Below are 57,671 nucleotides of genomic sequence, written 5' to 3' on the forward strand. Positions count from 1 at the left end.
GCCGGCCCCGTGGGGTGGCCGTGATCTCTGCCGTTGTCCTGTTGGAAGCCCTCGCGCTCATGGGTGCCGCCGCTTGGTACGCGTACGAATTGCTTACTGGCGCCCCGGTACTGACTTTCTGGGGAGCCGTTTTTACGCTGGGGCTGCTCCTTGCCTTCTCGGTGTGGTTGTTCGCCGTTGGGCATTACCTGTTCCGTGGATACCGCTGGACCCGGGCGGCAGCGTTGGTGGCCCAGTTATTCGTTCTCACCATCGGGTTCCCCACTATGACCGGGGGGCTGGTTTTGCCGGGCTTGGCTATGATCATCCCGGCCGTAGCGGCCATTGTGTTCCTTTTCCAGAGGGACGTGATTGCCTACGCGTCACGCACAGGCGGTACCTCCGGAGTCCTTTAGCCCGCTTCCGTACTGGAATCGTGGGCAGCAATGGGCGGGAAGTCCGTCGTAAGGACTGCCTGAAACGGCTGCACTTCTCCTCCTTCCACCACATAGCCACGCCCAGGGCGCGCTGGGCGCTCTGTTTCCAGCCGTACTCCCAGGAGATCGCCATCGTGAGGTGATCCCGGCGCCAAGACCAAGCCCGTCCGGAAGGTTTGGACTTCCCGGGCCAGTGGCAGTTGCTGCGTCAGTGCGGGCCCGGGAGTGGCTGTCATCACGATGCCCCGGACTTTTCCCACCAGTGCAGTGAGGGCTTGGCGCCCGTGGGCGTCAAGAGAGTCCGCGTCGTCCACCAACACGACGCTCTCCGGGTCCAGCTCGCAGGTTCCCTGTGAGGCTGAGGCCAGGAAAGAGCCCGCGGATGTTCCACGTACCGGAACCACCCAGGCAACTGAAGGATTCAGGCGACGGAGAGATGCCAAAACCGTGCTCTTTCCTGATCGATGTCCGCCGAGGATGATGCTGACGCCGTGCAGCCGGAGAGGCAAGGAAACGGGCGCCGCTTCGTCCCCTCCAACTCCGATCCAGAGAGCGTTCCCCGATTCCTGCCCGGCAGACATCAACGGGGCAGCTGAGGCCTTGAGCCCATCATGAAATTCGTGTTCGTCCAGGCGATCGGGAAGCGGCCGCAGGCGGAAGGGCGGTTTCCCTTGGGGGAGGGGGGCGAACGGCCAGTGCCCCTCGTTGGGAGCCTCGCGAAACTGCGTGACCACTGTATCTCCGTCGACGAAGTTGCCAGTGGCGATGGCGCGCCCTGGAATTGGCTCCACCTCTGGGAGGCGGGGCCAGTGAAACCGGGCTTCCTCCGTGGAGCCTGTCGGAAAATAGGCCCGGTTTTGTATCGCGGCAAAGAAACGCGAACTGACCAATTCCCGCTCGCCACAAATCATTACCGTGATGCCGAGAGGGCGGCCGTCCCTCACAATGTCCTGCAGAAGGCTCTCTGCCCAGGCTGAGGACCCGGCCCGGAAGGCAGTGGTCCATGAGCACCACCCTGTGATGATCAACGTGAGAGGCCCGGCTGTCCTCCCGGGGTCTATGCTGGTGCGTCGACAGTCCATTTCCTCGGCAAGACGCTTTAACACGCGCGCTGCAAGCGGCACTTGGTGCAGGCCGACGAGCGCACCTACTCGTGCTTGGCCAACGAGGTCGCCCAATATTCCTGCCGCATCCAGGACAAAGGGATGAGGCTGGGGTCCTTGCGTGGCCAGCATGGCCGAGACTGCCCTGAAGCAGGCGTGCATCCCGCTCGAAGCGCTTCCGATCATGGCCAGATGTCCGTGTTCGGCGGGCAACCACTGCAAGGGCTCCACAATTTGCCGTGTGGGCCTGTCAACCAACGCCAACGGCCCAACACACCATGGCGCTGCTTCAACGGTTGCGGGGACAGAAGAGGCATCTGCCAGGGAGAGTCCGCCACTCCACGGAATCGCAGACGGCAGGGGTGCCGCCACGGGATGTCGGGGGAAGGAACTCCCTTGGAGGTGCCATGCCTCCTGGACAGTCGAAACAAGCCGCCGGACACCGGCATCCGGAAGGGCATCCCCCTGTCCGGCCAAAGGCTGGAACGGTGGGGCCTGATGGTGTGAGCCGCCATTGAGTATCTGGATGGCTGCATGGACCAACCGAGGAGATCCTACATCAGGGCCATCGGAGGCTCCGGCATCGTGGGAAACCGTGAGGGACGCGGCCTGGAATTCTTCCGGCTTGTCTGATGCCCGGACCAGATAGGCCCTTCCAGGAGTATCTGCCCTGATGGAGGCAGCCATCTTTGAATTGATGATATCCACGGACTCCGCTTCAGATTGCACCCTGAGAGCGATACTCGAGGCAACGTTCGCCCGGATGTCGGCGGTCAATGCTCCTTGAGGCCTCTGGGTCGCCATCACCAGATGGACACCAAGGGATCGGCCGATGGTAGCGACCCGCATGAGCTCGCGAAGGGCGCCGGGAGCTTCGTCAATCAGCATGCGGAACTCGTCGATGACCAAAACCAAATGCGGAACTGCAGGATACGTGCTCGACGCAGCAAGGTGGTATTGGTCCAGGTCCGTGACCTCAGCCGCAGCAAACAACTCCTCGCGGTACCTGATCTCCGCCCGGAGCGAAGCAAGTGCGCGATCCAACTGACGCCCACCCAGGTCGGTCAAAAGGCCTACGCAGTGAGGCAGGCCGGCCAGCGGCCGTAATCCTGAGCCGCCCTTAAAATCGACAAACAGGAAGGTTGTGTGATCGGGGGAGTACGTCAGCGCCATGGAAGCGACGAGGGTCCTTAGGAGCTCCGACTTCCCCGAGCCCGTGGTACCCGCCACCAAAAGGTGCGGACCGTCGCGCTTGAAGTCAAAGGTCACCGGTCCCTGACGGCCCTGGCCCAACACTGCCCTTAGTCCAGGCAATCGTGCGGTGTCTTCCCAGCGAAGAAGAACCCTTCGGGTCCCCGAGGGAAGAAGCGCAGCCAGTGTGCACTGTTCAGGAACGGGCTGCCGTGTTCCGGCACGTTCCCGGTGGGCCAGCGAAGCCGTGGTGCGGCAGAACGCATCGAAAACGCTAATGGGGACGAGGTCTGGAACGAAGGTCCGGCGCTCGCCGGCCACGTCCAATGTTCCTGTGGTCCCTGACGTGGAAAGCTCGATTAAGGGGCCGGGGTCTTCAGTAGATGGGCCACAACTTACCACCTGCCACCCGTTCCGGCGCGCGGCGCTCACGAGAGATGACACCGCACCCTTGTCCCAACCGGGCGGTTCATCGATGATGAGCAGCCTTCCATGGCCGCTGCCATCTGGTTGCTGCAAGGCAATGAGGGCCGCCTCGAGCTTTGTGGTCAGAGTTACCTTCGCGAGGAACCTGGCGCTGAGGGGGAGCCTTCCGGCGCTCCCAACGATCATGACGGGTGACTCCGCAGCCCGGGGGTAGCCGGCCATCTGCATGAGCATGAATCGGAGCAGGGAATCAACGTGGTCAGGAGGTCCGTCAAGGGCCACCGTGGGAAGCCCCGGGTCTAAAGTCACTGCCGCTGTACCGATGTCTGGTGCGCTGAACATCGGATCGTCAGGTACCAGCCGGATGTTTGCCTGTGCCTTGGCTGTGCCCAGCCGGATCCAGCTACCGGAATCTGCGCCGATGGTTTCCCCGGGGCAATCTGCAGGCGATTGGGACAACGACGAATCGGTCTGGCCTCGTCCTGCGTCACGAACCTGCATGGCTGCCCTGCCGCAGACAGACACCACCAATTCCGCAGCGGAGGGAGAGCAACGTCGCCGGCGGGCGAGGTCCTCCTGGGCGGCGCGGGCCACAGCCAATCTGCATTCCCGGCGGCTCTTCCGTCCCGTAATGAACGGGACCAGGAGACTGAGTGCGGAGATGGCGGTGAATCCCAGATACATCCACATCCCGGTGGCAATGGCCAAGCCAACGCCTGCAATCAACGGCAGCCCGGCGGCCAGGATGATCGCCGTGCGGTTTCCTTGCCGTCCGCCATACGGCACCTCAAGCGGTTCCTCCACGGAGCGTCCGGCATCGTTCGAAATTTCAGGAAGCAGACCTCTCTCCGTGGAGACAGCGAACACGCTGTTGCCACACAGAATTCTTGATTCCGCCGTCACGGACGTGCGCCGCGAGGGGCGCCCATCCACGAGGACCGGGTTGACGGCTGCGACGCCACTCAGGGTCAGTGCCGTGCTGGAAACATCCAGGATGGCGTGCTCCCTGGACATGTCTGGATCGGGTACGGAAATCTCCGTGGCTCCGCGGCCTATCCGGAAGCGGCCGCGATGGATACGAAAGACAACTCCGGCGCTGGGGCCCGAATGGGTAAGCAGCATGAGAGGCAGAGACGCTGGCTCGGAGAGATGGGGCGGCGCGGGGCCATCGACGATAACTGCACCGGACACCAATGGAGGCCAGCCAACTGTCAGGGCGGCTATATCCCTTCCATCCACTGCCAATGAACCAGTCCCGCGCTCCTCTCCGAGAATTGACTGAAGGTGGGCTCCGGGTGTGCCCACAGGGACCCTGATGGTCAGTTCCTCCGGAGCCAAAAACTCCGCGGCCGCCGGGCCCCTCACCAACGTGCATTCCAAGGTCATGGCTTCCGTCTTCCCGTGATCAGTAACGCGCCTGCCCAAGCTGTGGTAGGCCATTGACCTTGACGCTAGAGGCGTTTACGCCGTAATACAGCCTCGGGTGCGGCGTATGTGGACAAACCGGAGCGTTCTTCGTGGATGGCCCTTGACGCCGCGGCATGGTGTCTCAGCTAAGATGAATCTCGTTGTCGCGTGTGCTCAATGAGGAAGGACCTTCACCGGTGATAGTGGTTGCGGAGAGCGCCGATGTTTCAGACAAGGCGGTAATTGGTGATGGATCAAAGATTTGGCATCTTGCCCAAGTCCGCGAGCAGGCCGAGTTAGGCGTCAATTGCATCGTAGGACGAGGTGCCTATATCGGCACCGGGGTAAAGATGGGGGACAACTGCAAAGTCCAGAACTATGCACTTGTCTACGAGCCCGCGGAACTTGAAGCCGGCGTGTTCATTGGCCCGGCAGTTGTGCTGACCAACGACACCTACCCCCGTGCTGTCGGCCCGGACGGCAGCTTGAAGAGCGCTCACGACTGGGAGCCCGTTGGCGTCACCATTCGCGAGGGCGCATCAATCGGTGCCCGCGCCGTGTGCGTTGCTCCCGTGACCATTGGACGGTGGGCCACAGTAGCCGCCGGCGCGGTCGTGGCTAAAGATGTCCCGGATTTTGCCCTGATGGTCGGAGTTCCGGCCAAGCGTCACGGGTGGGTCGGCAAAGCCGGTTTCCCGCTGCAGCGCAGTGGAGAGAACTGGGTGTGTCCGGAAACCGGCGCAACGTATGTTGAACAGAACGAGACCCTTCGAGAGGTAGAGGCATGAGCCCCGAATTCATTCCCCCGGCCAAACCCATCATCGGCGATGAAGAGCGCAAGGCCGTTGATGCCGTGCTGGCTTCCGGCCAACTCGCCCAGGGCACGGAGGTAGCCTCTTTCGAGGAGGAGTTCTCCCAGGTCCTCCTCGATGGCAGGGCAGCCGTTGCCGTTAACTCCGGCACCTCGGGTCTTCACCTGGGCCTCCTGGCTGCCGGCATCGGTGCTGGAGACGAGGTCATCGTTCCGTCGTTTACTTTCGCAGCGACGGCCAACTCGGTGGCACTGACTGGTGCCACTCCCGTTTTCGCTGACGTTGATCCGGACTACTACACACTGGACCCAGCTTCCGTCGAAGCAAAAATCACCGACCGTACAGCGGCCATCATGCCGGTGCACCTTTACGGGCATCCGTTCAACGTCGACGCGATTGGCGCGCTTGCCACCAAGCACGGCGTCAAGGTCTTCGAGGACGCTGCCCAGGCCCATGGCGCAGCAGTTAATGGACGCAAGGTTGGCACCTTCGGCGACTTCGCGATGTTCAGCCTTTACCCCACCAAGAACATGACGTCGGGTGAGGGTGGCATGGTCAGCACCGGTCTGGCCGACGTGGAGCGCCGCCTCCGCTTGCTCCGCAACCAAGGCATGGAACGCCAGTACGAAAACGAACTGGTTGGCTTCAACTGCCGCATGACCAACATCCATGCCGCCATCGGCCGCGTCCAGCTGACCAAGGTCAACGGTTGGACCAAGACCCGCCAGGAAAATGCCGCCTTCTTTGACGCGAACATCGAAGGCGTTGTCACGCCTAAGGTCGCTGAAGGCTACGAACACGTTTACCACCAGTACACGATCCGCATCGCTGAGGACCGTGACGGTTTTGCCAAGGCCCTGCGCGAGGAATACAACGTTGGCTGCGGGGTCTATTACCCGATTCCCAACCACCGTCTTGCGCCTTTCCAGACCTCGGATGACCTTCCCGTCACCGAAGAAGCGGCAGCAAGTGTGCTCTCCCTTCCGGTGCACCCGTCCCTGAGCCAGGATGACCTTGACCGGATTGTTGCCGCCGTCAACGCTGTCGCCAAGGCGGGTAGCTAGTGGCGAATCTGCGCGCAGGCCTCATCGGACTGGGAATGATGGGGCGTCACCACGCCCGTGTCATTCGTGAACTTGAAGGCGTTGACCTTGTTGCTGTCGCCGATTCCTTCGGCGACCCCCACAACGTCGCCGACGGCCTGACGGTTTTCAACACGGTTGAGGAACTCATCGCGCAGGGCATTGATATGGCTGTGGCAGCAGTGCCCACCATCCTGCACGAGGAAGTTGCGCTGCAACTCGCCGAGGCAGGTGTCCACTGCCTCGTCGAGAAGCCGATCGCGAATGATTCCGAGTCGGGGCGACGCATCGCGGAAGCCTTTGAATCCAAGGGGCTCATCGGTGCCGTCGGGCACATTGAACGGTTCAATCCCTCGCTGCAGAGCCTGCGGGACCGTTTGGAGAATGGTGACCTGGGCGATGTCTACCAGATCAGCACGAGGCGGCAGGGGCCGTTCCCGGCCCGTATCGCCGACGTCGGGGTGGTCAAAGACCTGGCCACCCATGACATCGACCTCACAGCCTGGTTGGCCCAGAGCAACTTCGTCAACGTCGTTGCCCACACCACCTCGCGCAGTGGCCGCGAGCATGAAGATATGGTCACGGCCATTGGTCACCTTAAGAGTGGTGTTGTGACGAACCACATCGTCAACTGGTTGTCGCCCATGAAGGAACGCACCACGGTGGTTCTTGGTGAACGTGGCGCGTTCATTGCCGACACCATTTCCGCGGACCTCACGTTCGTGGAGAACGGTACGTTCCAAACGGACTGGGATTCCGTGGCGGCATTCCGCGGTGTTTCGGAGGGATCATCGACGCGCTTTGCCCTGGCCAAGCGTGAACCCCTCAAAATGGAGCACGAGGCCTTCCGTGATGCAGTTCTCGGAAAGTCGTTGAACATTGTCACCATGGCGGAGGGGCTCGAGACCCTGAGGGTCGCGGAGGCAGTTTTGGAATCCGCGAAATCCGGCTCAGTCATCACTCTCTGAGCACTTCAGATCAAGCAAGGCACCAAGGGGAGGATGGCCGCTGGCCAACCTCCCCTTGCCGTTTCCTGACGCGGCCCCTCACCACGGTGCCCCGCCCCGGATACGGGAACCCGCGTCATGTCGGGTAGCCTTGACCAGTAGACGTGGGCATTTCTGTGCCCGCACGCCAATACACAGGAGAGTTTGTGAACGCTGATCTCGTCGTCGTCGGCTCGGGTTTCTTTGGCCTGACCATTGCAGAACGCGCCGCTACCGAGTTGGGGCTGAAGGTCGCGGTGCTTGATCGCCGCCACCATATTGGAGGAAACGCCTACAGCGAGAACGAAGCGCAGACGGGAATCGAGGTCCACCGCTACGGTGCACACCTCTTCCACACGTCGAACGAACGCGTTTGGGAATATGTGAACCGCTTCACCAAGTTCACGAGCTACCAGCACAAGGTGTATACCAGCCACAAGGGCGAGGTTTACCCGATGCCCATCAACCTGGGCACCATCAACCAGTTCTTCCGTTCGGCCATGAGCCCAACAGAAGCGAAGGCCCTCATCGCGGAACAGGCCGGCGAATTGGCCGGGACCGATCCGCAGAACCTCAATGACAAAGGCATCCAGCTGATTGGCCGCCCGCTGTACGAGGCGTTTATCAAGCACTACACAGGCAAGCAGTGGCAGACGGATCCCAAGGACCTGCCCGCCGAGATTATTTCCCGGCTTCCTGTGCGCTACAACTACGACAACCGGTACTTCAATGACACTTACGAGGGTCTTCCGGTTGACGGCTACACAGCGTGGATCGAGCGTATGGCCGATCACCCCAACATCGAGGTTGTCCTGAACACGGACTTCTTCGACGACGGCGAGTTCGGCAGGTCTTCTGTTCTGGGCCAGGTACCGGTCATCTACACCGGCCCGGTGGACCGCTACTTCGACTACGCCGAAGGCGACCTGTCGTGGCGCACCATCGACCTTGAAGAAGAAGTACTTCCCATTGAGGACTTCCAGGGCTGTTCCGTAATGAACTACCCGGACGCCGATGCTGCCTACACGCGAATCCACGAGTTCCGCCACTTCCACCCTGAGCGTGACTACACCAAGGACGCAACGGTCATTATGCGTGAGTTCTCGCGCTTCGCCGAAAAGGGTGACGAGCCGTACTACCCGGTCAACACCTCTGACGACCGCCAGAAACTGCTCGCATACCGCGACCTCGCCCGAGGCGAGAAGTCCGTCCTCTTCGGCGGGCGTTTGGGAACCTACAAGTACCTCGACATGCACATGGCCATTGGCTCTGCCCTTTCCATGTTCGATAACAAGATCAAGCCGCACTTCACTGGCGGCGCCAAGCTTGAAAGCGGGGGAGTGGACGCATGACGGCTACTACGAACGAAAGTCAGATGACGGCGATGACCACCACGGATGACCTGACACCGGCCAAAGAAAGCCTGCGCATCGTTCAGCGTGTGGTTTTCCCAGCCAACCGCGACCTCGACACCCTTCCGCTGTATGTGGACCCGGACACCAGCAAGGTGAAGAAGGACGACGGCGACAGCGGCGCCGTCGTGCAGGCGGTCGGCATGACACGGAAACTGCACCCCGAGGACATCCTTGACCGCGGTTCAGTGCAGGTTCGCCGTGGTGAGCGGCTTTCCTTCGGTTCCTATTTCAATGCTTTTCCTGCCAGCTACTGGCGGAAATGGACCGTTGCCACGAAGACCGTCCTGCATCTTGAAACGGAAGGCGAGGGGACGGTCATTGTCTACCGCTCAAACGCCCGTGGCGCTTCCCAGCGTGTTGACTCCATACTCGTGGAGGGCACGGCCGGCAACGACTTTGAGTTGACCCTGGCGCCGTTCGGCGACGGTGGCTGGTACTGGTTCGACCTCATTGCCGGCGGTGACGGCATGACACTTAAGAGTGCCCACTGGGCAGTCCCGGATGAAGGCCGCCCCCAGGGCCGGGTCACGCTCGGCGTTACGACGTTCAACCGCGCTGACTACTGCCTCGAAACCATCAAATCGATTGATGCCGATGCCGGGCTGAGGGAGATCCTCGCCGAGCTGATCATCGTCGACCAAGGCAACAAGAAGGTCGCCGACGAAGATGGATTCGATGTAGTCGCGGAGTCGATGGGTGACCAGCTCCGCGTCATCAACCAGGGCAACCTGGGCGGTTCAGGCGGCTTCGCCCGCAACATGTATGAGATGGTCGTTTCCGACAAGAGCGACTACGTGATGCTGCTGGATGACGACATTGAGCTCGAGACTGAGGGCGTCATGCGTGCAGTGGCATTCGCTGACCTCTGCCGCAAGCCAACCATCGTTGGCGGGCACATGTTCGACATGTACAACAAGTCGGTCCTGCATGCCTACTCGGAGGTCGTCAACTTCTACCGCTTCCTTTGGGGGCCGGTGGAGGGCCTGGGCAACCACGACTTCTCCTCTGCGGGCTTGCGGTCCACCCCGCAGCTGCACAGGCGCTGGGATGCTGACTACAACGGTTGGTGGATGTGCCTTATCCCGAAGACCGTGGTGGAAACCATTGGACTTTCCCTTCCCGTCTTCATCAAGTGGGATGACGCAGAGTATTCACTCCGCGCCCGTGCGGCCGGTTTCCCGACTGTCACTCTTCCCGGAGCAGCTGTCTGGCACGTCTCCTGGGCCGATAAGGACGACTCTGTTGACTGGCAGGCCTACTACCATGAGCGCAACAGGCTTATCGCCACACTCCTGCACTCGCCGTTCCCCAAGGGCGGACGCATCCTGCGCGAAAGCCTGAACACGGATGTCAAGCACTTGGTGTCGATGCAGTACTACCCTGAGCAGGCGCGGATCATGGCCCTCAAGGATGTCCTTGCGGGCCCGGGCAACCTGCACCAGCAGCTGCCCACCACCATGCCCAAACTCCGTGCAATGCGCGAGGAATTCCAGGACTCCCAGGTGAAGACGGATCCCGGGGCCTTCCCGGAGGTCTTCCGGAAGCGTCCCCCCAAGAAGCCGCAGTCCTACAAGCAGCCCGGCGCCCTTGGTCTGCTTCCTTGGGCCGTGAAGACTGTCCTGAAGCAAACGCTGGCCCCCGTGCGTGACTCCGCCAAGGAGAACCCCGAGGCACAGGTGGCGCACCAGGATGGCAAATGGTGGAGTCTTGCGCACTTGGACAGTGCAGTCGTCTCCAACGCAGATGGCACGGGAGCTTCCTGGCACTTGCGTGACCCCAAGCTGGCCCGCCAGCTTGTGGTGGAATCGGCAAAACTCCATGCCCAGCTCTTCTCCAACTGGGAGACCCTGCGGGCCCAGTATCGTGAAGCTCTTCCGGAGATCACTTCGATGGACTCCTGGCGGGAAACCTTTGAAGCGTCGGAGCCCAGCAAGTAGCGATGTCGAACTCCACTGATACGTATGCTGTTCCGGGGGTGGGCGCCGGGCTGCTGGACGTCTACCGCCGGCGGTACCTCCTAAAGCTGATCGTCCGCAAGGAACTCCGTGTCCGCTATCGCGGCTCGGTGCTGGGTTTGGCTTGGTCCTACGTCAAGCCGCTGGTCCAGTATGTGGTCCTGTTTTTTGCCTTGGGCATCGTTTTGCGGGTTGGGGATCAAATTCCCAACTACGCGCTTTACATGTTCTCCGGTGTCATTGTCATCAACTTCTTCTCGGAAGCATTCTCGAATGCCACCCGATCCATCGTCTCGAATGCGGCACTGGTAAAGAAGATCTATCTTCCGCGTGAGCTGTTCCCGGTGGCATCGGTATGGGTGGCTGCAGTCCACTTCCTGCCGCAACTGATAGTCCTGCTGGCCGCAGCACTGCTGAGCGGGTGGCATCCGGACATCATGCAACTCTTCGGTGCCCTTCTTGGTTTCGTCATTGTGGCCGTTACGGCAACAGGCCTTGGCCTGTTGGCCGGTGCCATCAATGTGTTCTTCCGGGATGCCGAAAACATCGTGGACATGCTGATGATGATCGTGACGTGGACTTCGCCGGTCTTGTATGACTGGACCATGATCCGCCGCTTGGCTGCGCCCTGGGTGTTGACGATCTACCAGCTCAACCCCATTACCGTTGCTGTGGAACTGTTCCACTGGGCGTTTTGGTATCCGACAGTCAATCAGCCTGTCGAATTGCCTCCACACCTCCTGGTGACCGGCTTCATCGGCCTTGGCATGGCGGCACTGTTCCTTGTTATTGGCCAGATCGTCTTCCGACGGCTCGAGGGCCACTTTGCGCAGGAGGTCTAAATGGGTGCAGCAGTAATCGTCAAGGGCCTGAAGAAAACCTTCAACCTCCGCCACTCGCACTCCATGAAGGAAACGCTGGTGTGGCTCGCCAAGGGGAGAAAAGGGGATCTCACCAAGAAATTCGATGCCCTGCACGACGTCAGCTTTGAGATCCAGCCGGGGGAGACCGTGGCATTGTTGGGCTTCAACGGCTCCGGCAAGTCCACGCTTCTGAAGCTGATCTCAGGTGTCATCCTGCCCGACCAAGGGACCGTTCGGACCAAGGGCAGGGTTGCGGGCCTGATCGAGGTGGGAGCAGGCTTTCACCCGGATTTGTCGGGTCGTGAAAACGTTTATCTCAATGCAGCCATCCTGGGGATGACGGAACAGGAGATCCAGGAAAAGTTCGACGACATTGTTGCCTTCTCCGAGATCGAACAGTTCATTGACACTGAGGTGAAGTTTTATTCTTCGGGTATGTTCCTCAGGCTTGCGTTTGCGGTAGCTGTCCACACCCAACCGGATATTTTCCTTGTGGACGAAATCCTGGCCGTGGGCGACGAACCGTTCCAGAGGAAGTGCCTGGCCAAGATCAAGCAGCTTTCTGATGAAGGCCGGACTTTGGTGGTGGTCAGCCATGACCTGGACATGATTTCGCGGATCTGCGACCGGGGAGTGGTGCTGTCCTCGGGCACGGTCCAGTTCGAGGGTCCGGCTGACCAAGCCGTGGCGTGGCTGCGGGAACGAAACTAACCCGCATCCAATTGCAAGAGTCGTCTGTCAACGGATGGCTGGTGGAAGCATCTAAGAAAGGCGATCGTAGGAATGGGTATCGGCCCGCTGCTGTTGTGTGTACTCCTGATCGTTGTGTTGTGGTGGGGCCCGGGCTGGATACTGGGAGAAGCGTTGGGCGTTCGCCGGGTTCTACTGCCCGTTGTAGCACCATTGCTCGGAATGGGCGTCCTGACCGTCATCGGCGTTATGGGAAATGCGCTGGGACTCAGCTGGCAGTTGCTCCCGGTGACTGCAGTCTTGCTGGTGCTGTGTGCACTCCTGTTTGCCCTGCGCCTGACCCTGCGGCGCTATTTCCCGGATAAGTTCGGGACTGTTGCCCAGCCGCCTGTCTTTGGCAAGCAGGTTTTTAAGGGTTCGTGGTGGATCCTCCTGGCTGGTTTGGTCGCTGGCGGTGCGGTTGCGGCTGTCTCTTGGATTGTGGGGACCGAAGGCCTCCAAGGGATCAACCAGGACTGGGACATTCCCTGGCACGCCAACATGATCCGGCTGATCTCCGTGAACCACGAGTGGGATCCGAGTATCGCAGGCAACTTTGCCTACTACGACACCACCATTCCCGAGGCTCCCATCCGGAGTTACCCGATTGCCTTCCACGCAGTGTTGTCACTGTTTTGGCCGATGAGCGGTGTCAGCATCCCGGTGTTCCTGAACGTCTTTGTCCTGGTGATGATGGCGGTTCAACTGCCGTTGAGCACCATGGCCTTGACCATGCTGGTCACCCGCCGCCCGATTGCTTTGGCGGCCGCGGCGGCCGTTGCCGGTTGGTTTACGGTCTATCCTTACGATCTCCTGTGGCGTGGCCCGCTGATTCCATTCTTTGCCGGAATGCTGCTGGTTGGGCCGTTTGCCCTGCTGGCAGTGAAGGGGGCATTGGAGCGGCAGAAGTTCTGGATCCCCGGCATCGCTTTTGGCGCAGTCGGACTCATAGCAGTCCATCCCTCACTGGCCTTCGTTGTCCTGCCAGTACTGATCTTCTGGTTGCTTTCCGCACTGATCCGGCGCAAGGGCAGAATCCTCGGCATCACGGTCTACCTTGCGGTCTCCGGTGTTCTGGCAGTCGTCCTCGGTTGGCCGATCATCGCCCAGATGCTGAAGGAATCCGAGCGCGTCTCCAAGCAGGTCTGGGCTGCGGACACTGACCGCAACGGCGCTATTCAAAACGTCATTTTCCTGAACCACGGTTCAATGGCCATGCCGATCCTGACGGCCCTTGTGGCGCTTGGCTGCCTGGCTGTAGCCCTGAGGATCCGCATGTGGTGGTACTTCGGTCCTGTCCTCGCCTTCGCCTTCCTCTCGGTTTACACCATGGGTACCGACAACCCACGCTTCATGACTTTGACGGCCCCGTTCTACGACGACCAGTGGCGTATCTTCGGCATCCTCGTGATGCTCCTTGTACCACTTGCGGGTTTGGGAGTGGCACAGTTGGCCGAAGCCATCGCCTGGCTGGTGGCAAAAGTACGCAACCGCTCAGCCAAGTCCACTACGGACGGAATCACGGCCGGCCGCAGGCCCAGCCACGTGGTGACCGCAGTTGCCGCGGCGGCGGTACTCCTTGTCAGTGGCATTGCGGCCATTCCGTACTTCAAGCAAAACGCCCAACGCATCAACATCAATACCAAGGTCGATGGGGCCACATTGAGCGCATCCGAGGTTGGACTCCTCAGTAGGATCGATGAGTACGTGCCAGCGGATGCCACGGTTCTGAACGACTCCTGCGACGGGTCCGTTTGGATGTACGCGCTGGGTAACCGCATGCCGATGATCCGCCACTTCGAGATCCTTCCGACCAACCGCCAGTTGCTGGTTCTCCAAAAGCTTCCCGAGCTTGCCACCGACTCCGAGGTCCGTGACGCCGCTGCTGAACTGGGTATCGAATGGGTCTACATCGCTGATGGCAGGATCCGGGCGTGGGACGAACCCAAGGCCGGGCTGACGCAGCCTGACTCCATTCCGTACCTTCAGCTCGTAGTGCGTGAAGGAAATGCTGCGCTGTACAAGATTGACTGGTCGCAGCTGCCTGGCGGCAAAGAAGCATTCGACGCCGCTGCGAAGGACCGGCTGCAGCTCGACGGCGTATCGGGAATTCTGGAGAACCGGAACCCTGATGGCATAGCACCGCTAGGAAGGATCTGCTGATCATGAAGGCGTTCATCTCCAAGTTCCTTGCGTCCAGCTTGTTCAAGTTCCTGCTGATCGGCGGCCTGAGCTTCCTCTTGGATCTCGGGCTGCTGGCCCTGTGCTTCCAGGTCTTCGGCTGGCCTTTGTGGCTGGCGACCGGTGCGGGCTTCTGGGGCAGCTTCTTCTTCAACTACTTCCTGCAGCGCCATTTTGCGTTCAACGGCGGTGGAACCGCCTTGGGTGGCGTACTTCGCTACTCAGGGCTCCTGGTGTTCAACACGCTTGCCGTGATGGGCATCGTTGAGCTTTTTCAGTTCATCGGTGCCGGCTACGTGATAGGTAAGGTGGTTGCGACGATTGTGACCATGGGGTGGAACTACTTCATTTACAAGCACTGGGTCTTCCCGCAAAAGAAGCAACCGAACAGCGGCAGCGAACAGTCAGATGGCCAGTCGGGCACCGACGCGCCAACACAGAAACTCACACCAAACAGCAGCGAAGGATAATCGATGTATCGAGGCGTTCGAATTGCCGCGGTAGTACCGGCCTACAAAGAAGAAAACCACATCGCACAGGTCATCGAAACGATGCCTGATTTTGTTGATGACATCGTCATTGTTGATGACTGCAGCCCGGACGACACGTCAGGGGCAGCACGTCGGGCCGACGACGGCCGGGTCACCTTGATTCGACATGAAGTCAACCAAGGCGTGGGAGGCGCAGTCCTGACGGCCCACAAGGCCGCAATGGAACTGGGCGCCGACATCAATGTGGTCATGGCCGGCGATGCCCAGATGGATCCCGACTACCTGCCGCAGCTTCTTGATCCGGTGGTCGATGGCTACGGATTCGCCAAGGCCAACCGCTTCTTTTCGGGTGAGTCATTCGCGGGCATGCCCGGCTACAGGATCTTCGGCAACATCGTGTTGTCCTTCATGACGAAGCTCGCTTCCGGTTACTGGCACATCTTCGATCCGCAGAACGGCTACACCGCCATCCGCACGGAGGTCCTCCGCCGTCTTCCCATGAACAAGGTGGCAGCACGCTACAGCTTCGAAAATGACCTCCTGATCCACCTCAACATTCTGGATGTCCCGATCGTTGACGTGCCTATTCCAGCTGTTTACGGCAACGAGGTCTCCAGCATCAAGCTCCGCAAGGTCATTCCTGAACTTCTTGCCATGCTCTTTGGCGGCTTCTGGCGCCGTGTGTGGTGGAAGTACATGGTGTGGTCCTTCTCCGCAGTTGCCCTCCTGCTGATCGCAGGCATTGCCTTGATCGTCATGGGCCTGGTGGCCGGAATCTGGGTACTTGCCGCAAGTGTGGGTTCACCGACGGCGGGTTCGGTGATGCTCGCTGTGGTGCCCTTTGTGCTGGGTGTCCAGATGCTGCTGGTGTCCCTGCAATTGGATATCCAGGCGAGCCCCAACAGGCCCACTATGCATCCCATGAAGGAACGTACCTAGGCATGTGCTGAAACAGGGGAGGGGCCCGGACGCGTCGGCGTCCGGGCCCCTCCTTGTTTCGCCTTCCTATGGCAGGGACGTGAATCCTCCCCAGCCCCAGCCGACCTGGCTCCGGGAGAGCCATCCAGACGTCCCGTTGCCGGGATACAGGAACAAGTTGCCGCCGGTGTCACGGGCGAGGACGTCGTTCTTGCCGTCGCCGTTGAAGTCGCCCGGCCCGAGGATGGCGGTCATGCCACTCCATCCGCTTCCCACCTGGACCCGGCTAAGCCAGCCTCCTGTGCCGTTGCCGGGGTAGAGCCAGAGAATGCCTGACGTGTCTCTGGCAAGGACATCGGTCTTGCTGTCGCCGTTGAAGTCCCCGGTACTGAGGATGGCATTCATGGAATTCCAACCGGTACCCACCTGGGCGCTTGAGGCGAAGCCGCCAGTGCCGTTCCCCCGGTAGAGCCACAGTATTCCGCCGGAGTCCCTAGCGAGGACGTCTGCCTTCCCGTCGCCGCTGAAGTCGCCCGGCGCCAGGATCAGCGTCATGCCGGACCAGCCTGTGCCTGCTTGAACGCGGGTCTGGAGGCCTCCTGATCCATTTCCAGGGTAGAGCCACAGAACGCCGTTGGTATCCCTGGCCAGGACGTCGCTGCGTCCGTCCCCGTTGAAGTCCTTGGTGGGGACAATGGCATTCAACGAGTTCCACCCGGTGCCGAGCGAGCGTTGGGCCAACCAACCTCCGGATCCATTGCCCGGGTACAGCCAGAGCGTGCCGGAGTTGTCGCGTGCCACGACGTCGTTCTTTGCATCGCCGGTGTAGTCCTTCCACGTGTTCGCCGGTGGGGCTGTCACGGTATAGGCCTGGGTGACGATTGCCGAACTGTTGTTGGACGTGTCCACTGCAAAATACTTCAGGGTCATCGCTGCTGTGAGGGTGATGGCCGTGGAGTACTTGTTGGCGGCTGTAGCGGTCGGATTCGTGCCGTTGGTGGTGAAGTAGATGCTCGCACCCACCTCATTCGCCGCCAGCGTGATCTGCTGGTTGGCGGGATAGCTGCCAGCCGGCGGCGTCACCGTGACCACTGGCGGTGTCGTGTCCAGAACGGTGTAGGCCCGCGAGGTGACCGCAGAGGGGTTTCCGTAGGCGTCAACAGCAAGGGCCTTCACGGTGGTGTTGCCCGTGAGGGCAAACGGGGCAGTGTAGGACTTGGTGCTTCCCGAGGCAGTGGTAGCGGGGGTGGTGCCATCGATGGTGTAGAAGATGCTCCCCGGTTCGCTCGAGGACATAGTGACAAGTTGTCCCGAGGCATAGGCTCCGGCCGCGGGTGCCACGGTCAGGGTTGGAGCGGTGCTGTCCAGTACGTACGTCTGCGTGGCCACAGCCGAGGAATTTCCTGCGGTGTCCCGCGCGAAGTACTTCAGGGTCAGCGACGTCAACGGAATCGGGCCAGAGTACACAGGACTCGACGTCGTGGGGACAGTGCCATCCTTGGTGACGTAGATGGTGGCTGCTTCGTTGACCGACAACGTGATGGACTTGCCGGCTCCATGGGTGCCTGCAGCAGGGTCTACGGAGACAACTGGTGGTGCAGTGTCTGCAGCAAACACCGTCACATTCCTGGTGGCAGTAGACGTGTTTCCAGCGTTGTCCCTCGCTTCCACCGTGAAGGTGACGGGACCACTGGGAACGTTGGTGTAGGCCTTGGGCGAGGTGCATGCAGTATAGGCGTTAGAGCCGAGCTTGCACCGGAATCCCGCAATGTCCGTGGCCGTTGACGCGAAGGTGAACGACGGCGAGATGCCCACCGTTGCTCCCTCTGCCGGCGAACTGATGGACACCTGTGGTGGAGTCAGGTCGGCGGTCACTGTAACCGATGCTACCGGGCTGACGTTGCCGGCCATGTCCGTGGCCCTGACGCGCAGCACGTGCTGCCCTGCGGTTGCCAGGCTGAGCACCTGGCCGTTGGTGCAGGCTGTGTACACCGTGGTGGAATCCACCGAGCAGGACAAGACTGAATCGGGGTCGGAGGTGACACCGAGGACTGGCGAGCCGTTGACGGTTGCGCCGGCCGTGGGTGAGGTAATGACAGGAGCGGCGGGTGCGGTGACATCGACCGTGAAGGCCCGCGAAACAGGGAGGCCTGTGGGTGCAGCCCTCACCGAGAACGTATAGGCGCCGTTGGCCAGAGCAGCCGACGGTGTAAAGGTTCCGCCGGTACATACCTGCCAAACCGGCGTCGCTGTGCTCAGCTGAAGACTGCATTCAAGGGCCCCGCCCGGAGGGGTGGAGGCAACAGTGAAGGTTGGCGTGGAGTCGTTGGTGAAGGCCGGGTTTGCTGCCTGGGTGCCGTTTGCCGCCGTCGGACCGCTGACGATGGACGGAACAACGCCTCCCAAGGTGAGCAGCCTTCCTCGCTCAGCGGGTTTCGCGGGTTCCAGTTGTCCCGGATCTTCCATCACCAGAAGTTTGCCGTCACGCATGGCCAGTCCGCCGACCTTGCTGAAGCCGAGGGCCCATTGGTTGTTGACCGTGTCCGTGCTCAGATCGATGCGCGTGACGGTGTCCTTGCCGGCGTCGGCTGTGGTGGTTCCGCCGCCGGTTCCTGTGTAGAGGACCAGGGGCGACTGCCAGTCATAATAGATGGCCGTCGGCTTGCCGACGTTATAGAGGGGCGCTGGGACGTAGTTGGTCAGGACGCCGTCATCGGGGGCTGTAAAGACCGTCAAACCAGAGGTTTCGGCAACGTACACCACCACGTTGCCCGCGCTGTTGCGGTGCGTGGCCGCAAGGCTGAGGGAACTGGAATTGACGGAAGCGATGGATTCGATGCTCGGGTGGAGTGCTGTAGGATTCACGATCTTGACGATTGACCGCGCATTGGCGAACGACAGGTAGATATTGCCGTCCGGACCGTCGCTGACGGCGTTCGGACGCAGGTCCCCGTCGAAGATGGTCAGCGCACCATCGTATTCGAAGACGCCGCCATCGGGGTTCCACAGCGCGCGTACGACGTCGGAACTTCCGACGGCGGCATCCGGTATGAACGCGATTTCATCACCATCGCCGTGGCTGGCAGGCGATGGATCGATCATGGCGGGTGTTCCGGCCAAGGCCGGACCACTGTCGTGCCCCGGCAGTGTCCCGCCCAGGCAAGTGTTCGTTTCGAGGCTGCCGGCGGTGGCGCCGGACGCCTCTGTTACGCGGCAGAATCCTGCGCGGGCATCGGAAACCCATAAGCGCCCGTCCGGGTCTACAACGGTGCCGGCAGCTTTGGTGAGACCGGTGGCTACGGTTTGACGTGCCTGATCCGCAAAAGCCGGGCCTGCTGTCAGCACGCCGGTAAGTGCCGCCGTTGCGAGGCTGGCAGTAGCCAGGACTGCCGTGAGTTTGTGGTGTTGCCGGCTTCCGGCCGCCCTGCGGGATGCAAGGTGACGGGGAGTCTTGGAAAAGGTTCTTGAGCGACCGGCGAAGGCAAGACATGCCAAACCAAGCTGAAGAACACTGCGTTTGCGCGTGTCCACCGAGGGATCCCCACTTCATTCGGATGCTCCCCAGCTCCGCATGCATTGGTTATTCGCCCCACGCCGTTTCCGGCTGCGTCTACGTCCATCTTCCACCAATTTTCACATTTGTCACTAGCAAAGTCCGGAAGATGTCCACATTGGGGTTCGCCACCCGTCCGTCTTGACCACGCAACGACTGCACCGCACGATTGAGGTGGAGGTCACAATGCGCAGACTGTTCCTGATGGCGGTGCCGATGGTGCTGGCGCTGGCCGCCTGCACTGTGCCGTCATCCGAGCCACCCGCCGGAACCAGTTCGCCGGCGACCAGCAGTGCCAGCGCCACCGCCACCGCCGGGCCCGGCCAACCGCCGTCGTCCGCTCCGGGAAGCAGCGAAACAGCTCCCGGAAGCAGCGAACCGAGCGATAGTGCCCCGACTGCGGGCGACGATCAACCGGGCCGCTTTTCCTACCTCTGCAGGAGCCTTGACGCATCGCCCGAAGTCCAATTGTCGAGCCTGGCGGAAGTCTGGGCTGCCACCAATTACACCCGCATGGATTCGTGCGATGTCACCTTCGAGGAGGACGGGCAGTTTGAGCCGACGCCCCGGGAAGCTGAAGCCATTTCGACAGCTGCACAGCAAGGGGTGGCAGCTGATGATGGGCTGGCAACCATGCTGGACATCCTTCGCCTCTGCACAAGGATCAGTGATGAAACCGGGCCAGGCGGATTTGCCGAAGCAAGTGAGGGGACGTTGCTGGCCGCGGCGGAATTCTGTCCGGACGCTCCACAGGGAAAGATCATTGCCGCCTGGGCAGAGGGCACCCGGGTGGGGGATGGCACCCACGTGGCGGGCGGGAACCAGGAACCGGGTGGATGGCAATTGATCAAACCGGCCGCGGCGACGGGCGGGTGCACATGGTCCATCACCGGCCAGGACGGCTCCATTGTGGCCAGCGGTGGCCTCACGGAGGCGGGCAACCCGGTGGAACTGAAGCCGGGCCAGAAGTTTACTAGTGACAAATGCGGAATTTGGGGGAAGATGTACTAAGACGCAGCCGGAAACGGCTTGGGGCGAATAACCAATGCATGCGGAGCTGGGGAGCATCCGAATGAAGTGGGGATCCCTCGGTGAACATGCGCAGGCGCAGTGTTCTTCAACTCGGTGTGGCAAGTCTTGCCCTGGCCGGTTGTTCAGGAACCAAAGTAGATACTTCCCAACCCGCCGCACTGGATATGGCACCGGTTGTCGCGAGCGACGACAAGGTTCCCATTGAGCGTCCGGAACCGCTGATCCGCTACCAGTTCACGTGTACAGCGGCAGATGGCAGCCTCATTGGCAAATTCTCGAGCCTCGAAGAAGTCTGGGCTTCCACCCGGTACATGCACGTCACTGACTGCCAGGTTGTCTACGTCGGCAGCGGCCCGCACATCCTGACCCCGGAAGAGCGGGCGGCCGTCAACGCGGCCGTCGCGGCAGGGGCCGCTCCTGGACAGGACTCCGCTTTGTGCCTGCTCATTATCAGGGCCTGCACACGCACGGATCACAGGACACTTGCAGCTTCACTCGCCGCCTACGGCATACCCGTGGTCAAGGGTGCCTTGACGCTGGCTCCGTTGGCACCGCAGGCTGCCCAACTCACCAGGTGGCTTAAGGCGGCAGTGCCCCGCTAGAGCTTAGTCCCGATGGACCCCGGCAGGATTTCCAGGGCCGGGACGCCGCTAATAAGGGCCGATATCCATCCCTTCCAACCACACAAAATTGCGGGATCACATGGTCTAATGAAAGTGGTCTCACGTATTGGCTGTTCAGCGTTTCAGGGTAACGAAATTTGTTGCAGAACAAACAAGGATTACCCGATCCGCACAATCAAGGAGTGATCTTTTATGGCGTTCAGAATTGGAACTGCAAGCGCTGACATAACGCCGTCGCTGAGCACCAATCCCTACATGGCCGGATATGGTTCAACCGACGGTGGACGCGAGGCCACCAGCAGCTCACCATTTGAGCCGTTGTACGCACGGGCAATTCTTATCTGGGAAGACGCCCACCCCCACATCATCATCAGCCTGGACGTCCTGGCTTTGCCTCGGGCCATGCATCAGAGGATCCGTGACAGGATCATTGACCTGACGGCGTGGTCCAGCAGCGACATCCTGATACAGGCAACCCATACGCATAATGGACCCGCATTGATTGACACCCTTCACCCCTTCATGGCGTATGGGCTCGCGGACCTGGGTCTGGTGCGTTCCTACAGCGCCGATCTTGAAGACACCATAGTCAACCTCGCCCAGGAAGCGCTGGATGCCGATGAAACGGCGGTGACTTTCGACTATAAAGTTTCAACCCAGAATTTTTCCGCCAACCGTGTTGGATTGCCATACACCGAGACAGCCGTGCCGATTCTGGTGGCCAGGCGGGGCAATGGCACGCCGGCAGCAGTAATTTTCAGTTACGGATGCCACCCCATCAGTGCTGGTCTGCGCACGCTTTTTGATGGAGATTTCGCCGCAGGTGCCTGCAATTACATCGAAAACCGGAATCCGAATTGTTTTGCAATGTTCATCCAGGGGCCGGCCGGTGACCAGGACCCGGGTGGAGTCCGCAGTTGGCAACTCAGGGATCAGCATGGGGACGCATTGGGTGCCACCGTGCACTCCAACATGCAATCGGCCGGGCGTGCGCTGAGCGGCCCCATGGTCACGCGGTACCAGGAGGTCCAGTTGCCGTTGGATATCACTCCAACGGCAGGAAACCTGGCCGCAGTCCGCGCTTCGTACGTGGCCCGGCTCGCCAACCCCAACGGCCAACCCCAGTGGTACCAGCGCCATGCGCAGGTCATGATCGGTCGGATCGACAGCAACAGTGTTGAGACGGCCGTGCCGTCACCCTTCCAAGTATGGAAATTCAACGGAAGCCCCCAATTAAAAATCGCCATGATCGGCGGTGAGCTCGTCAGCGGATACGCAGCCTACTTCCGGGGCAGGAATGGCGGGAACAACGGAATTATTGTTGGAGGATATGCAAATGAGTCATGCTGCTATATCCCCAGTAATGAGTTCTTTCCACCGTTCATGCCGCTTGGCAGCTATGAGGGCGGGTGGGAGCCTGATTTCCCGGGAATCGCCGGTGGCTCAATGACAGTTTATGGACATTTGGCGCATTTTAAAGCGGGCACCAATGGCGTGGAGACGACGCTGGTCAATGCAATGAATGCCTTGCTTGCCTAAAATGTGCTGGAGTTAAGGGCGGGCCGCCCCGAGGAGTCCTTGGGGCGGCCCGCCATCACTTGTGACACCGGCTGCTACTTGGCAGCCGGTGCCAGGATTGTCAGGCTGCTCCAGCCCGTACCGATCTTGGTTGGCGTTCCCCACGACCTGTTGGCGCCCACGGGGTAGTACCGCAGGTCCCCGACGGTGGTCCGTGCGATGATGCCCAGCGAGCCAGTACCTGCGAAACCACGGATCGCTGCAAAATCCGAAATCACATTCCAGCCCGTGCCCACGACGCCGGCGGATTCCTGGACGAAGTTCCCGGTGCCGTTGGAGCGGTACAGCTTAAGATCGCCGGTGCCCGTTTTGACGAGGAGGTCGGCATTGGAATCCTTGTCGAAGTCCACCTGCGTGATCTCCAAGCCCGTCCAGCCGACACCAATGGATACACCGGTGGAAACGGTTCTTCCGGTGGGGTTGTTGAAGTAGTACAACCGGCCCGTAGAGTCGTATCCCACGATTCCGGGATGTGCGTCAGCCTTCTTCCAAGTGCCGACACTCAGCGTCCAGTCTTTCCAGTTGCTCCCCAGGGCGATCGCGGCTCCAAATCCGCTGCCGTTCCTGCCGGGGTAGACGTTCAAGCGGCCGTCGGACCACTGCGCCACGATGTCCAGGGCGCCGTCGCCATTCCAGTCTGTGACAAAGCCTGCCTTCAATCCCGCCCAGCCCGTGCCTATGAGGTCTTCCGGCAACAAGGCTGTGGTGCCGGTCCCCGGGTATCGGTAGAGGTTGGCATCGGGGCGGACGGCCACGATGTCCTCCTGGTCGATTCCGAGGGTGGACTCTACGTCAAGTGCTGCACCGCTGATGAGGCTTGCATCGTTCCACCCCACGCCGATGAGGCTGCGGTTGCCCCATGAGCCGGAACCGGCGGGGTAATAGTAGAGGTCTCCGTTCGAGAACCGGGCGTGGAGTCCCTGCGAGTCCGCTCCGCTGAAATTGACTGCGGAGCTCACTGCCGTCATGCCACCCCAGCCCGAACCAATGACTCGCCCCGGCTCACTGATGAAGCTGCCCACGCCGTTGGAGCGGAACAGCCGCAAGGTGCCGTCCGTTGTGCGTGTGACAATGTCCTGGTTGCCGTCGCCATCGAAGTCGATCTGGTTCAGTTGGTGTCCGCTGAACCCGGATCCTATGAGGACGCCGTTCCCGAGTCCGCCGCCACCACTGTTCGAGTATCTATAGAGGTTTCCCCTGTAGTCCTGTCCAATCACTCCGGGATAGGCATCCTTGGCGTTCCACCAGCCAACGGTCAGGGACATTTCCTGCCAGCCGGAACCCACCTGGATGGGCGCGTAGAAAGAACCCCCGGGAGCTCCCCGGAAGACCTTCAGCGTCCCGTCGGACCATTGGGAGAGGATGTCCTGGACGCCGTCCTGGTTCCAGTCCACCACGTAGAGCGCCTTCGCGCCGGACCATCCCGATCCGATGGCCACAGGTCCGGTGATTCTGCCGGCCCCATTGGCCGGAAAAGCGTCCAAACGTCCTGCCGCGCTGGTGGTCAGGATGTCTGCGGCTGATTTGATGGACGGATTGGAAGGGTTCGAAACGCCGCGGGCAAAGGTCCGCAGCTGGTCGTAACTGCCGTTGAAGATGTTTGAATCGCCTTCAAAGGGGCCGGTGCTGCTGTACTGCCACATGGTGTAGTTGCCCCAACTGACCGGCATGGAGCCAGGGGAGTTGGTGGGATTGTTCCAGTAGGAAGCGATCCAGAGCGGGTAACTGCCGAACGTCGTGTTGCCAACGCAGGTGTTCCACCAATCGGTGGTGCTGTAAATGACCGGGAAGCGGCCGGTCAGGGCCTTTACGGTGTTGCCAAAGTCAGCTGCCCATTGGCCCAATTGCGCTTTGGACATGTCATAGCAGGTGTTGCCGAAGTAGAACCCGTTGATGGTGCGCCCGGCGTAGGGGTTGTATTCGATGTCCAGGACTGGCGGAAGGGTATAGCCATCATCCGTCCAGCCTCCACCGTTCGCCACAAAATACCGTGCTTGATCAGCACCTGATGACCAGTTGGGGATGGCGAAGTGATAGGCGCCCCGCACCATGCCCACATTGCGGGAGCCGTTGTACTGCTGTGAGTAGTTCTCGTTGAGGTAGTAATTTCCTTCGGATGCCTTGACGTACGCCCAGCGGGATCCTTGGTTCCACTGGCTTTGCCAGTTCACGTTCCCTTGGTGGGCACTCACGTCCTGCCCTGCGATGCCGATAGTGGGCCGCCAATGGCCCGGGTCGGCGGCCAAGGGGACAGCGGCGCTGACTGCGCCTCCTGCTGCCCGTGAACCCGAGGCTCCCGACGCATCTTTGCCCTGCTTGGCTGCCAGGACACGGGGAGACCGTTGACCCATTTCCGCGCCGCCCGCCGGGATGGCTGCCAGCATGGCTGCCTTCATGGCTTCAGCATTCGGTGCGTTGCCAGGCATCTCCTGCTTCTTGGGGATCTGCTCCCCGGAAACGCTCGTCGGTCCTGCCGCCGGCAGCGGCGGTGCCGCGGGTGAAGGTTCGACGGCGGGGAGCGGCTGTTGCTGCGCGGGTGGCTGCTGGGTAGCCGGCGGATTTTCGCTGCCAGGGGTGGTGGGGGCGATACTTCCTGCGGGTTGCGGCCCCTGCCCGGGACTTCCTGACTGCGCCTCTGGAGACGGAGCTGGACGTGGCCCGGCCGTCTCTGCCCAGGCGGGCGATCCCAGGCAAGAGCCTGCTACTAGGGCGATCGTCAGCGCAACTCCGACCCGGGCCAGCGGGGTGCGGCGGGACAGTTCACTTGAACGTCTTTTCATCTTCACATCCGGCCCTGTACCGCGGCTCAGCGGCGCATGGGGTGGCTTGCGGACAAGCTCCGGGGCGGGCGCTTGCGCATGAGACCAAAGGCCAGCTCCTAACGGGCTTTACCCTAACATCCTGAAACTGGAGTGACTAGTGGGATTTGGGTTACTGACGTGGCTGCTGATCCACAGTTATCCACATGCCCGCTCCACTGGGTTGAAGGGGTGTTGGCGCTCCCTTAGCGTGATTGAGGCGAGATGTTCCTCTCGTTTATCAAACTGCGTGGTTGGTTGGGGAAGAAGTGGATGCTGTAAGGATCGTCGAAGGAGAAGTCAGGGAGCTCATTCGGCGCAGGGGACTGGATCCGCTCGAGCAGGCTTCGGACGTCAGGCTTCTGGTGGAAGCGGCAGTGAATGACTACGACGAACGTGCGCTCTTGGGCCCGCTTCCTTCCCTCGGCCACCTTGAGACTGCCCGACGGCACATCTTCGATGCGGTGGCAGGCTTCGGGCCGCTGCAGCCACTCCTGGACGATGCCGCTATTGAAGAGGTCTGGATCAATGCGCCGGACGAAATCTATGTTGCCCGCAACGGTGAATCGGAGCTGACGGGCATCAGCCTGACCGACCAGCAGGTCAGGGACCTTGTGGAACGAATGCTCAAGAGTTCGGGGCGCCGGCTGGATCTTTCGTCACCGTTCGTCGATGCCGCCCTTCCTGATGGTTCACGGTTGCACGTGGCAATCCCGGACATTACCCGGAAGCACTGGGCCGTCAATATCCGGAAGTTCATTGCCCGGGCGAGCCGCCTGGAGCATTTGGTCGAGCTGGGAAGCCTTACGCCGCAGGCCGCACGGTTCCTCGGAGCAGCTGTCGCCAGCGGTCTCAATATCCTCGTATCGGGTGCCACCCAGGCCGGGAAGACCACCATGTTGAACTGCCTTGCTGCCCACATCGGTTCCCGTGAACGTGTCATCACGGTAGAAGAGATCTTCGAACTGCAACTCCCGCTGCGCGATGTCGTAGGACTTCAGTGCCGGCAACCCAATCTGGAAGGAGGAGGCGAAATTCCGCTGCGGCGGTTGGTCAAGGAAGCCCTGAGGATGCGCCCGGACAGACTGGTGGTGGGGGAGGTCCGTGAAGCGGAGAGCCTGGACATGTTGATTGCGCTGAACTCCGGTTTGCCAGGCATGTGCACCGTCCATGCCAATTCCGCACACGACGCAGTGACCAAAATCTGCACGCTCCCGCTTCTGGCAGGGGCAAATATTTCCAGTGCTTTCGTGGTGCCGACAGTTGCATCCTGTATCGACCTCGTAGTGCACTGCAGCCGCCACTCCACGGGCCGCAGGCAGGTGACTGAGATCCTCTCCCTTGGACGGAGGGTCGAAAACGGAATCATCGAATCATCGGGTGTGTTCGGTATGGTCGGCTCGCAACTGCTGCCGCGGGCCAACTCCATGCCTGCTGCGGAAAAGTTCGCCCGGGCTGGATTCGACGTCGCCGCTCTTTTGGAACTGAACTGATGGCGCCCCTTCTCGGCATCCTCTGCGGCCTTGGGGTGTTCCTCATCTGGTGGTCCTCGTGGGTACAACCGCAGGTAGAAGCAAAGGAAACGGGCCCCGGGCGCCTTGAGCTGCTGCTCACCTCAGCCGGTATTGAGAAAGTGACAGGTGGGGGTCTTCTTCTCACGTGTGCAGGCTGCGGCCTCTTCGCATTGCTGGTGTTCTTCGTCGTCACAGGATCGCCGCCGGTTGCAGCGTGCTTTTCCCTCTTTGGTTCGTGGGTTCCTTTCGCCGCGGTCCGTTGGCGGGCACGCAAGCGCCGGGCCGCACTCCGACTTCTGTGGCCGGACATTGTGGACCACTTGCGCTCAGCCATACGTGCCGGTCTCGCCCTGCCGGAGGCTCTGATCCAATTGGGATACAAGGGACCGGAGGAACTTCGCACGCTGTTCCTGGACTTTGGGGCGGACTACAGATCCGGCGGACAGTTCGAGGCTGCCCTGAACAGGCTAAAGGCACGGCTGGCCGATCCTGTGGCGGATCGCATTATCGAGGCACTCAGAATGACCCGCGAGGTTGGTGGTTCGGATCTCGGCCGGATGCTTGGCACTCTTTCCGAGTTCCTGAGGGACAGCGCACGCACGCGAAGTGAGCTGGAAGCCCGCCAGTCATGGACCATCAATGCAGCACGGCTCGCGGTAGCGGCGCCTTGGGTGGTACTGGTTGTCATGGCCAGCCGGCCTGAAGCGATGCTGGCCTATAACTCGGCCACAGGCGCGATGGTCTTGCTCGGTGGGCTGTTGGTATCTGTTGTCAGCTACTCCGTGATGCTGCGGGTTGGTGCGTTGCCTGAGGATCAGCGGGTGCTTCGATGACCACTACCACGGCGTTCGCCGTGCTCTGCGGGCTGCTTCTCGGGGCGGGTTGTTGGCTGATTCTGGTGCGGCTCCCGTTCATGCGCGGGAACACCTTCTCGGACCGCATCGAGGCCCAGCTGAGATCACGAAACCTGGAGTCGCGGCTGCTGCGCACACCAACCCATAACCTCACGCCTTTCGGACCGTTGGAGAGGATAGTGCGTCCCATCATTGGTGACGCCATCACATACCTGTCCCGGTTCAACATCGGGTCTGCAGCGCTGGGAAAGAGGCTTGCGCGCGCCGGCTCTTCCAAATCCACTCTGGATTTCCGGGCCGAGCAGCTCCTGTGGGCAGGCGCAGGGTTCGTAATGGCGGTACTTGTTGTGGTGATAAGCGCCGCCGCAGGGCAGTTCAGCCCGGCTTTCCTTGTTGTTTGTGTCATCTCAGGCGCAGCAGGGGGCTACATGCTCCGCGACTTTGTTCTGGGACAACGGATCAGGAAGCGGGAATCGGCGATGCTGTCCGAATTTCCGAGTCTCGCGGAGTTGATGGCGCTCGCGGTTGCTGCAGGCGAGAGTGCGATGGGCGCCATGGACAGGGCAAGCCGCAGTTCCAGTGGGGAACTCTCTGCGGAGTTTGGTCTGGTCCTCGCCGATGCCAGATCCGGCAAGTCACTTTCGGAGGCACTCCAAGCGTTCTCCATGAGGTCGGAGCTGCCGCCTCTGGTCAGGTTCTTTGACGGGCTGGTGGTCGCAGTGGAACGGGGAACGCCACTGGCCGATGTCCTCCGGGCGCAGGCTGCGGACGTCCGCGACGCCGCAAAACGCGAGCTCATGGAGTCCGCAGGCAGAAAAGAAATCGCCATGATGGTGCCGCTTGTCTTCGGGGTGCTCCCGCTCACAGTCATCTTCGCTGCCTTCCCGGCCATAGCTGCGCTGGAAATCAGCCTGTAAGCCTGACGTCGACACCGCCAAAGAAGATCTATCCATCGAAGCATTCCATTCCATGGATGCAACCCGGTCCACCGAAAAACACCGCATTACTTCACGCCATATCCGTACGCCGATCCATCCATTTTGGGGAGAACCATGAACCGCACTACAAGAACACTGTCCGCCACCTCCTTCCTGAGCGCCGTCAGCATCTCCCTGGTGATGGCGGTCGCGTTAAGAGGGCTGTCCCGTGCTGAGGATCGGGATCGAGGGGACGTGCCTGGCTGGGTCATGATTACGTTGATGTCGGCGGTCCTGGTCGCTGGCCTTCTTGCCTTGGCTGCTCCTGCTTTGGAGGGCTTGTTCGATCAGGCGATCGAGAAAGTGGGCCAGTAGGAGTGCGGCCGGAACCCGCCATTGTTCGAGGTCTTCGGAGCAAGCGACGGCGGAGCGTCTCCGACGAGTGCGGGTCGGCCGTTGTGGACTTCGTCTTGGTCGGCTCGCTGCTGACGCTGTTCTTTATGGCGATCGTTCAGCTCACCTTGGTGTTGCATGTCCGCAACACCCTGATCGATGCTGCGGCCTCCGGTGCCCGCTACGGGGCTTTGGCGGATCGCACTCCGGCAGATGCACAGGCACGGACCGCGGAGCTGATTCACTCCGCCTTGAACAGCGACTTTTCCGGGGACATCGTTTGCAGCGATGTCATGGTGGACGGAGCCCGCACCTTGGAGGTGACGGTAAAAGCGCCCTTGCCGGTTGTCGGGCTGGTTGGTCCCCGTGGCTTGCTGGAGGTGAAGGGTCATGCAGCACTCTGAGCCACGCCTGAACCTGCTGAAAGCCTTCCGGCAGAGGATGCGTGAGGCACTATGCCTCCCCGGGGATCCAGTCGGGGCGCCTGCCGGGGATCCAGCCGGGAAGTTCGTACCAGACGCGGGGGCGCCATGGGGCCAACAGGGCAGTGCCGTGGTCGAATTTACGTTCCTGGCCGTACTGCTCATGGTTCCCGTGGTCTATTTCGTGGTGACGGTCGGGCAAATCCAAGGTGGGTCTTTTGCGGTGGTCGGGGCCGCCGACCAAGCGGCGAAGGTGTTCGTGGCCCGGGGCGGGCTTTCCGATGCCGGGGCGGCCGCGGAACGGGCAGTCTTCCTTGCCTTGGAGGACTACGGGCATGCCCCGGACAAGGCCAAGGTTGAGGTGTCGTGCGACAGAGCGGACTGTCTGTCGGCTGGTGCAAAAGTGACGGTGACGGTCACCCTCGATGTTCCCTTGCCCTTGATGCCCTTTGGGGACGCGGTGGGGTTGAATGCTGCCAGGTTGAATGCGTCCGCCACTCAAGTAGTGGGCCGGTTCCTGTGACGACGCAGCCCAGCGGCAGGACCCGCGAAGAAGGCCAGATCGCCGTTCTCGTTATTGGCTTCGTTGCTCTGGCGCTTCTTCTGGCCACTGTGGTCATGGCCGCCTCGGCGGTCTACCTGGAGCACAAGAAATTGTTGTCGCTGGCGGACGGAGCAGCGCTTGCCGCTGCCGACTCCTTCATGGTGGGGGATATAGGGACCGGGAGCCGCCCTGGGCCGTCATTGGTAGATGAGCGCGTGCGGTCCGGGGCAGCCTCCTACCTCTCCGGCACTGGCGCCTCTTCCCATCATGATCGCCTTGCCCTGGCGGCGGGAACCGGCAGCGAGCCCGGCGGCACGGCAGTGGTGGTCCTTACCGCGGTGGCCCATCCTCCGGTGATCAGCTTCCTCCTGCCGGAAGGGATCCTGGTTGAGGCCCGATCGGTAGCCCGCTCATCCTTGACCCAGTAGCGGTCCGGGTCATGGTCCGGCACGAAAGAACGGAGCCGTCGGGGGAGCGTGACGGATAGCGTACGCTGGGATGACCATGGCTGAGATAGATTTTCCCGCAGAAATCCGCGCACTTCGCGCAACTTACAGCTCCATCGAGAACGTTACCGATGTTGACGCACTTAAGGCTGAGATCGCTGAACTGAGCGAGCAAGCCGGAGCCCCGGACCTCTGGGATGACCCGGCTTCTGCCCAGGTGATCACCTCGCGGTTGTCACACCGGCAGTCGGAAGTTGAGCGTCTTTCCAAGCTGGACTCCCGGATCGACGACCTTGAAGTCTTGGTCGAACTCGGCCAGGACGAGGGCGACGACGACTCCATGGCAGAAGCTGCGAAGGAGCTGTCGTCCATTCGCAAGGCTCTGGCGGAACTCGAAATCACCACGCTGTTGGCAGGCGAGTACGACGAACGCGAAGCCGTGGTTACCATCCGTGCGGGTGCCGGTGGAGTTGACGCGGCGGATTTTGCCGAGATGCTGATGCGGATGTACCTGCGCTGGGCAGAACGCCACGGGTACCCTACCACCGTGATGGATACGTCCTATGCCGAGGAGGCGGGACTGAAATCCGCCACGTTCGAGGTCAAGGCGCCGTACGCGTTCGGCACGTTGAGCGTCGAAGCGGGAACACACCGGTTGGTCCGCATCAGTCCCTTCGACAACCAGGGCCGCCGACAGACGTCCTTTGCGGCAGTGGAAGTTATTCCGTTGATCGAACAGACGGACTCCATCGAAATTCCGGATAACGAAATTCGCGTTGACGTCTTCCGCTCCTCGGGGCCGGGAGGCCAGTCGGTCAACACCACCGACTCGGCAGTGCGGCTGACCCACCTTCCCACGGGCATTGTGGTTTCGATGCAGAACGAAAAGTCGCAGCTTCAGAACCGTGCCGCGGCCATGCGGGTACTTCAGTCCCGATTGCTGCTGGTCAAGAAGGAACAGCAGGACGCGGAAAAGAAGGCTTTGGCTGGAGACGTCAAGGCGTCCTGGGGTGACCAGATGCGCTCCTACGTCCTCAACCCGTACCAGATGGTCAAGGATCTTCGAACGGAACATGAAGTGGGCAACACTTCAGCAGTCCTGGACGGCGACATTGATGACTTCATTGACGCCGGCATCCGTTGGCGTACTGGCAACCGCAACGCAGCTTCCAGCTAAGACGGAGGAGCACGGAGTCCGGTTCGCGCCAACGCTCCGGATTCCGCGACACACCCTCCAAAGCCCGGTAAATCCGGCCTACCCGTGCGTATAGTCGAGTGGCCGGTGCTCTCACTTCCCCCATCGAAAGCCCGCGCTCCGGCTGTTGGACTGGGCGACTATGTCATGTCCGGCGGGGTTCTAAAGGGCCATGATCAGATTTGAGAATGTCACCAAGGTCTACGAGCAGAATGCCCGACCGGCGCTCGACTCTGTCAGCCTTGAGATCAACCGCGGCGAATTCACCTTCCTCGTAGGTGCGTCGGGCTCAGGCAAGTCCACCTTTCTTCGCTTGATCCTGAAGGAAGATAAAGCCTCGTCCGGGTCTGTGTATGTTGCCGGGCAGAACGTTGCCAACATTTCGAGCTGGCGTGTACCCAAGCTTCGTCGCGGCATCGGCGTGGTGTTCCAGGACTTCCGCCTGCTCCCGCAGAAGAACGTCTTCGCCAACGTTGCCTTCGCGATGCAAGTGATCGGCAAGAGCCGCTCAATCATCCGCGAAACAGTTCCTGAGGTCCTGAAGACCGTGGGCCTGGAGGGCAAGGAACGCCGAATGCCCCACGAACTTTCAGGTGGCGAGCAGCAACGCGTGGCCATCGCCCGCGCTGTCGTAAACCGTCCCGGCATCCTGCTGGCGGACGAACCGACCGGAAACCTGGACCCCATCACCTCGATGGGAATCATGGGAGTCCTGGACAAGATCAACCAGAACGGCACCACAGTAGTCATGGCAACCCACGACGACGACATCGTCAATGAAATGCGCCGACGCGTGGTGGAGCTCAAGAACGGCAAGGTCATTCGAGACGAAGCCAAGGCGCTCTACACCTCGATGATTCCGGTGGTTGGCGAATCGCGCCGCCTGCGGGATGCCAGCGGCGAGGAACTCAACCGTGCACAGGGGGTGCAGCTGTGAGGCTCCTGTTCATCCTGGGGGAAATCGGCAGCGGCTTGCGCCGGAACCTTTCCATGGTCATTTCAGTGGTCCTGGTAACGTTCGTTTCCTTGACGTTCGTAGGTGCCGCCGGAATGCTGCAGATGCAGATCAACCAGATGAAGGGCTACTGGTACGACAAAGTCCAGGTGGCCGTCTTCCTCTGCAACGACGGTTCGACGGCGGTGGGCTGCGCTTCGGGTCCGGCCACCCAGGAGCAGCAGGAGAACCTGCAGGCAATGCTTGAGTCCCCGGCGGTCAAGCAATACATCAACGACTTCCAGTTCGAATCCCAGGCTGAGGCCTACACGCACTTCAAGGAACAGTTCTCCAACTCGCCGATCGTGGATTCGGTGTCCGAGGACCAACTGCCGGCCTCCTTCCGGATCAACATGAAGAACCCGGAGAAGTACCAGATCATCAGCGAGACGTTCTCCTCCCAGCCGGGAGTCGAGACCGTCAGCGACCAACGGCAGGTCCTGGAGCGCATCTTCTCCTGGATGAACGGAGCATCGGTTGCTGCGATGGGTGTAGCCGTGGTCATGATCTTCTGCGCCGTGCTGCTCATTACCACCACCATCCGGCTTTCTGCCTTCAGCCGACGCCGGGAAACGGGCATCATGCGGCTCGTCGGAGCGTCCAAAACAGTGATCCAACTGCCGTTCATCCTGGAGGGTGTTATCGCTGCCGTTGTGGGGGCCGTGCTTGCTTCGGTCACTCTCTGGTTGATGGCGCACTTCTGGCTTAATGGTGATTTGTCGCAACAGTTCCTCAACACCCCCTTTATTTCCTCCACCCAGGTGCTGGTGATAGCGCCCGTGCTGATTGCCTTGGGTGCGGGTCTGGCCGGGATATCCTCGCTCTTGACCCTCCGGCGATATCTGAAGGTCTAGCGATGACCGCCCAGGCCCGATCACCCTTCATGCTGACAATCGAAAAGGACTCCTGATGACCGCGTTGGACCCGATCTCCCTGCGCCGGCGCTTTGCGTCGGGCAATGCTCGGATCATGGGTGCCGTGCTTGCTGTGGGTCTGGCTGTCAGCCTCCTGTCGGGCGCTCCCGCTGCCCAGGCCGACAACCTTGAAGACCAGCAAGCCGCACTTGAAGCTGAAGCCGCCAGGGTTCAGGCATCCCTGGAGTTTGTTGATGCCAATATCGCCAAAGCTGCCGGCGACCTGGTGATCTACCAAGGCCGCCTTCCCGGTGCCCAGCAGGCGCTGCTTGAGGCGCAGGGCCGGGTGGCGAGTGCGGTCAAGGAAGTTGAAGCTTTGGCGGCAAGGGTTGAACTTGCCCAGCAAAACAAGGCCAAGATCACCGAGCAGTTGGAAAGTGATAAGCAGAAGATCACCGACACCAAGAAACTGATCGGTCAGATCGCTTCCCAGGCATACAAGTCCGGTGGAGTTCCCACCAACATCGCCCTTCTCTTCGGGTCCAGTGAGTCCGGCAACCTGACCGAGTCCATGGACTTGGCTGACCAGGCCATGCGCAGCCAGAACGCCGCCATGACCAAGCTGACCCAGCAGAACGCTACCAACGTGAACTCCCAAGCAAGGCTGGTAGCCGTTGAGGAAGAGATCCAGGACCTCAAAGCGAAAGCAGACGCTGCGCTTAACCGGGAGAAATCGGCAAGGGACGAGGCTGCAAACAAGAAAGCCGAAGTCGACAAGCTCATTGAAGACACTACGCGCCTGAATGGGCAGCTTCAGGCCGCTAAACCGGGTATCGAAGCCAATCTGGCCCGGGTCAAGGCTGAGCAGAACACCGTGGCCGCTGAAATCGTGGAGCGCGACCGGAAACTCAGGGAAGCCTGGGAAGCGGAGCAGCGCCGCCTTGCTGAAGAGGCTGCCGCAGCCGCCGCGGCCGCAGCCGCGGCCCAAGGTCGGCCGGCCCCACCGGAGCAGCCGTATGTTCCGCCGGCAGCAGGTTCACCGTCCGCCTTCGGATTGCGTCACCCCTTTGCCAGCTATGTTCCCATCACCTCCGGATTCGGCTGGCGCGCAACGCCCCCAGGGACCATCGACTTCTACGGTACGGGCGGCTACATGCACACCGGCATCGACTTTGGCGCGGCATGTGGCACTCCGGTCTACGCGGCGGCTGCAGGGGAGGTCTTCAACTCAGGTTGGAACTCAGCCGACGGCGGTGGATGGCGTGTGAAACTGTCCCATGGCGTAGTCCAGGGCAATTCGCTGACCACCATCTACTACCACAACAGCAGCATTGTGGTGGCGAACGGCCAACGCGTCTCGGCCGGCCAACTCATCGCGTACTCGGGAAGCACCGGTAACTCGACCGGTTGCCACGCCCACTTCGAAACGTGGTTGAACGGTTCCGCTGTGGATCCCATGAACCTTCTCTAGTGTGTGGGGCAGTGCTCGGGAGGCCCCCGGCACTGGCGTACACTAGTTGAAATCCGCATCTAACAAGGAGTTCTACCGTGCCCAAGGAAAGTGGCCGTAAGGTAGTGGCCACCAATCGGAAGGCCCGGCATAACTACCATGTCCTGGACACCTATGAGGCAGGCATCGCCCTCATGGGAACAGAAGTGAAGTCCCTCCGTGAGGGCCATGCCTCCATGGTGGACGGCTTCTGCACCTTCTATAACGACGAATTGTGGATGGAAGGTATCCACATCCCTGAGTATCACCAAGGGAGCTGGACCAACCATGCCGCGCGCCGGCGTCGTAAGCTCTTGCTTCATCGCGACGAACTGGACAAAATCTCGCAGAAGATCCGCGAGTCCGGCTTCACCGTGGTGCCGCTCCAGTTGTACTTCCTGGATGGCCGCGCCAAAGTTGAAATCGCCATTGCCCGGGGCAAGAAGGATTACGACAAGCGCCAAACGCTGCGTGAGCAGCAGGACAAGCGTGAATCGCTGCGTGAGTTGCGGGAACGCAACCGCCGGTAGCGCCACGCCCGCCTGGCCCGTGGAATGTTCCACCGGGTGAATGCGTTATGATGAGTAGTCCGAAGGGAATTCGACATGGTCGATGTTCCACTCGGGTTTGGTAACAAAATACGGGGATGATCGGTTTCGACGATGTTAGTCGCGACAGGTGAAGCGGGCCGAGGATGCAGAATTATCTCGTAAACGCTGTCTGCAAACCAATAAGTGCCGAATCTAAGCGCACTGACTTCGCTCTCGCTGCCTAAGCAGTAAGACAGTCCGTCAGCCCGGGGTTGCTATCGCCCCGGTTCCTGGCGTCATTTAGATAGCCACTGCTGTTTGCCTTCGTCATTGAGGTAAACGGGACTCTAAGATGACTGGGCCCGGATCAGCCACCTGTTCGCAGGATGGCTGGGGCCGAGAAAATCCGACGCGAACTGCGCCCGGAGAAGCCCTGACAAAACGACATCGGACGGGGGTTCAATTCCCCCCATCTCCACCCACCGGAAAGCCCTCGGATCCCTGTGATCCGAGGGCTTTCCCATGCCCGGACGCGGAACGGCAGGCGACCTCCACGTTCACCCACGGCGTACTGTCCGCAGGACTACCAGCCAAGGATTAACGGTTGAAGTGGATAAGCGCCGAATCACGGCGGAGCGGTGGCAGGAGGCACGTGATGAGCACTGAGCCGGACTTCGAACTGCTGGACCCTGACGACGACGAGCATGCCTTGGACGCGTACTCGAAGACCGTGGTCCGGGTTGCGGAATCTGTGACACCGCACGTTGCCGCCATCGAGATGACCAGCACCGACCGAAGGGGTCGGATCCGCAGCGGCAGTGGCTCAGCCGTGGTCTTCACCGGTGATGGATACATGCTGACGAACGCCCACGTAGTGGCAGGCATCCGGTCCGGGCGGGCTGTGTTCGCCGATGGCAGGCAGACGGACGTGGAGTTGGTGGGCGCAGATCCTCTATCCGACCTCGCTGTGGTCCGTGGCGTGAAGTCCACGCCGCCCCCGGCAGTGCTGGGCAATGCCGAAACCCTGAAAGTGGGGCAATTGGTGATCGCCGTGGGGAACCCGCTGGGACTGGCCGGTTCGGTGACTGCGGGCGTAGTCAGTGGGTTGGGCAGGTCCATTCCCGTCAGGGCGGGCGAACACCGGCGGGTGATCGAGGATGTCATCCAAACGGACGCTGCGCTGAATCCCGGAAATTCCGGCGGTGCGTTGGCCGATACCCGCGGACGCATTGTGGGCATCAACACCGCGGTAGCGGGGCTCGGCCTGGGATTGGCTGTTCCCATCAACCCCACAACCCAGCGCATTATCGCGTCCCTGCTGAGGGATGGCCGGGTGCATCGAGCGTACTTGGGCTTGGTGAGCACGCCAATACCGCTTGACGCCAGTGCCGTTGTACGGACGGGGCAGAAGGAAGGCCTGAGGGTGGTAGAGGTGATTCCCCGGTCGCCAGCGGAGCTGTCCGGGCTTCAGCCGGGGGACATCGTGCTCCGCGCGCAGGGGCGGGCGGTGTCCAGTGCCGAGAGCCTGCAGAAGTTATTGTTCGAAGAAGCCATTGGCCGACCCTTCCCTTTGACCGTGCTGAGGGAAGGGAAACCAGTACAGATTCTTGCGGTGCCCTCGGAGATGGTTCAGCCGTGAACGACGGCTAGGCCTTGCTCTCCGGAACATCGACGACGCCCACGAAGCGGCTGCCAACCCCCTCGTATTCGCTGCGTACTTCCCCGAGGAAGAGTTTGGGAAGGTCACTGTTCCGGTGGGTTCCGCAGTAGACGAAGGAAAAGTCCGGCCACCACTTTTTGGGCCGAATGGCTTCGGAATAGCCGCACACAGCACAGGTCAGATGCACCCAGACGGGGCGCTTGCCGGTACGGTTGGCGCGTGACTGCACCAACCAAGCCGGGGGATTGTCCTGCATGTCGCGGAGTTCGGCTTCGGAAAGCCTGGACGGAATACCGTGGCGCTGGGCCATTTCCATCGAAATATCAAGGGCCAATGCGGCATCACGTCTGCTGATCACCACTCAACGATACGGGACTTCACAGGCGTAGGCTGTGCTCATGACTGACGCTGCCGCGCTTCTGCCGCGTACTCCGCTCCAGAAACGCGTGCTGGTGGTGGCCATCGTGGCGTCGTTCATCGCCATCCTCGATGGTTTTGTGGTTAATCTCGCACTGCCTGCCATCGGGAGGGAGCTCGGTGGCGGCCTGGTCATCCAACAATGGGTAGTGGACGCGTACCTGTTGACCTTGGGTGCGTTGATCCTGGTGGCGGGCTCGTTGTCTGACCATTTCGGCAGGGCGCGAATCCTGGAATGGGGCCTGGCAGGTTTCGCCGTGACCTCGGTCTTGTGCGGGCTGGCGTGGTCCGGCGAAGTCCTGGTGGTGTCGCGGGCACTGCAGGGTATTGCCGGGGCCCTCCTGGTCCCAAGTTCGCTGGCCATGATCATTACCTCGTTTTCCGGTCCGGCCCAATCCAAAGCCATCGGCCAGTGGTCCGGTTGGACCAGCGCTGCGGCCATCGTTGGTCCGCTGATTGGCGGCATGGCTGTGGACCTGCTCTCCTGGCGTGTCATCTTCTTCATCAATGTCATTCCCGCCGTTGCCATTTGGCCCATATTGGCAGGCCTGCGGGCCTCCGATGCCGCGCGGGACAAGAGCAAACGCATCGACTACCCCGGAGCCGTCCTGGCCATGGTGGGCCTCGGTGGTCCCGTGTTCGCGTTTATCGAACAGGGCCGCATGGGCTGGGGGAGTGTGCAGGTGTGGTTGCCCCTGGTGGCCGGCATCGCAGCTATGGTGCTTTTCCTGATCCATGAGGCCAGGACTGCCGAGCCCATGCTGCCACTCAGGCTCTTCGCGATCCGCAACTTTGGGTGGGGCAACCTGGCAACGCTGGCCATCTACGGTGGAATTTCCCTGGGGTTCTTCGTTTTGGGAATCTATCTTCAGCAAGTTGGGGGCATGGCGGCCACCATGGCGGGCATTGCCTTGCTGCCTGGCACCGTCATCCTCATGTTGTGTGCCTCGTATTTTGGTGGCCTTGCAGGGAAGTACGGGCCCCGATGGTTCATGACCCTGGGCCCGCTGCTGTGCGGTGTGGGCTTCCTGATGTCGTTGTCGGTCCAGGAGCCGTTGAATTATTGGACACAGGTGCTGCCGGGCCAGATTGTCTTCGGACTCGGACTCGCAATTCTCGTGGCACCCCTGACGGCCGCCATTCTTGGTGCTGTCCCGCCCGAGGAGGCGGGGATCGGTTCAGCGGTGAACAACGCCGTTGCCCGGATCGCCGGCCTGATCACCATTGCCTTCGCGGGGCTGATTGTGGGACCGGTCTTCAGCCGCGAAGGTTTGTACAACGCCCTGTTGGTCACAGCGGCACTGTTCCTGACTGGGGCAGCAGCTTCCGCCGTCGGGATAAGGAATCCGCCCAAGGGAGCGGCGATTGCCGCTGACAGCCAACCGGATGCAGCGTCCGACGACGGCGGGCCGGCCGTGCAGCCCGGCTGAGCTCCCGCCGGGGGTGGGTCAGCGGGCGGGAAGGACGCAGCCTTCGTGGGTCTCAGCGCTCTGGACCCAGAGTGCGGACGTGACTTCGTCGGCGAGATCGAACTCGCGGCCTGTGGCGCCGCTTCCAATCCGCACCACCAGTGCTCCGCCGAACGGTTTACGTCCAACCACTTCCACCGGGGCGTCGAGGGTGATCTCTTCCGCTGCCAGATACCTGAGGAGATCGGGGTTCTCGTCGCTGATCCTGGTGATACGGCCGGAGTGGCCTTGGTCCAGTTCGATCATGCGGTAGGCGTGCGGCAGTTCAACTGTGCCATCCGCCGAGGGAATCGGATCGCCGTGCGGGTCCCTGACCGGGTGGCCGAGTTTGTCGGACATTCGCTCGATGAAGGTGTCTGACACCGCATGTTCCAACATCTCAGCTTCATCGTGGACCTCATCCCAGCTATACCCGAGTTCTTCCACCAGATAGGTCTCAATGAGACGATGCCGGCGCACCATGGCCAGTGCAAGGCGCATACCAGCCGGGGTCAAGCGAATGGCGCTGTAGGGCTGGTGGTCCACCAGTCCCTGGTCCTTGAGCTTTCGTACCATTTCAGACACGGAGGAATTAGCCACACCCAGGCGCTGGGCAAGCTGGGAGGACGTTATCGGCTTGTCTTGCCACTCTGTGTACGAGTAGATGACCTTGACGTAGTCCTCAATCGAGGAGGAGGGCGTACTGGTCTTCACACCCCAAGCCTACCGTGGCTGTGCAGCGCGCATCTTGACCGCCCGCCACATCTGCGTCACGTAGGGCAGCGGAACGGTCTCTCCCGGTGCGTGCCCCAGGTGCTCGTAGAGGTACCACTCCAGGTTGCCCATGACCTTCGCCCTGGTGGCGTCGTTGGCGCGGAGATAGTAGCTCCGCGACTTGGTCAGCTCCATGATGTCTTCGGGCGTCAAGGCGTCCGACCACCGGTTGAAGTGGCTTTCCAAACCGGAAAATTCCGGGCCTACCAGTGGACGGAACCCTGGCTTGTGGACGTCGCCGGCATGCATGATGCGCGAGAGCCGATGAACCCAGGGCACGTCGGTATCCAGCTGGTTCCAGACCAGTCCCAAGGTTCCTTGCGGCCGCAGGATGCGGGCTATCTCGGTGCTCGCTGCCAGTGGATCGCACCAATGCCAGGCCTGGGCAACACTGACGACGTCGAATGCTGAGTCCGTCAGTCCAGTTGCTTCAGCCGTTCCCTGCAGCGCGATGACGTGCGGGTGCGACTTGCGCAGTTGCTCCAGCATGTCGGCGGAAGGGTCGACGGCGGCAACGTCCAGTCCGCGCTCCACGAGGAGGGCCGTGAACTTGCCAGTCCCCGCTCCGAGATCCGCAGCAGCCGTGGCCCCTTGGGGAACAAGCCACTCCACGGAGTCCAAGGGATAGCCCGGCCGAACGCGATCGTAGTGCTCTCCACCGTCCTGAAAGCTCTGGCCGAACTCATTCCGCCGGTCGGCGTGGAGCTTGGGACCTCGTGGTCCGGCAGGTCCGGGAACGCCCGGCTGTCCGCTGGAGGCGGCCGGAGAAGGCAATGCCACCAAAAACTCCTTCACAGGGTCGCCAAAAGATACCCTACGAATTTACCGCAGCCGAGGTAGAGAGCGCTTAGTCAACAGTGCAGGGAGCAGCACCTGCAGTGCCGGGTGTATTGGGAGCCCACTCCGGGTAGGTCCGGTGGTCGTTGGCAGGCACCCAGCGGCCCTCATCCACCACGTAGTCCCAACCCAACCCGTTGCGCTTAAGCCCTTCGATGCCTGCGAGCAGCCTCGTGGCGTCCTCCAACCGGGAGCCCACGCCAAAGCTGGCACGCAAGGAGCCGGAGGGAAGTCCGAGTCGCTTGAGCAGTGGGTGGGCGCAGAAGCGTCCATCACGGAGGCCAACTCCGTGCTCGGCGGCCAGATAGGCGGCCACCAATCCGGCGTCGAATCCTTCCACGGAGAAGTTGACCACACCGATGGTGTCGTCGGAGTCAGTGAAGATCTGGTGCACAGTCACGCCATCAATGGCCTCCAAGCCGTCCACCAAGTAGGTGCGGATGGCGGCTTCGTGGGCGTGCCACGCGTCCTGGTCCAGCCCGGCGAGGACCTGCGTGGCGCGGGCGAGGGTTGCGGCACCCAGGACATTGGGGGACCCGCCTTCGTGGCGGGCAGGGCCCGTTGCCCAGCTCACCGAGTCCAGGCGGGCTTCACGGACTGCGCCGCCACCAGCCAGGTGGGGGGTCCCGGCGTCGAGCCAGTCGGGGCGGCCCACTACAACGCCTGAGCCGAAGGGGGCATACAGCTTGTGACCGGAGAACACCACGTAGTCAACGTCGGACTCCGCGATGTTGATCCGGCGGTGGGGTGCCAACTGGGCGGCATCCACAACGATCCTGGCGCCGTATTCGTGTGCGAGTGCAGCGAGTTCGGCGATCGGCAGGATTTCACCTGTCACATTGGAGGCGCCGGTGACGGCGAGCAGGCTGACCCCGCCTTGGGCCAATTCGTCACGAAGCTTGTCCACCGTGGCGGTCAACGTGGAGGCCGCCACGACACTGCGGTGCGGGACACCCTGCCAGGGAAGAAGGTTGGCGTGGTGTTCGATGTCCAGATACAGGACTTCCCCGGAGAAACGGCCGTCGATCTGCGGAAGGCAACCGGCCAGGAGATTCAGGGAGTCTGTGGTGTTTCGCGTAAAAATCACGGAATCGTCAGGACGCCCACCGACGAACTCACGGACAATGTTGCGCGAGTTCTCGTAGACCGACGTGCTGATCTGGGACGCAAAGCCCGCACCGCGGTGAACGCTGGCGTAGTAAGGCAGGACCTCGTTGAGGTAGGCCGAGACGATGGTCAGGGCCGGAGCCGATGCACCGTAGTCCAGATTGGCATAGCGGACGTGGCCGCCCTGGATCAGCGGTGCCTGCAGCTCAGCGCCCGTGACGGCGGCGAGTGGCCGTGTTGCTTCAGCTGCCTGTGACGGCGCTTCACCCGCGAAAGACGGAATGATGTTTGAGTCGAACGTGACTGTGCTCATGGGACCTCACTCAAGAGGGACCCCCATAGGGGGATCCGCGCTTGCCGCATCCGTTCCGGACCGGCCGGGTCGTCACCCGGGGCACCCCGCCGCGAATGGAGGGTTGCCGGCCAGCAAACCGGGGTTTAGCGCTGGCACTCGTGACCTGTAAAAAAGGTTAGGGCACCTCCAGCGGCCCCTCCAAAGTCACTTCGCTTTGTTAAGCGCTTTGTTACGCGGGGTTGAAAATTGCCCGTTTGGCGAAGAAAAAACGGCGGACGCCTCCAAAAGGAGGCGTCCGCCGTCGAATATTCGCTGAAAAGCAGCTTCTGGGCCCTGAGGCAGACCTGCGCTACAGCAGGTCGTCCAGGCCTGGGTTGAGCCGTTTGAGGACTTCTGAGTGAAGGATGGAGTTGGTTGCCAGCGCGTTACCGCCGAACGGACCGTCGTCGCCTTCCAGGGAAGTGAAGCGGCCGCCGGCCTCCGTGACGATCGGGACGAGGGCTGCCATGTCGTACAGGTTCAGCTCAGGCTCGCACGCGATGTCCACTGCGCCCTCGGCCACCAGGCAGTATGACCAGAAATCGCCGTAGGCCCGGGTGCGCCACACATCCTCGGTGAGCCCCAGGAACTCGTCCAGGTTCCCGCGTTCCTTCCACCCGGACAGGCTCGAGTAGGACAAGGAGGCATCGGACAAGCGGGAAACGTTGGAGACCTTCAAACGGGTGGCCGCAGCAAGGGACCGGCCCATGTAGGCACCCATGTCCTTGGCAGCCCACCAGCGTTTTCCCAAGGCGGGTGCACTGACGACACCCACCACGGGTTCACCCTCATCAACCAAGGCAATCAAAGTTGCCCACACCGGTACGCCCCGGACGAAGTTCTTGGTCCCATCGATGGGATCAATGATCCAACGGCGTGAGCCGTGTCCGCTGCTGCCAAACTCCTCGCCCAGGACAGCATCCCGGGGGCGGGACCGGGAGAGCTGACCCCGGATGGCTTCCTCCGCTGCTTTGTCGGCGTCGGTGACAGGTGTGAGGTCTGGCTTGGTTTCGATCTTCAGGTCCAGGGCTTTGAAGCGGTCCATGGTCTGGGCATCGACAGAATCAGCGAGGACGTGGGCAAGGCGCAGGTCATCGTTGTAGGTGGAAACGGGATGGGTCATGCCACCAAACTATCCTGAAACGTTCGCTGCAGCGGGGACGTGAAGCCGCAACGATCAGTTGACGGTGCCCAGTTCCTTGGTCTCTTTTGCTTCCAACCGGGGATCGGCACCGAGCAACCGGCGCAATGAGGCCAACCGCGCTGCTCCTGAAGGTCCTGCATGGCCGTCGTTCACCCACGGATCCAGTCCGCAGTTGATGGCCGTGGCGTCGTGCTTGCAGCCCCGCTCACAGGCTTCCGTTCCGGGCTCAAGATCCGGGAAGGAGTGCAGAATCCGGTCCGGGTCCACATGGGCGAGGCCAAAGGACCGGATGCCCGGGGTATCGATGATCCAGCTGCCGGCCGGGGCATCGGCGAGTTTCAGGGCCAAAGCGGAGGAGGACGTGTGCCGTCCACGGCCTGTCACAGCGTTAACGCCGCCGGTGGCCCTCTCCGCCCCTGTCAGGGCATTGACCATGGTGGACTTGCCCACGCCCGAGTGGCCGAGCATCACAGTGACCTTGCCGCCGAGGTGGGAGCGCAGCTGGGCTACGGCGTCCCGGTCCAACCGTGCGGACAGGCCATCATCGGAGCGGGCGTCGATGCCGCCTGCTTCTGAGTCCGCTGTGCGGCTGATGATCACGGGGAAATCCAGGCTGAGGTAGTTGGCAAGCAATTCCGCCGGATCCTTGACGTCCGCCTTGGTGATGAGCAGCAACGGCTCAATGCCGGCGTCGTAAGCTGCCACCAAGGCGCGGTCGATGAATCCGGTGCGTGGTTCAGGGTTGGCCGCTGCAACAACAATGACCAACTGATGGGCGTTGGCCACTACCACGCGTTCGATGGGGTCGGTGTCGTCCGCGCTGCGTCGCAGGAGGGTTCGTCGTTCTTCCACCCGGACCAGCCGTGCCAGGGTGTCCGGAGAGCCGGAGACGTCCCCCACCAAAGCGACGAAGTCCCCGGGTACTACCGGGTTGCGCCGGAGTTCGCGGGCCCGCGCTGCGATGACGACGCGTGCGTTCGCGGAATCCTCGTCCACAATCGCCCTGTACCGTCCGCGGTCAACGGTGATGATCCGGCCGATAACGGCGTCGTCGTGGCTGGGCCTGTCCTTGGTCCGCGGCCTGGAACCTTTTTTGTTGGGGCGGATCCGGACGTCGGATTCATCCCAGGAGCGTGCATCACGGCCCATGGTCAGTTTTTTACCCCATCCGTGCTGGAGATGGTCCCCACCATTCGGGCCCACATTTCCGGGAACTCCGGCATGGTCTTGGAGGTGGTGGCGATGTCTTCCACCTCGACGCCTTCCACGGCGAGGCCCAGAATGGCGCCGGCAGTGGCCATGCGGTGGTCGGCGTAGCTGTGGACCACACCGGCGTGCAGTGCCGCGGGGCGGATGACGAGGCCATCGGCGGTCTCTTCGGCGTCACCGCCCAGGGAGTTGATTTCGGCAACGAGTGCTGCGAGCCGGTCTGTTTCGTGGCCTCGCAGATGGGCGATCCCCGTCAGCCGCGAGGGGCCGTCAGCCAGAGCACACAAGGCGGCAACGGTGGGTGCGAGTTCGCTGGTTTCGTCGAAGTCGGCGCCCTTGATGACCGGTCCGCCGGTCACAGTGAGGGTCCCGTTTTCCACGGTGACGCTGGCTCCCATGGTGGCCAGGATGGTCCGCCACATATCGCCAACCTGAGTGGTGCCGGCCGGCCAATTGGTGACTCGTACAGTGCCCTGCGTTGCCAGTGCCGCAGCCAGGAAAGGGCCAGCGTTGGAAAGGTCCTGCTCGATCCTCTGGTCAAAGGCATGGATGGGTCCAGGGGAGACCCGCCAGTGGTTTGGTACGGAGTCGTCCACGTTGACGCCCACGCTGCGGAGGACCTCCACGGTCATGGTGATGTGGTCCAGGCTGGGTACGGGCTTGCCGACGTGCTCCAAGTGGAGACCATCGGTGAAACGGGCACCGACCAGCAGCAGGGCGGACACAAACTGCGACGACGCGCTGGCATCGATCACTAAGTGGCCGCCACGGACTTCGCCGGTGCCGTTCACCGTGAAGGGAAGAGCCGACGGCGTCCTGCCGCCTTCGGCTGCCACGGGGACGCCGAGGGCGGTCAACGCCTCGATGATGGTGCCCATGGGCCTGTTGCGGGCGTGCGGATCGCCGTCGAAGACGGTAGTTCCCTTGCGCAAGGCCGCCAGCGGAGGAACGAACCGCATGACAGTGCCGGCGAGGCCGCAGTCAATGGCTGTCCCGGTACTTGGGGCGGCCGGATCCATCGGGGTGATCTCGAGGTCAGGGCCGTAGTCGCCGTCGCCAGGAACCTCCGTGACCGTGGCACCCAACTGCCGCAAAGCCTGGATCATCAAAGCGGAATCACGGGAATGCAGCGGAGCCCGCAGCCGTGAGGGACCATCCGCCAAAGCCGCCAACACCAGGAACCGGTTGGTCAGCGACTTTGAACCAGGTACCGTCACCGTGGCGTCCACGGGCCCTTTGGCGTAGGGCGCCGGCCAGAGAGGCAGCGGAGCGGCTTTGGTTGATCCGGTGTTTGCGGCGGTGGTACCCGTCATGCTTCCTTATGCTCCAACTGCGTTGTCAACGGCCTTGCGTACTGCTTTGTCTGCCCGCTTGATGTGCTTGCCCGTCACCTTTTTGGCGTCGGCAGCCAAGTGCTCCGCGCGCCAGGCAATGCTCGGGCGTCCCTCGGTATCAACCGAGGCAAGAAGGACCCCGCCCGTCAGGGAAATGTTCTTCAGCAACTGGGCCTTGCGTGCGCTCCGGCCTTCCTTGGTGCTGATATCCGCTGAACGCCATTCGACGTAGGAGTTCAACGCCGACGTCACAGCCAGCACCGTTGCGGCAAAACGGGTGAGCTTACCAAGCCCGAGCAAGGCGCCGGCACCTAACTGGGCGCCTCCAAGGACGCGCGCAAGGGTCTTCTCATCGGCTTTGAAAGGCAGGGATTCCGAGGCCCGTCGAAGGACGGGCGAAAGCTGCTTGGCGGTATCGTCTGCATTCCTGAGCTTGTCAAGACCTGCGACGACGAAGCTGGACGCGAGCATGGGCCGCGCGAGAAAACGGATAACAGACATGTCTTGCCTCCTGGATGGCTTGCCACACTATGTCAATGGTGTTGTGTTCGAGGGGTGCAGTCTGCTCTAGTCTTGCACCTTTGCGGAATAATTACCCAGCGGCGGCCGTTGTGAACTAGTGGTGCGGTGGAGACCGGACTGCGGCACGGTGTTGCCGCCTTGGTGAACGGAGTTGATTTTTTGACTTTGGTTAAGGACCGTGTGGTTCTACCGGAGCGCGGGTACGGCTCACAGCCGGATTCCCCGCAGCTGACAGTAGACTTGGCAACGATGAGCACCACGGAACCGGCCGCAGCGGCCATGTACCAGGCGGCCGGCGCGGAAGACGCAGTGGCCGCACCCGACGTCGATGTAGCTTCGGAGACTCCCGAGGAGCGGCGCGCGCGGTTCGAGCGCGACGCCATACAATACGTGGACCAACTGTATTCGGCAGCCATGAGGATGGCGCGAAACCCTTCGGATGCGGAGGACCTGGTCCAGGAGGCCTATACCAAGGCCTTTTCGGCTTTCCACCAGTACAAGCCGGGGACCAACCTCAAAGCGTGGCTGTACCGCATCCTGACCAACACCTATATCAACCTCTACCGGAAGCGGCAGCGTGAGCCGCTGCAGTCCAACTCGGACACGATCGAGGACTGGCAGTTGGCCAAGGCAGAGTCGCACACTTCTGCGGGGTTGAGGTCCGCGGAAACCGAGGCGCTGGACCACTTGCCGGACTCCGACGTCAAAAACGCCTTGCAATCCATCCCGGAGGAATTCCGGCTGGCTGTCTACTTCGCGGACGTCGAGGGCTACGCGTACAAGCAGATATCTGAAATCATGAACACTCCCATCGGCACGGTCATGTCACGGTTGCACCGCGGCAGGAAGATGCTGCGGGACATGCTGGCGGACTACGCCACCGAACGGGGCTTCAGGGCCCATACCGAAGACCAGGCCGCGGCCGGAAGCAACAATCAGGAGAAAGAGAAATGAGCGACTGCCAGGGATTGGGCGATTGCGACGATACGCGAATGCAGCGGATCTACGAGTACCTCGACGGCGCGTTGACCCGCGAGGACCTCAGCGAGATCAAGCAGCACCTGGACACCTGCGAGGAGTGCTCCGAGCAGTATGACCTCGAGTGCCTCATCCGTACCATGGTCAAGCGGTCGTGCACCGAGTCAGCACCGGAGAACCTTAAGAACTCGATTCTGGACAGGATCCACTCCATCAAGCCGGTAGAAGCCTGATCCCAGCGGACACAAACGCCGGCGGAGACAAACGCCAAGGGCCCCGGAAACCTCATGGTTTCCGGGGCCCTCGCTCTTAAGCCTGTGACACTAAGCCGCTGGCTTAGGTGTTGGGACGCTTGCCGTGGTTCGCGCCGCCGCGCTTACGGTCACGACGCTTACGTGCACGCTTGCTCATAGCTGGCCTCCTTCAATGATTGATACTCAATAGAGCTGCCCTCCAGTTTCGCACATCCGGGTGCCGGGTCGCGAACCGGGAACGGTGTTGCGCCGGTTGAAGCCGCCTCCGCGTCAACTCCGCAGCGAATTCCTGATCGAGATGCGCGCCTGGTCCAGTACCGTTCGCACTGTTTCCAGCGCCAAAGGCGTCAGCGGTTGTGAGGCACCGTGCAGACGCAGCTCCACCCGGATATCGTCCCTGAATGCCTGGACCATCAGCTCGGCTTCCTTCACCAGGCGTTGGCCCTCAGGGGTGTAGCCGCCGGACCGGCTCCGGAAAGGTGCTGAGGTCGCAGTGGTGCGGGCCGCTTCAGCAGTGGCGGCGAGGTCCGCCCGCAACCCCCGCATATTGGTCCTGATGTCTTCTCGCAAGTTGTCGGCGAGCCGCCTGACAGAGGCGGAAATGGTGTTTTCGACGTCGGCCAACTCGTCCCTTCGGCCTTCAAGTTCGGCGATGCCCGCGGCGGTGATGAAGTATTTGGTGCGGCGGCCCTCGATTTCGGTGGCTACCAGGCCCTCTTCCTCCAGCTTGCCCAGGCGCGGATAGATGGTTCCTGCGCTGGGGGAGTACGTCCCGCCAAACCGGTCGCCCAAGGCTTTGATCAGTTCATAGCCGTGCTTGGGGCCTGCTTCGAGCAACGCCAGCAGGTACAGGCGCAGGGCTCCGTGTGCAAAGACGGGAGGCATTAGAGGCCTGCTTCCCCGGGGACCTGGTGGTTGTTGTCCGTTGCCGGTGCTGACCCGTGCATGATGTAGGTCTTGCCGGATACCGTGTTGGTGCGCAACAGCATGAGCTTTTCGTCCGGGCCGACAATCGTGTGCACGTTGCTGCCGGGCTGGGCATACATCTGGTCGTCGATCACTACGGTTCCGCTGGCTGACTTGGCCACAATGTCCAGGCCGACGTCGTGGGGAAGCCTGATGGTCAGGTCGCCGGAGACCGAGTTTGCCCCAAGGTCGTTGGTGTAGTCCTGAAGATCGAAACTGAGGTCACCGCTGACGGTACTGGCCCGGACGTTCTTGAACTTGCCCGAAGCGGTCACCTCGCCTGAGACGCTCTTGGCGGTCAGGACGCCGTCGTGGTTCCTGGCGATGACCTCGCCGCTGACGGTGTTCACGTGCAGCTCGCCGCTGGTTCCATCTGCCATAACGGAGCCTGAGACGGTGTTCAGGCGCGTCCGTCCGCTGATCCCGGACACCAGGCCGTCGCCGCTGACCGTTCCGGCCTCGACATCCACTCCGGGCGGAAGGGCGATCCCGACAACCACTGAGTTGGTACTGGTGTTGTTGACGGTGCCCATCAGGTTGCGGAACCATCCTTGCGGCCCTTGCAGCTGGTGGCGCACTTCCAAGCGGCCATCCACGAGGGTCACCGTGAGGGGGTCGCCGGTGATTTCGCTGATTTCAATGCGGACAGAAGGCTCGTCGTGGGTCATGACGTCAAAGCGGCCCTTGACGATTCCCAGCTTGAGAGAGCGGACATCGTCCACATCAATGGTTTGCGGACCGGTCACGGTCCATAGTTCCTCAGACATGATCCCTCCAGATTGCGATATATCGCGTTTGACAAGCTCACGATATATCGCGAATGGCCTGGAAGCAATGGTGTTCCGGCAATCAGGGAGCCGGTCGGTACACCTTGCCGATCAACGTGCGCGCGATGGTGGTGGCGGGATCCCGCCCGTCTGCGGCGGGGGCCAGGTTGGTCCATACCACCAAGGTGACGGAGTTGACGGGGTCGTTTCCCATGAAGGTATTGAACCCCGGCAGCTCGCCGGTGTGCCCGTACAAATTGCCGAACTTGGCAATGCCCAAGCCGTACGAAGCCCCGCCGGGATTGTCCGGATTCGTGGGGGTGACGCTGTCAAGCCTCTTCTGCTGGAGTTCCGGCTTCAGGAGCTTTCCGTTGACGAGGGCCTCGCCCAAGATCTTCAGATCTGCTGCTGTGGAGATGCCCGACCCTGCGGCCCATGCCCAGGACGGATTGCCGTCAGTGACATCGTTCGGCGCCAGGTCGCCGGCCATTGCTTCCTTCTGCATCTGATCGGGAAGGGCAGGATTGGTCATGGTTAAGACGTTGTCCCCATAGAAATAGCCGTGGGGATGGGGCTCCGGAATGGCACTGGAAGAAAGCTCGGGAAAGACCGTCCCTTTTAATCCAAGTGGCTCGAAAATCCGCTCCTTGAACAGGGTTGGAAGGGTCTTGCCCTCGACTTTTTCGGAGATCAAGCCCAGAAGAACCGTATTCGTGTTGGAGTAGTGAAATCCCTGCCCCGGGGCAAAATACGGTGGGTGCGCGAAGGCCAAGGCGAGGAGTTCTTCCGGCTGCCAGACTTTTTGCGGATCCTGGTCCATGGCTGTGTTGAGCTCGAGTGTTTCGGTGTAGTTGAACAGGCCGCTGCGCATGGTCAGCATCTGTTCGACGGTGATCGCGTCTCCATTGGGGACGTCGGGACGGTACTTGGACACCGGATCTTCCAGTGCAAGCTTGCCTTCCTGCACCAGTTGCAGGACCACGGTGGTGGTCCAGGTCTTGGTGACCGAACCCACCCTGATGTGGTCCTCGGCGGATACCGCACGGTCAGCGCCGCGGGTCCCTGTTCCGTAAGACGCGGTCAGTGATCCACCGGGAGTCTGCAACAGCACCATGGCACCTGGCACCAGGAGTTCTTTTGCTGTCCGTTCGAATTCCGCACGCAGTGTCGCAGCGTCGAAAGGCTGCAGCATTGCAGACGTCGGAGATGACAGGGATGATGTCGTCGCGGCGGGCGATGACGCCGCTGACTCCGTTGATGACGCTGTTGATGACGAGGTTGGCGGAGCCGGCGGGCCGGAACTGCAGGAGACTGTGGCTGCCAGAGCCGCGGCGGTGACCACTGTGAATGCTGCTCTGACAGAAACCTGCATGTTCCGCGTCATGGCTACTCCGGTTGAGCGATATTAAGCCATTGGAACCAGCCGCGGTGCAGGACGAGCCACGCGATCAATCCGTAGCCGGCCTGGCCAGGTGTTCCCCCATTGGCTGCGAGGTCCGTCCTCCACTGCTCATGATTGAGCAAGGGAGAGAACGTGTCAACGTAGTGGTGGTTGCGTCGCGTGGTGACATCGGCAAAGGCTGTGTTGAGTTCTGCGAGCCGTTTGTTCCGTGCCGGGTCCAGCGTGGGCGGCGGCCCCACCACAAAGACCTCCACGCTGCTGTGCGAGGCACCGTCGAGGATGTTGGCCAGGTTCAGGCGGCTGCGGGCCGTGGACAGGCCAAACTCGAGGTCGCGGCCCGAAAGCCCGATCACCAGGCGGTTCTCATGGGTGTCGCTGAAACGCCTTCCTGCTTCGTCCTGCCACCGGGCTGCCAAGCCCTCCGTGCCTTCCATGGGGCAGGGGAGCGGGAAACTCTCCACTACGACGGCGTCCTGGGGCGTTCGGGCCAGCACTCGTCCGAGCCAACCCAAGGCGCGGGGATCCCCCAGGCCCGCGAGCAGTTCATCTCCTACAGCTGCGATACGCAGCTTCCTGTCTTCCACGGTTACCTCTTCACACTCGTTACGGTCCTTGCACGGTTTGCCGGATCATCGGCCGGTAATGGAACCGGATACCTGTCCCATTAAACAGAACTGCCCGGCCTGAGGGGCGCATTCGCTCCTCAGACCGGGCAGTTTCGCTTTACTTGCGTTCGAACGCCTGCTTGATCAGGGCATCCTGCTCAGCGGCGTGGCGCTTCATGGAACCGGCAGCCGTGGAGGCCGAGGCCGGACGCGACACCAAGCGGAGCTTGCGGTCCAGCTCCGGTGCCAGGTTCAGGCCCATGAACGGCCACGGACCCTGGTTGGCAGGTTCGTCCTGCGCCCAAACGATGTCAGCGTTCGGGTACTTGGCCAACTCTGCGTCAATCTCAGCCTTGGGCAGCGGGTACAGCTGCTCAACGCGGATGATGGCAGTGGAGGTATCGCCGGACTTCTGTCGGTTGGACAGGAGGTCGTAGTACAACCGGCCCGAGACCAGAATGACGCGGTCCACGTTGGCAGGCTGAACCTCGGGATCGGCAATGACCGGCCGGAAACCACCCGTAGTGAAGTCTTCGACGGCGGATGCGGCGCCCTTGAGGCGGAGCAGCTGCTTCGGTGTGAAGATGATCAACGGCTTGCGGGGACGGCTGTAGGCCTGGCGGCGCAACAGGTGGAAGTGCGAGGCAGCGGTGGTGGGGTTGGCCACGATCATGTTGTCCTCGGCGCACATCTGCAGGAAGCGCTCAATGCGTGCAGATGAGTGGTCCGGTCCCTGGCCTTCGTATCCATGCGGAAGCATGAGCACCAGAGACGAGCGCTGGCCCCACTTCTGTTCAGCCGAGGAAATGAACTCGTCAATGATGGTCTGCGCACCGTTGACGAAGTCACCGAACTGCGCTTCCCACAGGACCAAGGCATCCGGGCGCTCCACCGAGTAGCCGTATTCGAAGCCCATGGCCGCGTATTCGGAGAGCAAGGAGTCGTAGATCCACAGCTTGGCCTGGTCATCGGACAGATTGCCCAGCGGCAGCCACTCGTTGCCGTTGGCACGGTCGTGGAAGACAGCGTGACGCTGTACGAACGTGCCGCGGCGGGAGTCCTGTCCGGCCAAACGGACCGGCACACCCTCCATGATCAGCGAGCCAAAGGCCGCGATCTCGCCGAAGCCCCAGTCGATGCCGCCTTCACGGGACATTTGCTCACGCTTCTCCAGGAGCTGCTTCAGCTTGGAGTGGACCGTGAAGCCATCCGGAATTTCCAGATGCGCCTTGCCAATGCGGGCAAGGGTCTCAGCCGAAATGGCAGTGGACGCCGGGGAATTGGTCCCGAAGTCGGCCTGCTGGGCGATGGGACGCTCGATGTCCGAGACGGCTGCGGAATCCGCCGTGATGATCGGAATCGGGGAGGTCTGCGCTGCGTGCGTCTCAGCGAAGACACGCTCAAGGCGCTCCTGGTAGTCGCGGAGCAACTGCTCTGCTTCTTCCTCGGTGATGTCACCGCGGCCGATGAGCGACTCGGTGTACAGCTTGCGGACGGAGCGCTTGGCTTCGATCAGGTTGTACATGAGCGGCTGCGTCATCGAGGGGTCGTCGCCCTCGTTGTGGCCGCGACGGCGGTAGCAGACCATGTCGATGACAACGTCCTTGTGGAAACGCTGACGGAACTCGTAGGCGAGTTGTGCAACACGCACCACGGCCTCGGGGTCGTCGCCGTTCACGTGGAACACCGGTGCCTGGATCATCTTGGCTACGTCAGTGGAGTACGTGGACGAACGCGATGACGACGGCGCCGTGGTGAAGCCAACCTGGTTGTTGACAATCACGTGGATGGTACCGCCGGTGCGGTAGCCACGCAGCTGCGAGAGGTTGAGGGTTTCAGCCACAACACCCTGGCCGGCGAACGCGGCGTCACCGTGGACCATGATGGGCAGGACGGGGAACGACTCGCCCTGATCCAGCCTGTCCTGCTTGGCGCGGACGATGCCCTCAAGGACGGAGTCCACAGCTTCGAGGTGGGACGGGTTGGCGGCGAGGTAGACCTTGGTCTGCTTGCCGTTGTCCGAGGTGAAGGTGCCTTCCGTACCGAGGTGGTACTTGACGTCACCGGAGCCCTGCACGGAGCGCGGGTCCTGGGTACCTTCGAATTCGCGGAAGACCTGTGCGTAGGTCTTGCCGGCGATGTTGGTCAGCACGTTGAGGCGGCCGCGGTGGGCCATGCCGATGGCAACCTCGTCGAGACCGTCGTCGGCAGCATCCGAGATCACGGCGTCGAGCAACGGAATCAGCGACTCGCCACCCTCCAGGGAGAATCGCTTCTGACCAACGAACTTGGTCTGCAGGAATGTTTCGAAAGCTTCTGCTGCGTTGAGCTTGGAAACGATGCGCAGCTGCTCTTCACGGCTCGGCTTGGAGTACGGGTGCTCCAGCTGGTCCTGGAACCACTTGCGTTCTGCAGGTTCCTGGATGTGCATGTACTCGATGCCCGTGGTGCGGCAGTATGCGTCACGCAGGACCCCGAGGATATCGCGGAACTTGAGCTGCGGCTTGCCACCGAAACCGCCGGTAGGCCATTCGCGGTCCAGGTCCCAGAGCGTGAGGCCATAGGTCAGGACATCGAGGTCCGGGTGCTTGCGCTGGACGTACTCCAGGGGATCGGTGTCCGCCATCAGGTGACCGCGGACGCGGTAGGAGTGGATCAACTGCTGGATGCGGGCAACCTTGTTGATCTCATCGGCAGGATCCACCTGGAGGTCCGGGCTCCAGCGGACAGGCTCGTAGGGAATACGCAGAGCTTCGAAGATCTCGTCATAGAAGTTCTGCGCACCGAGCAGGAGCTGGTGGACAAGCTTGAGGAACTCGCCGCTGCCGGCGCCCTGGATGACCCGGTGGTCATAGGTGGACGTCAGCGTGAGGATCTTGCTGATGGCGTTCTGGGCGATGATCTTCTCGCTGGCGCCCTGGAACTCCGCGGGGTAGTCAAGGGCGCCGACGCCGATGATGGCGGCCTGGCCCTTGGAGAGGCGGGGCACGGAGTGTACGGTGCCGATGCCACCGGGGTTGGTCAAGGAGACCGTGGTCCCGGCGTGGTCGTCTGCCGTCAATTTGCCGTTGCGGGCGCGCTTGATCAGGTCCTCATAGGTGTGCCAGAACTCAGCGAAGTCCATGGTCTCGGCCTTCTTGATGTTGGGAACCATCAGGAGGCGGGTGCCATCGGGCTTGGGCATGTCAATGGCAATGCCGAAGTTGACGTGTGCGGGCTGCACAGCGCTGGGCTTGCCATCGATTTCGTCGTAGTAGACGTTCATCGACGGGAACTGGGACAACGCACGGACCACGGCGTAGCCGATGAGGTGGGTAAAGGAGACCTTGCCACCGCGGGCACGGGCAAGGTTGGAGTTGATGACCACCCGGTTGTCAATGAGCAGCTTGGCGGGAACTGCGCGGACACTCGTGGCGGTAGGTACTTCAAGGCTTGTCACCATGTTGGTGGCGATGGCCTTTGCCGGACCCCGGAGGACTGAAACTACATCTTCCTCAGGTGCCGTGGGCGCCTTGGTGCTCTTGGGCAGCTGGGCAGGAATGGGCTGTGCCGTGGTTCCGGCAGCGGGCTTCTTTGCTCCGTCCCGGGCAACGGTGGCCGGTGCTTTCTTCGCCGGGGCGGGTGCCGCCGGTGCAGCCGGTTCCGCAGCAGCGGCAGGAGCGGCCGGCGCCGGTGCCGGAGCCGCTGCAGCCGGGGCTACCACGGGAAGTACTTGGGTGGGTGGATTGGCAGCTGAAGGCGCTGCGGAGGTTCCGTTGGAAGAAGTGCCGTCAGCAGAAGCAAAGGATTCAAAGAGCGGCCACCACTTGGTGTCGACCGAATTCTTGTCCTGTTGGTACCGCTCGTACAGTTCGTCAACGAGCCACTCGTTTCCGCCAAATTCCTCTGGTAGACGGTGGCTGGGCTGCTCTGGCACTTGAAATACGCCTCTTCCATGAGTGTTGTTTTCCCGCTGGCCAAAGTTGCTTTTCCGCAACGATGGGACAGGGTCCGGGTCCCGCGAACTCAGACCCCTGACAGTCTAGTTAGGATCGTTGGTTAACTGCCAATAGTGGTGACCTAAATCATGTTGCGGCTGACTTAGTGGCGTGACACTTCTTTTTTTGTCGCAGAGTTGTCGCAGAGACCGGCCTGCTGTTGGAGGTGCCCGGGGGCTGGACTGTAGACTGAAAGTCTTATGGACAGTAAATCTAGGTGCCGGCCTGGGAACTGTCGGGGGAGCCAATCTGGCAACTCCGCACAGCGTGCCCGTCGAGCCGGCAATACCCGTTCACATGCCCATCACTCGCCGGCGCTCACAGCCGGTGGTTCCTCGGACCGTGCGTCCGCGGGACCCGACCAGCCTCCGCCGGGGCGAATCCCCCCGCGTAAGGCGCCCTCCCCATTGCACGCGCCCACTCATGGAGTGATGCGCTAAGTGGAATGGATTCTTCTCCTTGCCGGGTTTGCCTTGATCCTTGGCACCGGCTTCTTTGTAGCAGTTGAGTTTTCCCTGGTGGCGTTGGACCAAGCCAGCGTCCAGCGTGCGGTTGATAACGGCGATCATGCTGCCGCCCCGCTGCTGAAGTGCCTCAAGTCGCTGTCCACGCAGCTCTCCAGTTGCCAGCTTGGGATCACCCTGACCACGCTGCTGACCGGCTTCGTCATGGAGCCCTCCTTGGGGCAACTTCTTGGGGGTCCGCTTGCGTCCCTGGGGCTTGGCCCGGATGCAGCGCATTCAGTGGCCTTGATCCTGGCGATGGCTGTCGCCACCCTCTTGTCGATGCTGATCGGCGAACTGGTTCCCAAGAACATGGCCATCGCCCTTGCGTTCCCTTTGGGCAAACGCCTTGCCCGCCCCCAGCTGATGTTCACGGCCGTTTTCAAGCCGGCCATCGTGGTTCTTAATGGGTTCTCCAACAAGGTGCTGAATCTGTTCGGCCTTGAAGCCAAGGAAGAGATCTCCGGGGCAAGGACCCCCGCAGAACTGGCCTCCTTGGTGAGGCGCTCCGCTGAGCTGGGGACTTTGGACGCAGGGACCGCCAACTTTGTTGCCCGCACCCTGAACTTCTCCGGCCGCACGGCGGCAGACGTCATGACACCGCGTATCCGCATGGAAACGATCGACGCCGACCAGCCTGTGTCCGACATCCTCGACGCCGCACGGCGCACCGGATATTCGCGGTTCCCCGTTATTGGTGATTCCACGGACGATATCCGCGGTGTGGTGCACGTCAAGAAAGCCGTGGCTGTCCCGGCGGAGCGCCGAGCCAAGCTCGAGGCCGGTGCGATCATGACCGATGTCCTGCAGGTTCCGGAAACCATTCACCTGGATGCGCTGCTTTCCGAATTGCGGGAGGGAAACCTGCAGTTGGCCGTCGTGCTGGACGAGTACGGCGGAACTGCAGGAATCACCACCCTTGAGGACCTGGTGGAAGAGATCGTCGGTGAGGTCGCTGACGAGCACGACAAAGTCCGCCCGGGAGTGCTCCAGAGCGCGTCCGGCGACTGGTACTTCCCGGGGCTTTTGCGGCCGGATGAGGTTTCCGAGCAGATACCCAACCTCACGGTGCCTGACGAGTCCGCGTATGAGACTGTGGGCGGCTACGTCATGAGCCAACTGGGCCGCATTGCCAGGACGGGGGACGTCGTGGACACGCCAGGCGGCACGCTCACGGTGACCAGAATGGATGGCAGAAGGATCGACCGGATCTGTTTCCATCATGTGGAGTCGGATGAGTCCACTCCGGAGAACGCGGAGAACCCGCGTCATGAAGCGGGTGCGGTATGAGCGACTGGGTAGGAATTGCCTGGCTCGTCGTTCTCCTGATCGGCAACGCCTTCTTCGTCGGTGCCGAGTTTGCCGTCATGTCTGCACGCCGCAGCCAGATCGAGCCCTTGGCCGAAGCCGGATCAAAGCGCGCGCAGACAACACTGCGCGCCATGGAAAACGTTTCTTTGATGCTTGCCTGTGCTCAACTGGGCATCACCGTCTGCTCCCTGTTGATCCTTCAGGTTGCCGAACCGGCCATCCATCACTTGCTGGCCGAGCCCCTTGAGTTGGTGGGCGTTCCGGTTGAGCTGGCGGACATCATCGCCTTTGCGATCGCCTTATTGTTCGTCACGTTCCTGCATGTCACTTTTGGCGAGATGGTTCCCAAGAACATCTCGGTTTCCGTGGCCGACAAGGCCGCACTGTTGTTGGCCCCGCCGTTGATGTTCA

General features: G+C 61.6%; 49 protein-coding genes, 1 other RNA gene and 1 riboswitch (1 of these 51 running past the window's edge). Of the genes, 33 read left to right on the forward strand and 17 right to left on the reverse strand.

The genetic code is table 11. The features are described from left to right. The first annotated feature begins 20 nt into the window (after positions 1–20). Entirely contained in the window at positions 21–395 is a 375-nt protein-coding gene (locus tag ACIQLI_RS10305) for a hypothetical protein (protein WP_400387822.1), read from the forward strand. Here ACIQLI_RS10305 and ACIQLI_RS10310 read toward each other — a convergent pair. Continuing rightward, a complete protein-coding gene (locus tag ACIQLI_RS10310) occupies positions 392–4,441 on the reverse strand; it encodes an FtsK/SpoIIIE domain-containing protein (protein ID WP_400388185.1) in 4,050 nt (1,349 codons plus the stop codon). The two genes, ACIQLI_RS10305 and ACIQLI_RS10310, sit on opposite strands and share 4 nt — an antisense overlap. A 272-nt stretch (positions 4,442–4,713) precedes the next feature. Here ACIQLI_RS10310 and ACIQLI_RS10315 point away from each other — a divergent pair, with 272 nt between their 5' ends. The 10 genes from ACIQLI_RS10315 (at position 4,714) to ACIQLI_RS10360 (ending at position 15,996) form a co-directional block, all read left to right on the forward strand. Further along, positions 4,714–5,331 carry an acyltransferase gene (locus tag ACIQLI_RS10315; RefSeq protein WP_026540062.1) on the forward strand — a complete coding sequence of 206 codons (618 nt, stop codon included), beginning with the start codon at positions 4,714–4,716 and terminating at the stop codon, positions 5,329–5,331. Continuing rightward, positions 5,328–6,419, forward strand: coding sequence for a DegT/DnrJ/EryC1/StrS family aminotransferase (locus ACIQLI_RS10320; protein WP_354228215.1), 1,092 nt, complete (start codon positions 5,328–5,330; stop codon positions 6,417–6,419). The genes ACIQLI_RS10315 and ACIQLI_RS10320 overlap by 4 nt, the downstream gene beginning before the upstream one ends. Then, a complete protein-coding gene (locus ACIQLI_RS10325) occupies positions 6,419–7,405 on the forward strand; it encodes a Gfo/Idh/MocA family protein (protein WP_089595601.1) in 987 nt (328 codons plus the stop codon). Before ACIQLI_RS10320 ends, ACIQLI_RS10325 begins: the two co-directional genes overlap by 1 nt. 185 nt (positions 7,406–7,590) lie before the next feature. Continuing rightward, on the forward strand, positions 7,591–8,775 hold the full coding sequence (gene glf / locus ACIQLI_RS10330) for a UDP-galactopyranose mutase (protein ID WP_400387827.1): 1,185 nt from the start codon (positions 7,591–7,593) through the stop codon (positions 8,773–8,775). Next, positions 8,772–10,775, forward strand: coding sequence for a glycosyltransferase (locus tag ACIQLI_RS10335; RefSeq protein WP_400387830.1), 2,004 nt, complete (start codon positions 8,772–8,774; stop codon positions 10,773–10,775). Before glf ends, ACIQLI_RS10335 begins: the two co-directional genes overlap by 4 nt. Positions 10,776–10,777: 2 nt before the next feature. Beyond that, complete coding sequence (locus ACIQLI_RS10340) at positions 10,778–11,635, forward strand: ABC transporter permease (protein WP_172324331.1); 858 nt, start codon at positions 10,778–10,780, stop codon at positions 11,633–11,635. Then, entirely contained in the window at positions 11,636–12,367 is a 732-nt protein-coding gene (locus ACIQLI_RS10345) for an ABC transporter ATP-binding protein (RefSeq protein WP_089595598.1), read from the forward strand. It abuts the gene before it with no gap. Positions 12,368–12,439: 72 nt separating this feature from the next. Further along, positions 12,440–14,548 (forward strand): DUF6541 family protein, encoded by a 2,109-nt coding sequence (locus ACIQLI_RS10350; RefSeq protein ID WP_400387835.1) that lies wholly within the window; start codon positions 12,440–12,442, stop codon positions 14,546–14,548. 2 nt (positions 14,549–14,550) lie between these two features. Next, positions 14,551–15,036: a GtrA family protein gene (locus tag ACIQLI_RS10355; protein ID WP_089595596.1), complete on the forward strand. Its 486-nt coding sequence runs from the start codon at positions 14,551–14,553 to the stop codon at positions 15,034–15,036. A 3-nt stretch (positions 15,037–15,039) separates the two neighbouring features. Beyond that, on the forward strand, positions 15,040–15,996 hold the full coding sequence (locus ACIQLI_RS10360; protein ID WP_089595595.1) for a glycosyltransferase family 2 protein: 957 nt from the start codon (positions 15,040–15,042) through the stop codon (positions 15,994–15,996). 66 nt (positions 15,997–16,062) lie between these two features. Here the strand turns inward: ACIQLI_RS10360 and ACIQLI_RS10365 are convergent, their stop codons facing one another. Further along, entirely contained in the window at positions 16,063–19,506 is a 3,444-nt protein-coding gene (locus ACIQLI_RS10365) for a chitobiase/beta-hexosaminidase C-terminal domain-containing protein (RefSeq protein ID WP_400387839.1), read from the reverse strand. A gap of 208 nt (positions 19,507–19,714) precedes the next feature. On the opposite strand from ACIQLI_RS10365, the gene ACIQLI_RS10370 reads away from it, so the two are divergent. The 3 genes from ACIQLI_RS10370 to ACIQLI_RS10380 all read left to right on the forward strand — a co-directional run bounded on the left by ACIQLI_RS10370 (position 19,715) and on the right by ACIQLI_RS10380 (position 22,722). After that, positions 19,715–20,539 (forward strand): hypothetical protein, encoded by an 825-nt coding sequence (locus ACIQLI_RS10370; RefSeq protein WP_400387842.1) that lies wholly within the window; start codon positions 19,715–19,717, stop codon positions 20,537–20,539. Positions 20,540–20,625: 86 nt separating this feature from the next. Next, complete coding sequence (locus tag ACIQLI_RS10375; protein WP_400388188.1) at positions 20,626–21,162, forward strand: hypothetical protein; 537 nt, start codon at positions 20,626–20,628, stop codon at positions 21,160–21,162. Positions 21,163–21,585: 423 nt separating this feature from the next. Further along, complete coding sequence (locus ACIQLI_RS10380; protein ID WP_400387845.1) at positions 21,586–22,722, forward strand: hypothetical protein; 1,137 nt, start codon at positions 21,586–21,588, stop codon at positions 22,720–22,722. Positions 22,723–22,796: 74 nt separating this feature from the next. Here the strand turns inward: ACIQLI_RS10380 and ACIQLI_RS10385 are convergent, their stop codons facing one another. Further along, a complete protein-coding gene (locus ACIQLI_RS10385; RefSeq protein ID WP_400387848.1) occupies positions 22,797–25,541 on the reverse strand; it encodes a GH25 family lysozyme in 2,745 nt (914 codons plus the stop codon). Between the two features lie 287 nt (positions 25,542–25,828). On the opposite strand from ACIQLI_RS10385, the gene ACIQLI_RS10390 reads away from it, so the two are divergent. From ACIQLI_RS10390 to ACIQLI_RS10455, 14 genes are all read left to right on the forward strand, one after another. Then, entirely contained in the window at positions 25,829–27,052 is a 1,224-nt protein-coding gene (locus ACIQLI_RS10390; RefSeq protein WP_400388191.1) for a CpaF family protein, read from the forward strand. Next, positions 27,052–27,906, forward strand: coding sequence for a type II secretion system F family protein (locus ACIQLI_RS10395; protein WP_400387851.1), 855 nt, complete (start codon positions 27,052–27,054; stop codon positions 27,904–27,906). The genes ACIQLI_RS10390 and ACIQLI_RS10395 overlap by 1 nt, the downstream gene beginning before the upstream one ends. Next, complete coding sequence (locus ACIQLI_RS10400) at positions 27,903–28,844, forward strand: type II secretion system F family protein (RefSeq protein WP_400387854.1); 942 nt, start codon at positions 27,903–27,905, stop codon at positions 28,842–28,844. The genes ACIQLI_RS10395 and ACIQLI_RS10400 overlap by 4 nt, the downstream gene beginning before the upstream one ends. A gap of 135 nt (positions 28,845–28,979) precedes the next feature. Further along, positions 28,980–29,219, forward strand: coding sequence for a hypothetical protein (locus tag ACIQLI_RS10405; RefSeq protein WP_354228620.1), 240 nt, complete (start codon positions 28,980–28,982; stop codon positions 29,217–29,219). 83 nt (positions 29,220–29,302) lie between these two features. After that, positions 29,303–29,641, forward strand: coding sequence for a TadE/TadG family type IV pilus assembly protein (locus tag ACIQLI_RS10410; RefSeq protein WP_400387857.1), 339 nt, complete (start codon positions 29,303–29,305; stop codon positions 29,639–29,641). Further along, positions 29,628–30,182 carry a hypothetical protein gene (locus tag ACIQLI_RS10415; RefSeq protein ID WP_400387860.1) on the forward strand — a complete coding sequence of 185 codons (555 nt, stop codon included), beginning with the start codon at positions 29,628–29,630 and terminating at the stop codon, positions 30,180–30,182. The genes ACIQLI_RS10410 and ACIQLI_RS10415 overlap by 14 nt, the downstream gene beginning before the upstream one ends. Continuing rightward, the gene (locus tag ACIQLI_RS10420; RefSeq protein WP_400387863.1) at positions 30,179–30,631 is read left to right on the forward strand and encodes a pilus assembly protein TadG-related protein; all 453 of its coding nucleotides are present in this window, start codon (positions 30,179–30,181) and stop codon (positions 30,629–30,631) included. Before ACIQLI_RS10415 ends, ACIQLI_RS10420 begins: the two co-directional genes overlap by 4 nt. 76 nt (positions 30,632–30,707) lie before the next feature. Next, positions 30,708–31,826, forward strand: coding sequence for a peptide chain release factor 2 (gene prfB / locus ACIQLI_RS10425; protein ID WP_400387866.1), 1,119 nt, complete (start codon positions 30,708–30,710; stop codon positions 31,824–31,826). Between the two features lie 190 nt (positions 31,827–32,016). Continuing rightward, on the forward strand, positions 32,017–32,781 hold the full coding sequence (gene ftsE, locus ACIQLI_RS10430) for a cell division ATP-binding protein FtsE (protein WP_354228243.1): 765 nt from the start codon (positions 32,017–32,019) through the stop codon (positions 32,779–32,781). Next, the gene (gene ftsX / locus ACIQLI_RS10435; RefSeq protein WP_354228245.1) at positions 32,778–33,692 is read left to right on the forward strand and encodes a permease-like cell division protein FtsX; all 915 of its coding nucleotides are present in this window, start codon (positions 32,778–32,780) and stop codon (positions 33,690–33,692) included. Before ftsE ends, ftsX begins: the two co-directional genes overlap by 4 nt. Positions 33,693–33,747: 55 nt before the next feature. After that, the gene (locus ACIQLI_RS10440) at positions 33,748–35,163 is read left to right on the forward strand and encodes a peptidoglycan DD-metalloendopeptidase family protein (protein ID WP_400387870.1); all 1,416 of its coding nucleotides are present in this window, start codon (positions 33,748–33,750) and stop codon (positions 35,161–35,163) included. Positions 35,164–35,240: 77 nt separating this feature from the next. Continuing rightward, on the forward strand, positions 35,241–35,711 hold the full coding sequence (gene smpB / locus ACIQLI_RS10445) for an SsrA-binding protein SmpB (protein ID WP_017198498.1): 471 nt from the start codon (positions 35,241–35,243) through the stop codon (positions 35,709–35,711). Between the two features lie 112 nt (positions 35,712–35,823). Beyond that, positions 35,824–36,192, forward strand: a transfer-messenger RNA (tmRNA) gene (gene ssrA / locus ACIQLI_RS10450). A 174-nt stretch (positions 36,193–36,366) separates the two neighbouring features. Next, positions 36,367–37,350, forward strand: coding sequence for a S1C family serine protease (locus ACIQLI_RS10455; protein WP_400387874.1), 984 nt, complete (start codon positions 36,367–36,369; stop codon positions 37,348–37,350). Between the two features lie 7 nt (positions 37,351–37,357). Here the strand turns inward: ACIQLI_RS10455 and ACIQLI_RS10460 are convergent, their stop codons facing one another. Beyond that, positions 37,358–37,687: a hypothetical protein gene (locus ACIQLI_RS10460; RefSeq protein WP_051420657.1), complete on the reverse strand. Its 330-nt coding sequence runs from the start codon at positions 37,685–37,687 to the stop codon at positions 37,358–37,360. A gap of 82 nt (positions 37,688–37,769) precedes the next feature. Between ACIQLI_RS10460 and ACIQLI_RS10465 the strand changes: the two genes are divergently transcribed. Further along, on the forward strand, positions 37,770–39,218 hold the full coding sequence (locus ACIQLI_RS10465) for an MFS transporter (protein ID WP_400387877.1): 1,449 nt from the start codon (positions 37,770–37,772) through the stop codon (positions 39,216–39,218). Positions 39,219–39,236: 18 nt separating this feature from the next. On the opposite strand, the gene ACIQLI_RS10470 is transcribed toward ACIQLI_RS10465, so the two are convergent. The 7 genes from ACIQLI_RS10470 to ACIQLI_RS10500 all read right to left on the reverse strand — a co-directional run bounded on the left by ACIQLI_RS10470 (position 39,237) and on the right by ACIQLI_RS10500 (position 46,476). Continuing rightward, a complete protein-coding gene (locus ACIQLI_RS10470) occupies positions 39,237–39,950 on the reverse strand; it encodes a metal-dependent transcriptional regulator (protein ID WP_400387880.1) in 714 nt (237 codons plus the stop codon). Positions 39,951–39,959: 9 nt separating this feature from the next. Then, positions 39,960–40,784, reverse strand: coding sequence for a class I SAM-dependent methyltransferase (locus ACIQLI_RS10475; RefSeq protein WP_400388194.1), 825 nt, complete (start codon positions 40,782–40,784; stop codon positions 39,960–39,962). Positions 40,785–40,857: 73 nt separating this feature from the next. Next, positions 40,858–42,267, reverse strand: coding sequence for an aminotransferase class V-fold PLP-dependent enzyme (locus tag ACIQLI_RS10480; RefSeq protein ID WP_400387883.1), 1,410 nt, complete (start codon positions 42,265–42,267; stop codon positions 40,858–40,860). Positions 42,268–42,299: 32 nt separating this feature from the next. Continuing rightward, positions 42,300–42,413: riboswitch (SAM riboswitch) on the reverse strand. Between the two features lie 185 nt (positions 42,414–42,598). After that, positions 42,599–43,411, reverse strand: a complete 813-nt coding sequence (hisN, locus tag ACIQLI_RS10485; RefSeq protein WP_089595575.1) for a histidinol-phosphatase — start codon at positions 43,409–43,411, stop codon at positions 42,599–42,601. A 54-nt stretch (positions 43,412–43,465) separates the two neighbouring features. After that, positions 43,466–44,581 (reverse strand): ribosome small subunit-dependent GTPase A, encoded by a 1,116-nt coding sequence (locus tag ACIQLI_RS10490; protein ID WP_400387886.1) that lies wholly within the window; start codon positions 44,579–44,581, stop codon positions 43,466–43,468. Positions 44,582–44,583: 2 nt separating this feature from the next. Next, on the reverse strand, positions 44,584–45,954 hold the full coding sequence (gene aroA, locus ACIQLI_RS10495) for a 3-phosphoshikimate 1-carboxyvinyltransferase (RefSeq protein ID WP_400387889.1): 1,371 nt from the start codon (positions 45,952–45,954) through the stop codon (positions 44,584–44,586). Positions 45,955–45,960: 6 nt separating this feature from the next. Further along, complete coding sequence (locus tag ACIQLI_RS10500) at positions 45,961–46,476, reverse strand: DoxX family membrane protein (RefSeq protein ID WP_354228263.1); 516 nt, start codon at positions 46,474–46,476, stop codon at positions 45,961–45,963. A 180-nt stretch (positions 46,477–46,656) separates the two neighbouring features. Here ACIQLI_RS10500 and ACIQLI_RS10505 point away from each other — a divergent pair, with 180 nt between their 5' ends. Both ACIQLI_RS10505 and rsrA read left to right on the forward strand, forming a co-directional pair. After that, the gene (locus ACIQLI_RS10505; protein ID WP_400387893.1) at positions 46,657–47,451 is read left to right on the forward strand and encodes a sigma-70 family RNA polymerase sigma factor; all 795 of its coding nucleotides are present in this window, start codon (positions 46,657–46,659) and stop codon (positions 47,449–47,451) included. Continuing rightward, the gene (gene rsrA / locus ACIQLI_RS10510; RefSeq protein ID WP_089595572.1) at positions 47,448–47,708 is read left to right on the forward strand and encodes a mycothiol system anti-sigma-R factor; all 261 of its coding nucleotides are present in this window, start codon (positions 47,448–47,450) and stop codon (positions 47,706–47,708) included. Before ACIQLI_RS10505 ends, rsrA begins: the two co-directional genes overlap by 4 nt. Before the next feature lie 103 nt (positions 47,709–47,811). On the opposite strand, the gene ACIQLI_RS10515 is transcribed toward rsrA, so the two are convergent. The 6 genes from ACIQLI_RS10515 to ACIQLI_RS10540 form a co-directional block, all read right to left on the reverse strand. Further along, positions 47,812–47,886 carry a 50S ribosomal protein bL37 gene (locus tag ACIQLI_RS10515; protein ID WP_369299106.1) on the reverse strand — a complete coding sequence of 25 codons (75 nt, stop codon included), beginning with the start codon at positions 47,884–47,886 and terminating at the stop codon, positions 47,812–47,814. Positions 47,887–47,999: 113 nt separating this feature from the next. Further along, entirely contained in the window at positions 48,000–48,614 is a 615-nt protein-coding gene (locus ACIQLI_RS10520) for a PadR family transcriptional regulator (protein WP_400387896.1), read from the reverse strand. Continuing rightward, positions 48,614–49,462: a DUF4097 family beta strand repeat-containing protein gene (locus ACIQLI_RS10525; RefSeq protein ID WP_400387899.1), complete on the reverse strand. Its 849-nt coding sequence runs from the start codon at positions 49,460–49,462 to the stop codon at positions 48,614–48,616. Before ACIQLI_RS10525 ends, ACIQLI_RS10520 begins: the two co-directional genes overlap by 1 nt. Positions 49,463–49,544: 82 nt before the next feature. Beyond that, positions 49,545–50,654, reverse strand: coding sequence for a serine hydrolase domain-containing protein (locus tag ACIQLI_RS10530; RefSeq protein WP_400387902.1), 1,110 nt, complete (start codon positions 50,652–50,654; stop codon positions 49,545–49,547). Positions 50,655–50,848: 194 nt separating this feature from the next. Next, positions 50,849–51,448 (reverse strand): GDSL-type esterase/lipase family protein, encoded by a 600-nt coding sequence (locus ACIQLI_RS10535; RefSeq protein WP_207593932.1) that lies wholly within the window; start codon positions 51,446–51,448, stop codon positions 50,849–50,851. Positions 51,449–51,587: 139 nt separating this feature from the next. Continuing rightward, positions 51,588–55,385 carry a multifunctional oxoglutarate decarboxylase/oxoglutarate dehydrogenase thiamine pyrophosphate-binding subunit/dihydrolipoyllysine-residue succinyltransferase subunit gene (locus tag ACIQLI_RS10540; protein ID WP_089595569.1) on the reverse strand — a complete coding sequence of 1,266 codons (3,798 nt, stop codon included), beginning with the start codon at positions 55,383–55,385 and terminating at the stop codon, positions 51,588–51,590. Between the two features lie 501 nt (positions 55,386–55,886). Here ACIQLI_RS10540 and ACIQLI_RS10545 point away from each other — a divergent pair. After that, positions 55,887–57,239, forward strand: coding sequence for a hemolysin family protein (locus ACIQLI_RS10545; protein WP_354228273.1), 1,353 nt, complete (start codon positions 55,887–55,889; stop codon positions 57,237–57,239). Further along, a protein-coding gene (locus ACIQLI_RS10550) for a hemolysin family protein (protein ID WP_400387907.1) crosses the window boundary here: on the forward strand, positions 57,236–57,671 show its beginning. The gene runs 635 nt beyond the window's last position; the window shows 436 of its 1,071 coding nt (coding positions 1–436); it begins with the start codon at positions 57,236–57,238; its stop codon lies beyond the right edge, outside the window. Before ACIQLI_RS10545 ends, ACIQLI_RS10550 begins: the two co-directional genes overlap by 4 nt.

Source organism: Paenarthrobacter sp. NPDC091669 (assembly GCF_044756725.1).
Lineage (GTDB): Bacteria > Actinomycetota > Actinomycetes > Actinomycetales > Micrococcaceae > Arthrobacter > Arthrobacter bambusae_C.

Excerpts from the sequence above, each read along its gene's own strand:
- ACIQLI_RS10465 (WP_400387877.1), top strand. The coding sequence starts at position 37,770 with ATGACTGACGCTGCCGCGCTTCTGCCGCGTACTCCGCTCCAGAAACGC.
- ACIQLI_RS10415 (WP_400387860.1), top strand. The coding sequence starts at position 29,628 with ATGCAGCACTCTGAGCCACGCCTGAACCTGCTGAAAGCCTTCCGGCAG.
- prfB (WP_400387866.1), top strand. The coding sequence starts at position 30,708 with ATGGCTGAGATAGATTTTCCCGCAGAAATCCGCGCACTTCGCGCAACT.
- ACIQLI_RS10350 (WP_400387835.1), top strand. The coding sequence starts at position 12,440 with ATGGGTATCGGCCCGCTGCTGTTGTGTGTACTCCTGATCGTTGTGTTG.
- aroA (WP_400387889.1), bottom strand. The coding sequence starts at position 45,954 with ATGACGGGTACCACCGCCGCAAACACCGGATCAACCAAAGCCGCTCCG.
- ACIQLI_RS10460 (WP_051420657.1), bottom strand. The coding sequence starts at position 37,687 with ATGGAAATGGCCCAGCGCCACGGTATTCCGTCCAGGCTTTCCGAAGCC.
- ACIQLI_RS10345 (WP_089595598.1), top strand. The coding sequence starts at position 11,636 with ATGGGTGCAGCAGTAATCGTCAAGGGCCTGAAGAAAACCTTCAACCTC.
- ftsE (WP_354228243.1), top strand. The coding sequence starts at position 32,017 with ATGATCAGATTTGAGAATGTCACCAAGGTCTACGAGCAGAATGCCCGA.
- ACIQLI_RS10395 (WP_400387851.1), top strand. The coding sequence starts at position 27,052 with ATGGCGCCCCTTCTCGGCATCCTCTGCGGCCTTGGGGTGTTCCTCATC.
- ACIQLI_RS10440 (WP_400387870.1), top strand. The coding sequence starts at position 33,748 with ATGACCGCGTTGGACCCGATCTCCCTGCGCCGGCGCTTTGCGTCGGGC.
- ACIQLI_RS10490 (WP_400387886.1), bottom strand. The coding sequence starts at position 44,581 with ATGGGCCGTGATGCACGCTCCTGGGATGAATCCGACGTCCGGATCCGC.
- ACIQLI_RS10525 (WP_400387899.1), bottom strand. The coding sequence starts at position 49,462 with ATGTCTGAGGAACTATGGACCGTGACCGGTCCGCAAACCATTGATGTG.
- ACIQLI_RS10370 (WP_400387842.1), top strand. The coding sequence starts at position 19,715 with ATGCGCAGACTGTTCCTGATGGCGGTGCCGATGGTGCTGGCGCTGGCC.
- ACIQLI_RS10355 (WP_089595596.1), top strand. The coding sequence starts at position 14,551 with ATGAAGGCGTTCATCTCCAAGTTCCTTGCGTCCAGCTTGTTCAAGTTC.
- ACIQLI_RS10360 (WP_089595595.1), top strand. The coding sequence starts at position 15,040 with ATGTATCGAGGCGTTCGAATTGCCGCGGTAGTACCGGCCTACAAAGAA.
- ACIQLI_RS10340 (WP_172324331.1), top strand. The coding sequence starts at position 10,778 with ATGTCGAACTCCACTGATACGTATGCTGTTCCGGGGGTGGGCGCCGGG.
- ACIQLI_RS10335 (WP_400387830.1), top strand. The coding sequence starts at position 8,772 with ATGACGGCTACTACGAACGAAAGTCAGATGACGGCGATGACCACCACG.
- ACIQLI_RS10385 (WP_400387848.1), bottom strand. The coding sequence starts at position 25,541 with ATGAAAAGACGTTCAAGTGAACTGTCCCGCCGCACCCCGCTGGCCCGG.
- ACIQLI_RS10405 (WP_354228620.1), top strand. The coding sequence starts at position 28,980 with ATGAACCGCACTACAAGAACACTGTCCGCCACCTCCTTCCTGAGCGCC.
- ACIQLI_RS10520 (WP_400387896.1), bottom strand. The coding sequence starts at position 48,614 with ATGCCTCCCGTCTTTGCACACGGAGCCCTGCGCCTGTACCTGCTGGCG.
- hisN (WP_089595575.1), bottom strand. The coding sequence starts at position 43,411 with ATGACCCATCCCGTTTCCACCTACAACGATGACCTGCGCCTTGCCCAC.
- ACIQLI_RS10380 (WP_400387845.1), top strand. The coding sequence starts at position 21,586 with ATGCATCAGAGGATCCGTGACAGGATCATTGACCTGACGGCGTGGTCC.
- ACIQLI_RS10400 (WP_400387854.1), top strand. The coding sequence starts at position 27,903 with ATGACCACTACCACGGCGTTCGCCGTGCTCTGCGGGCTGCTTCTCGGG.
- ACIQLI_RS10480 (WP_400387883.1), bottom strand. The coding sequence starts at position 42,267 with ATGAGCACAGTCACGTTCGACTCAAACATCATTCCGTCTTTCGCGGGT.
- ACIQLI_RS10320 (WP_354228215.1), top strand. The coding sequence starts at position 5,328 with ATGAGCCCCGAATTCATTCCCCCGGCCAAACCCATCATCGGCGATGAA.
- ACIQLI_RS10530 (WP_400387902.1), bottom strand. The coding sequence starts at position 50,654 with ATGCTGCAGCCTTTCGACGCTGCGACACTGCGTGCGGAATTCGAACGG.
- rsrA (WP_089595572.1), top strand. The coding sequence starts at position 47,448 with ATGAGCGACTGCCAGGGATTGGGCGATTGCGACGATACGCGAATGCAG.
- ACIQLI_RS10500 (WP_354228263.1), bottom strand. The coding sequence starts at position 46,476 with ATGTCTGTTATCCGTTTTCTCGCGCGGCCCATGCTCGCGTCCAGCTTC.
- ACIQLI_RS10455 (WP_400387874.1), top strand. The coding sequence starts at position 36,367 with ATGAGCACTGAGCCGGACTTCGAACTGCTGGACCCTGACGACGACGAG.
- ACIQLI_RS10375 (WP_400388188.1), top strand. The coding sequence starts at position 20,626 with ATGCGCAGGCGCAGTGTTCTTCAACTCGGTGTGGCAAGTCTTGCCCTG.